Consider the following 55,838-nt stretch of genomic DNA (forward strand, 5'->3'; position numbering starts at 1 on the left):
GTCATTAAGCAATATAAAAAATAAAGCAGAGGCTGTCTTAGCGCTCTGCTTTATTTTGTGTTTTTTTCATGTAGTAATAAATCGGCAGTCCGGCAATGCCGATCAGCATGGAGATCAGGCAGCTTTGCCAATCGGTGATCATGGTGCTGATTAAGACAAAGAAAGAGCCGATAATCGCAATGATCGGTGTGAGCGGGTAAAGTGGTACGCTATAAGCGCGCTTCATTCCCTTGTTTTGTTTTCTTAACTTAAAGACAGCGAAAAAGGCCATCACATAAAAGATGTAAATCATGAAAATCGAAACCTCTGACAGCTTCTCGGGATTACTGACGATCATAAACACAATGGCAATCAAAATCTGTACAAATACAGCGATCCAAGGTGTTTGAAAAGTAGGATGAATGCGTGAAATGGCTTTGGCAAACGGAATTTGTTTTCGTTCTGCCATCGCAAAAATGACACGCGGGAACGAAAGAACCTTTCCATTCAAACAGCCAAAGATACTAATGATGATTCCGATACTAATAATTTTACCGCCAATTGGACCAAAGAGCATTGTAGCAGCTGTGCTTGTTGCATTTTCACCTAGTTGAACGATTTGATCAGCTGGTAACACATGCAAAAGGGCGATGTTAATAAAGAGATAACATGCTGTGACAATTAAAATACCGCCTGCCATCGCACGAGGAAGCAGTTTCTCTGGATTTTTCATTTCACCGCCAAGCGCTGCAAGCAAAATCCAGCCATCATAGGCGAATAATGTTGCCAAAATTGCTGCACCGAAGTTCATTTGTGCGATACTCTCATTGACGGCTGTGAAAATATGTTCATTTCCTTTCCATAAGCCAAACACAATAATTGCTGCAATTGGAACAAGCTTTCCGATCGTGGTCAGTCCTTGGACAAAACCACCGTATTTCGTTCCCATGATGTTGATCACACATAAAAAAAGAACGGTGATAATGCCAATGGTTGAAGCCCATAAAGAAGAAAGAGAAAATAAATTAGCTAATAATGAACCAAAATAAAGACCAAGAGCACCAATAATCGCTGGCCCGTAAATAATAATTTGCACCCAGCCACATAAGTAGCCCCAAAATTCACCGTATATTTCTTCAAGATAGGCATATAAACCGCCAGTACGTGGGATTTGTGTACCAATTTCAGCGACTGTGAGTCCGCCTGCAAGGGTTAAGATCCCGCCTAACAGCCATGCGAATAAGGCGATGCCTGAGCTTCCTGAATAAGAAAGGACGTTGCCAGGCTTCATAAAAACGCCAGATCCAATAATTGTTCCGATGACAAGAGATAGGGCAAAAAATAAGCCGATGTCTTGTTTTAACGCTGGTTGTTCTTTGTTCATTACACACGACCTCCTGTATCACTTTCGTACGTTACTGTGACATGTATTTTGTTCATTGTAATACGATTTTAGGAAAACAAGAATTAAAAAAATTTTCTGATTTTCGTATTTGTATTTAAAAGTGTTCGTTTATTGGAGATATTAGGATGAATGTTATCTTAAAAGCGAACAATATAAGAATATTTTTGATGTAATGTTAATTTAATGGGCGGAAACCGAACATCCAATAAAGATGAAGCCGAATGGTTGACTTTTCTTCTAAAATGACCTATTTTATTCATAAGGAAATTATCTTGAATTCGAGATATTTTATAATAGGAGTGAACACAATGAAAATAAATGGGATTCACCACGTATCAGCACTAACAGCAAATGCTCAGAAAAACGTTGATTTCTACCGCCAAATCCTTGGCTTAAAACTGGTGAAAAAAACAGTCAATCAAGATGATCCATCGATGTATCATCTATTTTATGGAGATGAGGTCGCCTCACCTGGTACAGAGCTGACGTTTTTTGAAATACCGATGCTCGCCCGCCGGCTGGACGGAACAAATGCGATCTCACGCACAGGTCTGATTGTCACTTCAGAAGAGGCAATCACCTTTTGGGAAAAGCGCTTTGAAGAAAAAGGTGTAAAGAAAGAAACAGCTTCTTTAAGAGGCGGCAGACCTGCCTTGAAATTTACAGATCCAGAAGGACAGCAGCTGTTTTTGACTGTAGAACCAAGCGTGCAAGATGGAGCGAAGCCGCCAGTGCATGATGAGATTCCTGCTGATTTTGCGATCAGAGGTTTGGGACCAGTAGAATTAACAGTCGCAGAAGCAGATAAAACGATCAGTGTGTTAACGAGCATCCTTGGTTTCACAGAAAAAGCACGTGAACAATCAAATGATGGGGAAATCGTGACGATTTTTGAATCAGGACAAGGCGGAGCTGGAACAGAGATTCATGTCATCGAAAAAGCACAAGGACCTGTTGAGCGATCTGGTAGAGGGAGTGTTCATCACGTAGCCTTTCGTGTAGCGGACGCAGAAGAGCTTGAAAAATGGCATGATAAAATAGCCAAAGCCGGTTTCACCAACTCTGGTGTTGTAGAACGTTTTTATTTTAAAGCCCTATATTTTAGAGAGCCAAACGGTATTTTGTTTGAAATCTCAACAGACGGTCCTGGATTTACAGTGGATGAAAGCGTGGATGAACTTGGTGATCAATTAGCACTTCCACCATTTTTAGAGCACAAACGAGCAGAAATTGAACAAAGATTGGTCCCAATCAAGTGAACATGAAAAAAGCAGCTCAATTTTTATGAGCTGCTTTTTTCGTTAAGAACTGACTTGCTTTGATTCAGATTGTGTTAATGTCACTTGTTTTGTTTCTTCTTTTCCATTACGAACGAGTGTGATGCTGATGGTATCTCCTACTTTTGCATTCGTGTAAAGCTCGTGGCGTAATTCACTGCCGGTTGTCACTTTTTTGCCATTGATGGCGGTGATAACATCCTCTGCCTTTAATCCAGCTTTTGCAGCAGGTGAGCCAGCAGCGATTTCTTTTACGTACACGCCTTTATCCAGCTGACTGCTTGTCAGTCCAAGCGTTTCCTTCTGATAAGCATCTGGTACTTGTTCGAGATCCAGCATGCTGATACCGATATAAGGTCGTTCGATTTTTCCTTTTGTGAGAAGCTGTTCTGCAATTGGTTTGACATCATTGATTGGGAGCGCAAATCCGATACCTTCCACACCTGTTTCAGAAATTTTCATACTGGTGATCCCCACAACCTTTCCGTCTGTTGTTAAAAGCGGTCCGCCGCTGTTACCGGGGTTAATGGCGGCATCTGTTTGAATGACATTAATACTGCTTTCGCCAGCTGATGTATCCATAGAAACTGTTCGATCGACACCGCTGACAATTCCTTGTGTCACTGTTCTTGATAAATCTTCACCAAGAGGGTTTCCGATTGCGATGACGGTTTCTCCCGCACGAAGGGATGAGGAGTCTCCGAGTTCAGCGACTTTTGTAACGCCGCTGCTGCTAATTTCCACGACAGCAAGATCGGTCAGCGGGTCAGAACCGACCACTTTTCCTGCTACCGTCTTGCCATTATGCAAGGAGACTGTTAATTTATTTGCTCCTTCAATCACATGGTTGTTTGTTAATACATAGGCTTTACTGCCGGATTTTTTGAAAATAACCCCTGATCCGGTACCGCTTTCTTGTTCTTGACTGCTGCTGTTTTGATTTTGCTGTGATCCATCAAAAGGTGTGTTCATATCGCCAAAATCTGTGGTTGTTTGACTTTGTGTTTGATAGTTTGTAATGCCGACGATGGCTGGTGATACGTTTTCGACCATATTTGAAATACTGCTGGTCGAATTCGATGTTTGTGACGCTGTTGTTTTTGACGAATTTGTACTTGTATCATTTGTCGATACAGCGGCTGTTTTCGTTGACGAATCAGTTGAACTATTTTCTGAATGCTGAGCATATGGAGTTAGAACGTAAACACCTAACGCTAACGTACCTCCTACAATCCCGCTGACAAATGGCTTCAGCCAGCCACTTGGCTTCTTCTGCTTTTGTTTCGGTTGTTCAATGGTTTGTAATTCATAAGAAGTGTGTTTTTCATCTTTGTGATGTGTCATCAAGATCACTCTCTTTCATCGATTTTTACATGTATGTGTTTAAGGTGAATGACCGTATGTGGTGGATACTGACTTTATCGTAAGAAAAAAGTGTGGGATAAAAATGAAAACATTGTGGGAAATTGTTAAAATAAGTAGTGAATCTAAGCAAAATAGAGGAGATTAAACTGTGGAGACTATTGGAATCATTGGATATGGAAGCATGGCAGATATGATGGTACAAAAATGGCTGGACAAAGGAGTAATTCATGCCAGTCAATTTATGATCCATACAAGAAGTGAAACGGAGCGGCTGCAACAGCTGAAAGAGAAGAACCAGCATGTCAACATTTGCTCTTTAGATGACATCTCTGCATCATGTGATGTCGTGTTTGTTTGTGTACCACCGCTTGCTGTACTTGACGTATTAGATCAGCTGAGCCCCGCAAAGACATCTCTTCATATCGTATCAGTGGCAGCGGCTGTCACGTTAGACAAATTAATGCAACATACGAATCAGCCGGTTTCTAGATACATTCCCACTTTGACATCAGCCGTAGGGACGGGTGTATCCCTTGTGGCGCATGGTGAAACTGCTGGACAGGAGGCACAAGAACGACTCCACCGCCTGCTTTCAGCTTTTAGTATCGTCAGGGAAGTGGAAGAGGACCGGTTTGATGCGGCGAGTAATTTGACAAGCTCTTCTCCGGGCTTTATTGCAGCAATCTTTGAAGAAATGGCGAGAGCCGCTGTTCGGAATAGTGAGCTTTCTTTAGACGAAGCCTATGAATTTTTAACATATGCGCTGCTCGGTACAGGACAAGTTCTTGTTGAACACGGACTGACATTTGCTGAAACGGTGAATAGGGTCGCAACAAAAGGCGGGATTACAGGAGAAGGCGCTGCAGTCATCCAGCAGCAGGCACCGCAAATGTTCGATGACTTGTTTACACAAACGCTGAAAAAATATGCGCAGCTAAAATCGCAAATCGATGAAGCAGACAAACACCACTAAAGACATAGCTAGTGGTGTTTTTTCTGTAAAATAAATCCTTTCGCATCAATGCTTTTGACCTGTATTACCTGAGTCTAATTTCCTTATTTTCAGACATTGTATTGAAAAATCAATCAAGTTCTCATATAATTTTTTAGAAAATTTAGAAAAATATACACAAATTTTAAGTTTAATTAAAGGGGGATGGGGATGAAGCTCTATGTATCAGTCGATATGGAGGGAATTACTGGTCTAGCTGATCATACATTTGTTGATAGCCGCCAGCACAATTATGAGCGCGGGAGAAAAATCATGACAGGTGAAGTGAACGTCTGTGTAGAAGCTCTTCTTACACATGGGGCGACCGATATTTTAGTGAATGATAGCCATTCTAAAATGAATAATCTGTTGATTGAAGATTTGCATGAGGAAGCATCTCTCATATCAGGCGATGTAAAGCCTTATTCAATGGTCCAAGGATTAGATCAAACGTATGATGCCGCTGTTTTTTTAGGCTACCATGCGAGGGCATCAATGAAAGGTGTGATGTCTCACAGTATGATTTTTGGTGTCAGACATTTTTACATAAATGATCATCCAGTTGGTGAAATGGGCTTTAATGCGTATGTCGCAGGCTATTATGGTGTTCCAGTCATTCTTGTATGCGGAGACGATCAAGCGGCACTTGAAGCCGAAAAGTTAATGCCTGGCGTGAAAACAGTGGCGGTGAAAGAAACCATTTCAAGATCTGCTGTGAAATGCTTAACACCAGCGAAAGTAAGCACCCTCATCTCGCAGCAAGTGGAAGCTGCCATGAAACAAATTCATCAAATGAAGCCGCTCACGCCTCCTGAGCAGCCAGTGCTGAAAATCGAGTTTGCCAATTATGGACAAGCCGAATGGGCGAATTTAATGCCGGGTACGGCCATCATCGAAGGGACAACAACGGTGACGTACCAAGCAGAGAATATATTAGAAGCCTACCAAGCGATGCTTGTCATGACAGAGCTTGCCGCACGTACAACATTTTGTTAAGCGAGGGGGAGACAGCAGATGGCCAGCTTTTTGCTCAAGCGTTTGATTGCGATGATTGCCACGATTTTAACGATTACGACGTTAACGTTTATTTTAATGAAGGTCATCCCAGGATCGCCCTTCAATGAAGAACGAAATACAAACGAAACTGTCCAGCGAAACCTCGAAAGCTACTATCACTTAGACGAACCACTCTATGTTCAATATATGATCTATTTAAAATCCATCGTTACTTTTGATTTTGGTCCTTCCATTAAAAAGCCTTCTGAAAGTGTCAATGATTTATTGGCGAGAGGTTTTCCAGTCTCATTAGAACTTGGTCTTATCTCTATTTTGATTGCTGTCATCTCCGGCATCTTGCTCGGAATCATGGCTGCCCTCCGGCATAATGGCTTGATTGATTATATCGCCATGACGATTGCTGTTTTCGGTATATCCATACCAAACTTTATCTTTGCTACCTTATTAATTCAGCAGCTTGCTGTGAATGTAAAGCTCTTTCCTACAGCAATGTGGACAAGTCCAATGCATATGGTGCTTCCTACCATTGCACTGGCGGTAGGTCCAATGGCTATCATTGCCCGGTTAACGAGATCGAGCATGATTGAAGTGCTGTCGCAGGACTATATTCGAACTGCAAAAGCGAAAGGACTTTCCCCTTATAAAATTGTGTTTAAACATGCCCTGCGGAATGCACTTTTACCTGTTGTCACGATCCTTGGCACACTTGTCGCAAGTATTTTAACAGGCAGTTTTGTGATTGAAAAAATATTTGCGATCCCTGGAATGGGAAAATATTTTGTCGAGAGTATTAACAACCGTGACTATCCTGTCATCATGGGAACCACTGTTTTTTACAGCATCATCTTAATTACCCTTCTTTTCATTGTAGATGTGACATATCGTCTGCTTGATCCAAGGATCCAGTTGCATCAGAAAGGAGGAAAGGCATGAGTATACACCTTCAGCATGATCAAACGAATCAAGCGCATGAAGTGCCAGATGAATGGTTTGCTCCTAAAGAACAAAAGACATCTGAAGTCCATGCCATTAAAAGACCCTCACTTTCGTATTGGGCAGATACTTGGCGACGGTTAAAACAAAATAAACTCGCTATGTTTAGTTTATCGGTGCTGATTTTTCTGTTCGTCATGGCTGTATTAGGCCCACTCCTTGCACCGAATAGTGTGACAGAACAGCGGCTTTCCATGCAAAACTTGCCACCGTCAGCTGCTCACTGGTTTGGAACAGATGAACTTGGACGTGATGTGTTTACACGTACTTGGTACGGCGCACGCATTTCATTATTTGTGGGCGTGATGGCCGCTCTCATTGATTTTGCAATCGGTGTCATCTATGGCGGTATTGCAGGCTATAAAGGTGGGAAGTATGACCATGTCATGATGCGGATTGTCGAGGTTCTTTACGGTCTGCCGTATTTACTCGTCGTCATTTTATTGATGGTTCTGATGGGGCCTGGGCTTGTCACTATTATTGTGGCGCTCACTGTCACAGGATGGATCGGGATGGCAAGAATCGTGAGAGGTCAAGTCCTTCAGCTGAAAAGCCAAGAATATGTCCTTGCCTCGAAAACCTTTGGCGCAAAAAGTTTGCGCATCATCCGCAGAAATTTACTGCCGAATACGATGGGACCGATTATTGTCCAGATGACGCTAACTGTACCGACAGCGATTTTTGCTGAAGCGTTCTTAAGTTTTCTTGGTTTAGGGATTCAAGCGCCGTTTGCAAGCTGGGGTGTGATGGCCAATGATGCCTTGCCGACAGTGCTGTCAGATAATGGTCACTGGTGGCGTTTATTCTTTCCGGCATTTTTTATTTCGCTGACGATGTTTTGCTTTAATAATTTAGGTGATGGCTTGCAAGATGCGCTTGATCCGAAGATGAAGAGGTGATGGCGTGATGAAAAAAATGCTTCGGATTATCGATCTGCATGTTAGCTTTCGGACATATGGCGGTTCTGTTCAAGCGGTACGCGGGGTGAATGTGGATGTGTATGAAAAAGAAACCCTCGCCATTGTCGGAGAATCAGGCTGCGGAAAAAGTGTGACGTCTCAAAGTATCATGCGGCTTCTTCCTGCATACAGCGCACAAGTCGATCAAGGGGAAATTTGGTTTCGTGATCGCAACTTGCTGTCATTATCTGAAAAAGACATGCGCAGCATACGTGGTGTCGATATCTCCATGATTTTTCAAGATCCTATGACGGCACTCAACCCGACTCTGACAATTGGAGATCAGCTGATGGAGGCTGCAAAAGTGCATCAGAAGCTGACAAAAAAAGAAGTGAAAGAAGAGGCACTTCGTATGCTTGATTTGGTGGGGATACCGCAGCCGAAAGAGAGGCTGAAGCAATATCCGCATCAATTCAGCGGCGGCATGAGGCAGCGGCTCATGATTGCAATGGCTCTTATTTGTGAGCCGAAGGTGCTGATTGCAGATGAACCGACAACTGCACTAGATGTCACCATACAGGCGCAGATTTTAGAACTATTTAAAGAGATTCAGAAAAAAACAGGCGTGACGATTATTTTAATCACACATGACCTAGGGGTCGTAGCACAAGTCGCTGATCGAGTGGCTGTCATGTACGGGGGAAAAATCGTTGAAGTTGGGACAAGGCGAGATATCTTTTACAGTCCACAGCATCCCTATACAAAAGGGCTGCTGCAATCCGTTCCAAGGCTGGATATGAAAGATGAACTCATTCCTATTGAAGGAAGCCCGCCAGATTTATTTGCTCCGCCAAAAGGTTGTCCATATACCGATCGATGTCCGTCTGCGATGAAAGTGTGTGATCATATTATGCCGCATGAAACGCAGCGTTCACCTACACATGCAGTACATTGCTGGCTTCAAGATGAACGAGCGAAGCAAACGGTTTTATCTTCAACACAAAGGGGGAGTTTTTCATGAGAAAAACAGGTTGGATTCTCAGTATGTGCTTTATCACAGTGATGCTGCTTGCAGGATGTACAGCCAATGAGCAAGCAGGCAAAGGATCTTCAAGCAAGGGTGAAGAGAAAGTTTTAACATTAAATAACGAAAACGAACCGACATCATTTGATCCGCCCATTGGTTTTAATAATGTGTCCTGGCAAGGGCTCAATAACTTAATGGAAGGATTAACGAGACTGAATGAGAAGCACGAACCATCTGCTGCCATGGCGGAAAAATGGGACATTTCAAAGGACGGAAAAACGTACACGTTCCATTTAAGGGATGGGATTAAGTGGTCAAATGGTGATCCAGTCAAAGCAAGTGACTTTGAATATGCGTGGAAGCGGCTGCTAGATCCAAAGACGGGCTCTTCTGCGGCATTCTTAGCTTATATGATTGAAGGGGGCGAAGCGTTTAACAGCGGAAAAGGGAAGAAAGAAGATGTAAAAGTCAAGGCTGTTAATGATCAAACGCTAGAGGTCAAGCTAGCATACCCGCAGAAATCTTTCTTAAATATGACGGCAAACCCCGCCTTTTTTCCAGTGAATGAGAAGGTAGCAGAAAAGGACCCGAACTGGGCCAAGGATGCGAAAACCTTTGTCGGCAATGGACCGTTTAAGCTGACAGAGTGGAAGCATGATGAAAGCTTTGCAATGGAAAAAAGTGACACGTATTGGGACAAACAAACGGTCAAGCTAGATCAAGTGAAATGGCTCATGATCAGTGATCGAAACACAGATTACCAAATGTATCAATCAGGAGATTTAGATACGGCCTTCGTTCCGGCAGAACAAAGTGAAGACCTGTTAAAAAGCAAAGATGTGCAAATTGAGGATCAAGCAGGGCTGTTTTTTTATCGTCTAAATGTCAACATGGAGCCTTTTCAAAATAAGAACATTCGCAAAGCCTTTCAAATGGCGATCAATCCTCAGGATATTGTAGAGTATGTGACGAAAAATGAAGAGAAGCCAGCACGTGCCTTCGTTTCACCAGGAATTTTAGATTCAAAGGGTGAAGATTTCAGAGAAGCTGGCGGCGACCTTGTCAAACATGATACGAGTGAAGCTGTAAAACTATTAGAAAAAGGGTTGAAAGAAGAGAACTATTCAAAGCTGCCGCCTGTCACATTAACATACAGTACAAAGCCTGAAAATAAGAAGAAAGCAGAAGCCATTCAGCAGCAATTAAAAGAAGCGCTAGGGGTAGATGTGAAGCTTGCAAACATGGAAGCAAATGTGTTTGCAGAAGATCAAAAGGCACTCAAATTCCAATTCTCGCAAAGTTCATTTCTAGCTGACTATGCAGACCCTATCAATTTCTTAGAGAGCTTCCAAACAGGAAATGCGATGAACCGGACAGGTTGGTCAAATGATACGTATGATCAGCTGATCAAAAAGGCGAGTCAAGAAGCAGATGAACAAAAGAGAAATCGTATGCTGCATGATGCCGAGGCACTTCTGATGGATGAAGCACCGATCATTCCCATTCATTTTTATAACCAAGTCTATTTACAAAAAGAAGGCGTAAAGGGCATTGTCCGCCATCCTGTTGGTTACATTGATTTGAAATGGGCACAGGTAGATGGAGAGTAAATGAAAAAAATGAGAGAACGGGACGCTTTGAAAAAAGCGTCTGTTCCTTTATTTGTTCATGTTATGAAGAAGATGCCCATAGATTGAAAGAAACGAAGAGAAAGAGGGGATTGGCGTGAACCATCTGCCAGTGGCACTTCAAACAGGAGATACAGTGGGAATCATTGCACCAGCAAGCCCGCCTGATGAGCTGAAATTAGCAAGAGGTATTTCTTTTTTAGAAAGCTTAGGGCTAAAGGTGAAAAAGGGGAAGTATATCGACTCCCGGTATGGTTATTTAGCAGGTCATGATCATGAACGAGTGGAAGATATTCATCACATGTTTCAAGATCCAGACGTGAAGGCAGTGATTTGTGCTTGCGGAGGATACGGAACAGGAAGAATTGCAGAAGCCATTGATTATGATTTGATTCGCCGGAACCCAAAAATCTTTTGGGGATACAGTGATATTACATTTTTACATACAGCCATTCAGCAGCAGACGGGTCTTGTGACCTTTCATGGTCCAATGCTCTCCTCTGATGTGGGACTTGAAGAGGTTCATCCGTATACAAAGGATACCTTTTTACAGCTATTCACTCCGAAAGCCTTTTCGTATACGAACCACCTGTCACCTCTTCACACTTTTTATCATGGCACGGCTTCAGGCGAAATCACCGGAGGAAATCTTGCCCTTATTGTCACGACACTTGGTACACCTTTTGAAATTGATACAAAGGGGAAGCTTTTATTGATAGAAGATATAGACGAAGAACCATATAAAATCGATCGAATGATGCAGCACCTAGCCTCTGCAGGAAAATTACATGATGCGGCGGGATTTATCATTGGTGATTTTCATCAATGTGAGCCGAAAAAGAAAGAGCAGTCGTTGACGCTCGATCAGTTATGGGAGACGTATATTGTCCCGCAACAGAAACCTGCACTTGGCGGCTTTCGGATCGGTCATTCCTCTCCAAACTTCGCCATTCCAATCGGCGTGCAGGCTACATTAGATGCTACAGGGAAAAAACTGCATATTTCCCCAGGTGTTGCAGCGAAAGAGGCGATCAAATGAAAATCGTAGATGTTCGCACATGCAGAACGAGTGTACCGCTAAAGAAGCCTTTCAAAACAGCATTAAGAACGGTGTATGACGCCGCATCTCTTATTGTGATCATCACCTATGATCAAGGCGATGTCAGCTATGGAGAGGCAGTGCCGACATCGGTCATTACAGGTGAAACACTGGAAAGCATCGACTATGCTATTTGCGCTGTGATGAGGCCGATCTTGATTGGGGCCTCATTGTCACAATATGAACAAATTTTTTCAGCGATCGACCGTGTACTTGTAGGAAACACGAGTGCAAAGGCTGCAATAGATATGGCGATTTACGATGGTTTAGCGAAGCAGGCTGGCCTGCCGCTTTATCAATATCTTGGTGGTTATCGTAATCAGCTGGAAACGGATTACACGGTTAGTGTCAACCGTCCGTTAGAAATGGCAGAGGATGCGAAGCAATATGCAGCTGAAGGCTTTCGTACCTTAAAGATCAAAGTGGGAAAAGATGATATAGATACGGATATTCAACGGATCAAACGGATTCGAGAAAAAGTCGGGCCGGATATTCAAATCAGGCTTGACGCCAACCAAGGCTGGACATGGAAGGAAGCGATTGTCGCCATTCGAAAAATGGAGGCACTCGATATTGAACTAGTCGAGCAGCCAGTGCCTAAAGAAGACATCGAGGGTCTGCGCCGGGTGACGGAAGCAACAGACACATTGATTATGGCAGATGAAAGTATTTTTAGCCTCCATGATGCCATCAAGGTGTTAGAAACGAGAAGCTGTGATCTCATCAACTTAAAATTAATGAAAACAGGCGGTATCAAAAAAGCGCTGAAAATCAATAGTTTAGCAGAAGCATACGGCGTCAAGTGCATGGTTGGCAGTATGATCGAATCAAAACTAGGGATTACCGCAGCCGCTCATCTTGCTGCAAGCCAACCGAATATTACCCGTTACGATTTTGATGCGCCGCTTATGCTCAAAGAGGACTTAATAGACGGAGGAATTATCTATCAAGGAAAAGATATTCTCTTTCCGCCGCATCATGGGTTAGGCATTCAAAGAGTGAAAGGGGTCTTATGATGTTATATGAATCAAAGGTTCCAGTCGCAAATATATGGACAGCACCGCAGTCACCGAGAGAAATAGATCGACACGTTCTTCAAAGTTCCGTCCAGATCAAAGAATGGATTGATGAGCAAACATATGAACAGAAATTGGCCTTATGTGAAGAAAACCTTATTCAAACCCAAGTACTGCTTGGCGAACGAGTCATTGGGCTGGAGGAAACAGATGGCTGGATGAAAGTTGTCATCCCGCAGCAGGCAAGCCGGAAACACCCGCAAGGCTATCCAGGTTATATCCCTGTAGAGCAATTAAATGAAGTATCAGAGAGTGAACCACCTGCTAGTCCCTTGATTGTTTGTCAGAAAAAAGCGGTTTTATATCAAAATGGAACACCGGATATGGAGGTTAGTTTTTTAACAGAACTAGCACCTGTTGAAGAAACGAGCGATTCCTTTGATGTTCTAACTCCAGTAGGAAGAAGAGAAATCAAAAAAGAAGATGTGCGCCGTGCTTCATCACCTTCTTCTATGAGCGGTAAGGATGCCTTAGCTATAGGAAAACAATTTATTGGACTGTCATATTTGTGGGGCGGCATGAGCAGCTATGGCTACGACTGTTCGGGTTTTGTTTACAGTATGTACAAAGCGTGTGGATGTTTATTACCGAGAGACGCAAGTGACCAAGCAGTTCAAGGAACCCCAGTCGCATCAAACCATTTGGCGCCAGGTGATCTCATGTTTTTTGCCAATGACAATGGGAAGGGAGCAGTTCGCCATGTAGGGATGTATGCTGGAGATGGCATGATGCTTCACTCACCTAAAACGGGCAGACAGATTGAACTTCTTTCTCTTTCTGGTACTTCATATGAACAGGAATGGGCAGGAACAAGGCGGTATTTGAAAGCTGAGAGGGGGAGATGTGATGGGAAGTGAACCACTTCTGCAAGTCAACAACTTAAAAAAGCATTTTCATCTATCGAAAGGAAGAACGTTAAAAGCATTAGATGGTGTCACCTTTCAGCTGAAACAAGGCGAAACCTTTGGTCTTGTTGGTGAGTCAGGCTGCGGTAAATCTACACTTGGAAAAGTGCTCATGCGGCTTTATGACCCGACAGAAGGTGAAGCTTTGTATGAAGGGAAAAGTCTCCATCACTTATCGAACCGAGAATCATTTGATTTCAATAGACAAATTCAAATGGTGTTTCAAGATCCGTATTCTTCTTTAAATCCTAGGCTCTCTGTAAAAGATATTATGCTAGAACCGATGGAGATCCACCAATTGTATGGCAGTCAAAAGAAAAGGCTCGAGCGCGTGAAGGAACTGCTTGAAGCGGTGGGGCTAAGTCATGATTTTGCTACACGCTATCCTCACGAATTCAGCGGAGGTCAGAGGCAAAGAATAGGGATTGCTAGAGCACTCGCCTTATCACCAAAGTTTATCGTGGCAGATGAGCCGATTTCTGCACTAGATGTATCCGTTCAAGCTCAAGTCGTGAATTTGCTGAAAAAACTGCAAAAAGAAGAGGGATTGACGTTTTTATTTATTGCCCATGATTTATCGATGGTCAAATATATTAGCGATCGAATCGGTGTCATGTACTTAGGACATCTCGTGGAGATGACCAGCAGTGATGCTTTATATAAAACACCACTTCATCCATATACACAAGCATTGCTGTCTGCTATCCCGATTCCAGATCCTGATGTGGAAGATAAACGCAAGCGGTTTATTTTAAAGGGAGAAATTCCAAGTCCAGTGAATCCGCCAAGCGGCTGCGTATTTCGGACAAGATGTCCTGCTGCAATGGATGTATGTGCGGACAAAAAGCCAGTATTACAAGCAGTCGAAGAAGGGCATGAAGTGGCTTGTCATTTATATGATAGGAAATAGATAGAGGGAAGAAGGTAAGCATTTAAAAAGCCAGCGAGTAGACAAGCTGGCTTTTTGGCTTTTATGAACGCCTAATAGGTAATGTACAGCATCTAAAAGAGCCGCCGGATTTAATGATTTCTGAAAAATCTACTTCAATGACGGTGTAGCCGCTGGCTGTTAATGCAGCATTTGTTTCTTGGTTGATTGGTAAGCTGATGACTTTTTTCTGTCCAATGGACAACACATTTGGTCCAAGTGTGAACTGCTCTTGCTCACTTATTTCAATGAGATCATAATGCTTTTTGAGCATATGAAGATCCTTTTCCGTAAAAGCTTCAGGGTAAATCAAGATCTCATGATGAGAAAGAATATTCATCACACAATCAAGATGCAAAATGTGAGAAGGAAGATGAATAGGAATGATGTCGTGATTCGGCAGTTCTTTTTTGAGTTGCTGGATGGCGGCTAGATTTGTTCTTTTGCTGATCCCCACAAATACCCGGGTTTGGTCTACAAGCACATCGCCGCCTTCAATCGTTCCATCATCCAGCGTGATGGTTGTCCATCCTTTTGTCTGTCCCCATTCTTTTAAGGAATGTTCTTCTCCTTGTCTGACAGGGGCTGCCATGTTTGAAACAAATAAAGTCTGTCCAATTGTAAATCCAATATCCCGAGTGAAGACTTGTTCAGGGAAACGTTCATTTGCAGGAAGAAGGACAGGCCGGACATGATGGTTTTTCAGCGTTTGGATGAATTGCTTATGCTGCGTGAGGGCTTTGATTTGAGAAATATTTTCTCTTGCAAAATGCTTTTGGGTTTCATTGATGATCTGTTTAATTTCCATATAAATTGGACTGCATAAGAGGACTTCTTGTAAATCATCATATTCACTCATACATTGCGGCGTTTTATACACTTTCTCTGATTTCATAGAATCCATCAAAGGGCCTCCTTGTTTATCGATAATTATATTATTCCTCCTTCTAGTAAATGTTGAAACATTTCCGAAAGAAAATCTCTCATGAGAGACTAAAGCAAAAAGTTTAGACAAACCTAATAGAATAGTGTTTAATAAAAGTCGTTCCGCATCAACGAAAACAGCAAGAAGGAGCTATGACGATGAGTGAAGAAAATTTCAAATACTGCAAGGAATCGAAAGTTGTGAAAACCAGCAGGGTATTCCCCCTCGATACGAATAACCACCAAACGTTATTTGGTGGGAAATTAATGAGTTATATAGATGACATTGCTTCCATCTCGGCAGCAAGACACAGCCGTAGTGAAACAGTCACCGCATCAATGGATTCAGTTGATTTTTTAGAGCCGATTGGACAGAAAGAGTCCGTCTGCTTAGAATCTTATGTGACATGGGTCGGTACATCTTCTATGGAAGTATTCGTCAAAGTCATTAAGGAAAACTTGATGTCTGGAGAGCGCAGACTCGCAGCAACTTCATTTCTTACTTTTGTCTCGCTTGATGAAAACGGGAAGCCAAAACGAGTTCCACAAGTCATGCCGGAAACAGAGGAAGAAATCATGCTTCATCAAACAGCGAAGCAGCGGGCAGAGGAAAGAAAAAGCCGCCGGAAGCATAGTAAAGCTTTGGCTGACGCACTTGGGACGGATAAGCCTTGGGCGTAAAAATCACCCTTTAAGCGGTGATTTTTTTCTGAGTCGGTATCTTGCATGGCAAGATAGTGTGTGGTAAGATCAAACTATCTTGTCATGCAAGGTACTGAAAGCGGAGGATCGATGATGACACAATCAACACAAATGCTAAAAGGAATTTTAGAAGGATGCCTGCTGTCGATTATTTCTGAAGGTGAAATTTATGGCTATGAAATGACAAAGAAGCTTGCGCACTATGGGTTTGATCAAATTAGTGAAGGTAGTATTTATCCGATCTTGCTGCGCATGCAAAAAGAACAACTGGTTCATACGTCCACAAAAGCATCGGCGAGTGGGCCGAAAAGGAAATACTATACGCTCACACAAAGAGGCGAAGAAGCGCTGACGGATTTTACTATGCGATGGAATGAGCTGTCAGGGAATGTAGAGCGATTATTACATAAAGGGAAGTGAGAAGATGGTAACAAAAGAAACGAGACACATCTTATTAGAGCTGCAACTCTATCTCATATCAAAAGGGAAAAATCAGGACGAGATCGACGAAGTGATGGATGAATTAACGACACACGCTGTCGAAGCTGAGAAAGATGGGAAAACAGGGGAAGATGTATTTGGCGGAGATCCACGGGGCTTTGCTGATGAGCTAGCGAAAGAGCTTTCTAGAAATCATAAAGACTGGGTTCCGTTTGTCAGTGCTTTTTTAATTGGATCTCTTTTTTACATGATGTTAGCAGATGCCATCAGTCAAAGTTTATCGTATTCTTGGTATGCACTCATTGGTTATCCGCTAATCATAGTGGCCAATGTGATCATGACCATTGTGATGTTTAGAGCTTCTGCCTTTCAAACAAGCAGGAGGGCATTCTTTTACTTTTGGATATTAGGTGTTTTTCAGATGACAGCCTTGATCACAGTGAAATTATTGGACCAAAAACTTGGTACTCCTTTACTTGTGCTGACCTCGAGCCAAAGATGGGGCGTCATTCTTCTGTTGCTGCTGTGTATTGTCTTATTGAATGCCATTTTAAAAGCCAATATGGTGTCGCTCATTCCGGTGATCTTCTTTGGGCCGCAGCTCCTATTCGAATGGCTTGGATGGACATCACCTCTGATGCTTCTTTTCACAAGTCTGGTATCCATTGTGATTTTAGTCTTGCTCACAATCGCTTTTTTACAGAAAACAAACAAGAAAAATGAACATTTAATGTAGATAGAGCACATCACTTGCGATGTGCTTTTCTTTTTCTAAAAAAATGTAGATATGGGATCACATTTTTCTTTACAATGAGAAGAGGACAAAAATGAAAAGGGGTTCTGTGATTGGATATTGTATGGGGGTATGTACTCGTTTTTATATTGGCTGCTTTACCTTTCTTTGAAGTGGTTGGTGTCGTTCCGCTGGGGATTTTAAGTGGTCTGCATCCTGTGACAACGGCAGTTATTGGATTCGTCGGCAACTTTCTTACCGTCTTGCTACTCATCGTCTTCGTGGACCGATTTAAAGCGTGGTGGCTGAAGAAGAAAGAGGAGAAACATGATGAAAAAGGAGAGAAAAAACAGCTGAAAGCCAGAAAGGTTTGGGAACGGTACGGTCTCCCTGGTTTGGCACTTATCGGTCCTTTTATTATTGGCAGTCATTTAGCGGCTTTTATGTGTATGAGCTTCGGTACGAAAAGAAAACAAGTCACTGTGTGGATGACGGTCAGTTTAATCATGTGGACCGCATTAGCTGCTAGTTTAACGGGTGCGGGGTTCCATTACTTTGCCCCAGATTCAAATGGGTTGTTCGGAGATATTTTTAGCAAGTAAGCAGGGGGGATAACAAATGACACATCAAACACGGATCGTGCTTGAAACAGAGCGCCTCAGACTGAGAACAATGGATGAAGACGATGCGCCTTTTTTATATGAAAAGCTGTTCCAAGATGAAGAGGTCATGAAGTATTATCCTTCACTAAAGGATGAAAAGCAGACAAAAGAGTGGATTGCTTGGAATCAAAAGAATGACCGCACATTTCATACATCCCTGTGGATCATTGAAGAAAAAGAAACGAAGGAACCACTTGGTCAAAGCGGAATTGTTCTCCAAAACGTCGAAGGACAAACAGAGCTTGAAATTGGCTATATGCTAAAGAGATCGGCATGGGGAAAAGGATATGCTGTTGAGGCTGCAAAAGGCTGTCTTGCGTATGGTTTTGACGAAATGAAGGTGAGGCGAATGGTCAGCTTAATTCGCCCTGACAATGAAGCGTCAGTCAAGGTCGCAATGAAAATGGGGATGAAAAAAGAAAAAACCATTTCAAAATGGGATCAAATGATTGATGTTTACAGTGTTACTCGTGACGGAAAAAGCGGCTCGCTTGAATCATAAGGAGAGCCGCTTTTTCTTTTATAGACGCTGTTCTAACTGAAGTAAATATTTCTTTCGTTCGATTCCCCCGCCGTATCCGCCAAGTTCACCGCTTGTTTGAATGACTCGGTGACAAGGAATGATGATGGCCAACTGATTGGCACCATTTGCATTTCCAACTGCCCGAACCAAATGGGGATCGCCAAGCATGATGGCAAGATCTCGATACGATCTCGTTTCGCCTGGCGGAATCTGTAATAGAAGATCCCATACCCTTTTCTGAAAAGGGGTGCCATGTATAGCAAGTGGCACAGTAAACTGCGTGAGTTTCTTTTCAAAATATAAGGCCAATTCCTTTGCTAATTGCTGATGGACGTTTGTTTCTCCAACTAAAATACGGGCATGATGTTTTTTTCTGATGTTCTCAATTTCTCTTTCTAATCCTCGCCTGTCCATAAATTCAAGCAAATACACATGGGTTGCATCTGAAATGCTCATCATCCGCCCAATCGGAGTAGAAATAAAATTCGCATGCAAAATATTGACTTGCGCCTTTTTGGGTGGATTCCCCATGATTTTCGTAAAGGCGTCATTGAAGGCACTGGAAGACTCGTAACCGAAGGTGACTTGCTGATCAATGACTTTTTTTCCGTTCAGAATCTCTTTAAACGCTAGCCCCATTCGGCGTGATCTAGCATATTGAACAAAGGTCATTCCATAGATTTCTTTGAATTTTCTCCGAGCTGTTGCAGAGTGAATCCCTAATTGGCGAAAATCTTCTTCTTTCCACCGTTTCTCAGGACTCTCTTCAACTGCTGATACAAGTGTTTTGACTTCTTCTGGAATGCTGTTAGGATATGTTAAAGGCGTGCATCGCTTACACGGCCGATACCCTGCAAGCAGTGCCTCCTCTGCTGTAAAGAAAAACTCGCAGTTCTCATATTTTGGTTTTCTAGCAGTGCACGTGGCATGGCAGAAGATGCCGGTTGTTTTAATACCAGCAAAAAACGTGCCATCATATTGCGGATTCTTATCAACAAGTGCTTGATAAAATTCGTGTTTTTGTTCGTCGGTCATCATCATTTGATCCACCTCTTGTTTTATTATATCAGTGATGTGGTCGTTCCTCTTTCTAACATTTAGTATACTTCGCTTTCATCCACTTTCTTTCGAAAAATGAACAAGTATATTTGAAGGGAAAAAGCAAAGTGGTAGACCGGCATATCAGGGTGTGATACACTTTTTCATACAGAATCGGCTGTATGCTAGATCTGATTATCATGAATTGGTTTTCTAGGGTTCCGTGCGGGCAGCGCAGTCTGGACCGAGAGAAAACACATAGGGTCTAGACAATAGACCGTATGGACACGGAGGGATAAAAGCCCGGGAGATTTGATCAAACGATCGATTTCCGGGCTTTTTTTATTGCTTGGAATCGGTAAGAAAGGAAGAGATCGAATGAAATGGGGAAATGTTTTGATTGCAGCCGTATTTGAAGTCGGCTGGGTGATGGGGTTGAAATATGCTGGCTCTATATTGGAATGGAGTGCAACCATCGTTTGTATTGTTGTCAGCTTTTATTTACTCCTGAAAGCCACGACTGTACTTCCAGTTGGCACACTTTACGCCGTTTTCACCGGACTTGGAACAGCCGGTACGGTCATAGTAGGGATGGTCATGGGTGAACCGGTACAGCTAGTAAAATTACTTTTGATCATGGTGCTTTTAAGCGGTGTATTAGGACTCAAATTGACCACAGGTGAAAAGAAAGGGGAGGCTGAATCGTGAGCTGGCTTTTACTCATTGGGGCAGGCATCTTAGAAATGCTTTGTGTCACCATGATGAATCAATTCCAGAAAGATCGCCATGTCAAATGGATTTTCTTCATAGCAGCTGGATTTTCGCTATCCTTTTTGATGCTGTCTCTTGCGATGAATACAATTCCGATGGGAACGGCGTATGCGATTTGGACAGGAATCGGAGCAGCTGGAGGAGCGATTGTTGGGATGCTGTTTTATGGTGAGTCGAAAGACGCAAAACGTATTTTCTTTATCGCACTCATTTTATCAGCAGCGGTCGGGTTGAAAATCATTGAATAAGAAAAGGCTGGCAAACATGTGCCAGCCTTTTTGCTACATCGAATGATGATTGGAATCGTTTTCATTTTTGCGGTAAAGCTGACTCACAAGCAGAAAACATACACCAAATGTAAGTAAAGGAATGAGTCTTTCTCCGGTCATAAATAGATAAATGCCCGTGATTAGACATACGATGCCGAGCCAAAAGCTCACTTTACCAAACAAAGTCATGCTTTTCATCTCCATCACTCCTTTTGTGATAAAAGGTCTATTCATATTATATCACGCCAGGTGCAGAATTGAATGAATATTCAATAAAAAATACGCCGCTTAATTGCTTTTTCTCTTTCCAGTCCAGTATAATATTTCATTAGAATGAAAAACGTAAATGAGGTCATAAGACATGAGAACATTGATTACAGAGAAACTTGAATTACACAGACAAAAGCATGAGCAAAAAGGAAGGCTTTTAGTCAGCTGCCCGGATCAGCCTGGTATTGTGTCAGCTGTTTCTACTTTTTTATTTGAACATGGTGCAAACATCATTGAATCTAGTCAATACACAACAGATCATGAGAGCGGCCGGTTCTTTTTAAGAATTGAATTTGATTGGAAAGACATCTCGGCCAACTTAGATCAACTGAAAAGCAGCTTTGAGCCAATTGCGCAATCATTTCACATGACGTGGAGCATGTCGCGTGCAAGTGATCTGAAAAAGCTGGCGATCTTTGTGTCCAAAGAGCTTCATTGTTTACATGAACTTTTATGGGAATGGCAAAGCGGTAATTTAATGGCTGAAATAGCGGTTGTCATCAGCAATCATGAAACGGCACAAGATACAGTCGAAGCACTCGGCATTCCATTCCACTTCGTGAAGGCAAATAAAGACATTCGCCAAGATGCAGAAAAACAGCAGCTTGCATTATTAGAAGAATATGATATTGATGCGGTTGTGCTTGCTAGATATATGCAAATTTTGACGCCAGCCTTTATCGAACAGCACCCGAACAAAATCATTAATATTCATCATTCCTTCCTGCCAGCGTTTATCGGTGCAAACCCATACAAGCGGGCATACGAGCGGGGAGTCAAATTAATTGGCGCGACTTCCCATTATGTCACCAATGATTTAGACGAAGGGCCAATCATTGAACAGGATATTGAGCGGGTAGATCATAGAGATGATGCAGAGGCATTAAAAAATATTGGCCGTACGATTGAGCGCAGTGTGCTTGCCCGAGCTGTCAAATGGCATCTGGAAGATCGAATCATTGTCCATGAGAATAAAACGATTGTGTTTAATTGACCGCTTGACTTTTCTGAAGCAATTGGTGATAATATAAAAAAATTAACGAGCGTTGAGAAGGAATAGTAAGCAGGACCTGCTGTGTAAAGAGAGCAAATGATACGCTGAAACATTTGCCGCAGACAGCTGCTGAACCTACCCTTTGAGCCTTAGAGGAAAAATCTAAGCGCATGCCTGGCGTTACAGGAGTTGAGTGGAATAAGCAGACGTATGCTTATTCAATGAAGGTGGTACCACGGAAAATCCCTTTTTCGTCCTTTACATAAGGAGAAAAAGGGATTTTTTATGTGGTGAAAGGTATAGCGGAGGGAATCAATGATGAAAAAGCAAAGGATCGTCATAAAAATTGGTAGCAGTTCATTAACAGAGCAAAAGGGAGCCATTGATGAACAAAAAATGCAGGATCATGTCAAAGCCATCGCAAAGCTAAAAGAGGCAGGCCATGAAATCATTCTCATTTCGTCAGGTGCCGTTGCGGCGGGATTTGGCAGTTTAGGATATCCGTCAAGACCTGTGACCTTAAAAGGGAAGCAGGCTGCTGCTGCTGTTGGTCAAGGTTTGTTAATGCAGAAATATACAGAACTATTTTCACAGTTTCAGATGACGCCTGCACAAATGCTTTTAACACGTAATGACTTTTCAGATCGTACAAGATATCGAAATGCTTACGCAACGATGATGGAACTGCTCGAAAGAAAAATTTTACCGATCATTAATGAAAATGACTCTGTGTCCATCGAGGAGCTTACCTTTGGTGATAATGACATGTTATCAGCACTGGTCAGTGGCTTAATTCATGCAGACCAATTGATCATTTTAACAGATATCAACGGAATTTATGATGCCAATCCAAATGAGAATCCTGATGCGAAGCGGTTTGATGTGCTGACTCACATTTCAGATGAATTGTTCTCATATGCGAAGAGTACGGGTTCAAAGGTTGGAACAGGCGGGATGAAATCTAAGCTTTCAGCTGCACAAACAGCTCTCTCCCTTGGCGTTAAAGTCTTCATTGGCACAGGTACAGGGGAAGACAAGCTTCTTCACATTCTCGCTGGTCAAGGGGACGGCACATATATTGGTGAACAAGACTTATCATCAGTCAATAACCGTCGCCAATGGATTCAATTCCACTCACCAGTCTCTGGGAAGATCATGATTGATGCGGGGGCAGAGGCGGCGATTTTGCATAATGGAAGGAGTCTTCTTCCAGCTGGTGTCATTGATGTAGCTGGTGAATTCTCTAAAGGAGAGGTCGTCGAAGTCGTTGGTCCAAACGGATTAGTCGGTAAAGGACAAACATTGTATGATTCAGATGAGCTTCTTGGCATTAAAGGGATGCGAAGTCATGAGCTTTCTCATGAAAAACCTGAAGTCATTCACCGAGATCACTGGGTTCAGCACGTACAAAACTGAGGAGGGAAAACGATGAATGAAGTTCTAGAAAAAGCAAAAAAGGCAAGCGCAGCCAAAGATCAGCTGCTATTAAAAACAACTGAACAAAAGAATGCTGCATTAGACGCTATTGCAAAAGCATTAAAAGCATCTTCAGCTTATTTAATTGCCGAAAACCAAAAAGATGTTCAGGCGGCTATAGACAAAGAGTTCACGCCATCTGTGATCGACAGAATTACATTAACAGAAGAGAGAATTGAAGCGATTGCAGACGCTACGCATCAACTCATTCAGCTCAAAGACCCAATTGGTGAAACATTAGAGACCATTCAAAAAGAAAACGGGCTTCTCATTGAAAAAGTACGTGTGCCTCTTGGAACGGTTGGGATGATTTACGAAGCAAGACCAAACGTGACAGTCGATGCGGCCACTCTTTGCTTGAAAACTGGAAATGCTGTGATTCTTCGAGGAAGTTCATCGGCCATTCATAGTAATAAAGCGATTGTGAAAGTCATTCATGAAGCGCTGCAACCAACGGATATTCCCGTAGACAGTGTACAATTGATTGAAGATACAGGCCGTGAGACGGCTAAAACCCTGTTCACTTTAAATGACTATCTAGATGTCCTTATTCCACGAGGCGGGAAACATTTAATTGATCTTGTTGTGAGAGAGTCTACTGTTCCAGTACTTGAGACGGGTGCAGGGAATTGTCATATTTACATTGATGAAACAGCCCAAAAAGAAATGGCTGAACAAATTGTTCTGAATGCGAAAACACAAAGACCATCTGTTTGTAATGCCATTGAGAGCATTGTCATTCATGAAACATGGGCAAAAGAACATGGCGCTTCGCTTTTTGAAGCACTTCAGACACATGGTGTAGAAATACGGGGCGATGAAGCAGTATGTGCACTTGCACCTAGTGCCACATTAGCGACGACCACTGATTTTGAAACGGAATTTTTAGCGCCGATTGTCAGTATTAAAACCGTCAAGACCATGGAAGAGGCGATACAGCATATTCAAATGTATAGCTCTAAGCATTCTGAAGCGATCATTACGGAAAACGAGCAGCATGCGGCACTTTTCTTAACAGCCGTTGATGCTGCCGCTGTGTATCATAATGCATCTACCCGGTTTACAGATGGCTTTGAATTTGGCTACGGAGCGGAAATCGGCATTAGCACACAAAAATTGCATGCTAGAGGACCAATGGGTCTGCCAGCCCTAACCTCTGAAAAATTTGTCATTCGTGGTCAAGGACAAATAAGAGAATAACCCATCCAAAAAGAGAGTCTTATCGCACAAGGCTCTCTTTTTCCTTTCATTTTTGTATTTCTTCGGTCAAGTATGATAAAATATGGTAATGTTTTATATTTTGAGAAGATTGGAGAAGGCAACGTATGGCGAAAATCATTCCCTCTTCGGATATTGGAGTGAAAATCAACAAGTGGTATGAATTAATCCGCAGATTTGATTCAGAACAAGCAGAACAGTTAAAGCAGGAAATTCGCACCTCTCTTGATTCAATGGAAGAAGATCAGAATTTGCTTCTCTATTTTTCTTTAATGGAATTCAGGCATGAGGTCATGCTCGATTATTTAAAGCCATTAAAGGAAGGAAAGCTTCGCGCCAACTTTTCCGAGCTTTCGAAAGAAATAGATGAGCATCAAACGCATGTCACAGGCATGCTTGAATATTACTATCATTTCTTCAGAGGCATGTATGAGTTCGGCCGGAGAGAGTACATTGCTGCCATATCGTCCTATCAAAAGGCAGAGCACAAGCTTTCTTTTGTATCCGACGATATTGAACGTGCAGAATTTCATTTTAAAATGTCAGAAATATATTATCACATGAAACAAACACACATTTCGATGCACCATGCCAAACTAGCGCTGGATGTCTATATTCAGCACGAACTATATGCGCTTCGTACCATTCAGTGTGAATTTATTGTAGCCGGTAATTATGATGATATGAGAAGGCATGAAAAGGCATTGCCACATCTCGAAAGAGCACTTGCAAGATCAAGAGACTTTCAGAATGTGCGTTTTATTGCTTCTTCTTTGTTTAATATGGGCAACAGTTATTACAGAATGGGAGACTTGAACCGCGCACTCGACTTAATGAAAGAATCCATCTCATTATTTGATCAAAACCAATCTGATCATCTTCGTCGATCGATAGACCCTCTTTATACAGCCGCTCAGATCTTATACAAACAAGGTAAAAACGATGAAGCATTATATTACAGAGAAGAATGTATGAAACGAGCAGAAGCTCTGCAGGATGACATTCATATTCAGAAGACCATTTTTTTAGAAGCGTTGTACTTACGACAAGATGCAGAGCATATTAAACGGATTTTCCATTTTTTAGAATCTTCCTATGCATATCCAGATATAGAAGAGCTGGCTTTAGACACCGCAAAGTATTATAATGAAATGGAGGATTATGAAAAATCTTCCATGTTCTATGGGGAAGCGGAACATGCTCGTATCTATATTCAGAGAGGGGATTGTTTATATGAATTTTAAAAAATGGGCAGTCGTCTGTACAAGCATCACGATCTTGGCATTATGGATCACATCACCTAATGCCGACCCCGATAACAGAAACCATACGCTAGAAAAACCGAATCCGCAGCATATCACGATCTGAAAAGCCCTTTTTAAAGGGCTTTTTTTATTGACCGCTTCAATCATCGTAGGTTGCACATTCATAAAAATAAAAAATGGAGGAAAGATGAAAGTGAGTGTTTTTCATTGACTCTTGAATTTAGATTGTGTACAATTCAATTGTAGAAAATATTAATAGAGCGAAAGAGGGTTATATTCATGTCAGAAGTTTTATTTACTGCAACGGTATCAGCTGTAGGAGGAAGAGAAGGTAAGGTTGTGTCAACAGATGGTGTACTAGAGCATGATGTAGCAATGCCAGGAACGCCAAGAGCGAAAAAGCTTGAGAAAGCAACGAATCCAGAGCAATTATTCGCAGCGGGCTATTCGGCATGTTTTGATTCAGCCCTTCAAATGGTCGCAAGACAAGAGCGTATCCGTTTTGAAAGTGAAGTAACGGCACATGTAAGCTTAATCAAAGACAGTTCAGACGGCGGTTTCAAACTAGGTGTTAAATTAGAAGTAAAAGGAACTGGAATTGAGCAATCTGCACTTGATGAACTTGTTCATAAAGCACACGGCGTTTGCCCATACTCAAAAGCAACGCAAGGAAACATTGAAGTAGAATTAGTAGCTGTCGCTCAATAATAGACATCAAAAAAAGGCTGAGGGAATATTCCCTCAGCCTTTTGATTGTGTTAATTTTTGCAGAAGCTCATGTAAAGAAGCGCGAAGTGTTTTCAGCTCTTCTTCTGATCTGCCTGTTCCAGACAGCATTTGAAATGGAATCGAAGTGGCCTTCTCTTGTAAGGCTTCTCCGTATTCTGTTAAACGAATTTGGACCGAACGCTCATCCTCTTTTGAACGTTCACGGATGATGAGTCCATTTTGTTCCATTCGTTTTAGCATAGGTGTGAGTGTACCGGAGTCTAAATATAAAAGCTCTCCCATTGTTTTCACATTTAATGTCCCATGCTCCCATAACAAAAGCAGTGCCAAATATTGCGGGTATGTGATATTTAACTCTTCTAATAATGGTTTATATTGCTTCGTCATTTCTCTTGAACTTGCATATAACAAGAAACAAAGCTGATTTTCCAGCTTCATATGTTCAAATTCATTTGTCATATCTGTCACCAACTATTTTTTGTCATACTTATCATTGTATAAGATTTTCTTCCTTTTTAAAATAAATACAGACTAAAAATGAAAAATTCTTCAATGTGCCATAAATGTTTGAGCAACGAATAGAACGTGAAAGGTATAAGTAGAAGAAGGAGGAGATCAAGATGAAACCATTATTTACTGCAAAAGTAAAAGCACAGCACGGAAGAGCAGGACATGTTCGTTCTGATGATGGTGTGCTTGACCACAACATTGTGATGCCAAACGCAAAGAAAGATGGAGAAACTGGTACGAATCCTGAACAATTATTTGCAGCGGGTTATGCGGCCTGCTTCGGAGGGGCGCTTGAACAAGTCGCCAAGAAGCAAGGTGTCGAAATTGAATCAGAAGTAGAAGGACATGTCAGTCTATTAAAAGATGAAAGTGATGGCGGTTTTAAACTTGGCGTGAAGCTGATTGTTTCCGCTAAAGGGCTTGATCATGACAAAGCGAAAGAGCTTGTTGAGGCTGCACATGAATTCTGTCCATATTCAAAAGCAACAAGAGGAAACATCGAAGTAGAGCTAGAAGTGGCGGAATCATGAAAAGAAAAAAGGGCTAAAATTTAGCCCTTTCTCACTGACACCTGCTGTGGAGCAGGTGTCTTTTTTTAGTATTCTTTCTTTTTGTCGTATGTGTCCCATGCTTCAAATGGAGCAAGGGTTTTTTGAAGGGTCAGCTGGTAAAATGGAATGTTTCTTGATTCGTATTCTTTATTGATTTCTTCATAAATAAAGGAGTCATCAAAACCAGAAGTCGCTGCATCCTTGTGTCCAGCGGCAAAATATACGGCTTTTGGTCTAGCCCAATAGATAGCACCAAGACACATTGGACAAGGCTCACAGCTTGTATACAAAATACAGTCTTCTAATTGGTATGTATGTAGTGTTTGGCACGCCTTTCGAATAGCTGTCACTTCTGCATGTGCAGTTGGATCATTACTCGTTGTGACATTGTTGCTTCCCTCTGCAATAATCTGACCGTCTTTGACAATGACCGCTCCAAAAGGGCCGCCTGTGCCACTATTTACTCCTTCTACTGCAAGATCAATTGCGCGTTGTAAAAAAGCTTCGTGATTCATTGTCTTCCTCCCTTTGTTCGACTGACTTCTCTAGTATAAACGAATCATGATAGAAAAGGAATCATTGTAGGAGGAGATCGAACAGGACAATTTGCGCATAAAAACCCCTGCCAAATGTTCAGCAGGGGAAGAGTGAGTCCATTATGCGTGCTGCGCTAGCTTTTTACGAGCGACTTCAGCAGCTGTCACCATGTTTTTCAAAGCAGCAATGGTTTCAGGTTCTTGTCTTGTTTTCAGTCCACAGTCAGGGTTGACCCAGAAGCGATCTGTCGGACATACGTTCAGTGCATCATCAATGATTTTACTCATTTCTTCAACAGATGGAACGCGCGGGCTGTGGATGTCATATACCCCAAGTCCAAGACCTTTCAAATACGGGTGTTTTTCTAAATAATCGAGGAACCCACCATGACTGCGTGAATGTTCAATCGTAATCACGTCTGCATCAAGATCTTCAATCGTATCAACAATATCCTCGAAGTTGCTGTAGCACATATGTGTATGAATTTGCGTTTCATTTTGAACAGACGATGTCGATAGACGGAATGACTCTGCTGCCCAGTTTAAGTATGCTGCCCAATCACTCTCTTTTAAAGGAAGACCTTCTCTTAGCGCAGGTTCATCCACTTGAATCACTTGAATACCCGCTGCTTCTAACGCTTCTACCTCTTTGCGTAAAGCAAAAGCGATTTGGAAGGCAATGTCTTTACGAGAGATATCTGTTCTTGGGAAAGACCAGTTTAAGATCGTGACAGGCCCTGTCAGCATTCCTTTGACTTTTTTCTCCGTTAAGCTTTGAGCGTAAACCGTTTCTTTCACTGTCATTGGCTCTGTAAATTCTACATCTCCATAAATGATCGGCGGCTTCACGCAGCGTGATCCATAAGATTGAACCCAAGCGAATTTTGTAAAGGCAAATCCAGCGAGTTTTTCACCGAAGTATTCAACCATGTCTGTACGTTCAAATTCTCCATGAACGAGTACATCTAGGCCAATCTCTTCTTGAATATCAATCCATCTTTTTGTTTCTTTTTTAATAAATTCATCATACTCTGCATCTGTCCACTCATTTTTGCGCCATTTTTGACGAGCACTGCGCACCTCAGCTGACTGAGGGAAGCTTCCGATTGTTGTGGTTGGAAGAAGCGGCAGTCCGAGAGATTCATTTTGAATGCGTAGTCGTTCTTCAAAAGCAACTGGACGTTTAAAATCTTTTGATGAAAGGCTGTTGCGCTCTGCTGTCAGGTCCGCATTCGTTCCTTTTGCGAATTCTTTTAACGTCAGAAGTGCTTCATTTGCTGCATGGATGTCTGCATCAATGGCAGCCGCTCCTTTTGATAAGCCTTCTTTTAATAGCGTTAATTCAGCCAGTTTTTCAGTGGCATAAGAAAGTCCGTTTAATAGTTTTTCTTCAAGCTGTTCGCTCGGATGTTTTGCAACTGGTACATGTAGCAGGCTGCTTGAAGGCTGCAGCCATACTTCTTTCGGCTGCACGTCAGCAATCACTTCAGAAATAAACGATAATCTTTCTCCTAGATCTGATCTCCAAATATTTCTGCCGTCGATGATACCGGCTGCTAAAATTTTATCTTTTGGGAAGCCGTGTTTTTTCAATTGTTCAAGGTTTCGTCCTTGATCATGGACAAAATCAAGACCGATGGCTTCAACAGGATACGTCACAAGCTCTTCATAGGCATCTACTGAGTCAAAGTATGTTTGAAGGAGAACGTTTAAGGCAGGTACAGCTTCTTTAATCGTTTGATAGATGGCTTTTACTGCTTTCACGTCTTCACTTGAAGCTGTGACTAAAGCAGGCTCATCAATTTGAACCCATTTTACACCGGCTTCTTCAAGCTCTTTTAACAACTGAGTATAAAGCGGCACTAGGCGTTGCTGAATCTCTTTCACTTCATTGGCTTCATAGCCTTTAGAAAGAGAAACAAATGTATAAAGACCAAGAACGACAGGTTTTGTTTCAACACCAAACGCTTTTTTCACCTTTTCGTATGCTTCAAGCGGTTTGTTATGTGTGAGTTTAAATTCTGTGCTTTTTTCGTATTCTGGAACGATGTAGTGATAGTTTGTATTAAACCATTTTGTCATTTCACTTGAGACAGCATCTTTTGTTCCTCTTGCCATCGCAAAGTATGTATCTAGCGGGTCTTTCAAGCTGCGGAAGCGCTCTGGAATCCAATTGAACATAACGGCAGTATCCAGCACGTGATCGTAGAAGGTGAAGTCCCCAGAAGGAACAACGTCAATTTGTTGATCAATTTGAGTTTTAATAGCGGCTAAAAATTGTTCATCGAGTGTGCTTAAGAGGGTTTCTCGGTCAGTTTGACCTTTCCAATAAGACTCAAGTGCTTTTTTCCATTCTCTGTTTAAACCAATTCGCGGGAAACCTAGATTACTTGTTTTAACAATTGTCAATTCCAATTCCTCCTCTAAATATAAAAAGACACTCACACTCATGGTCAAGATTGATGAGGGCAAATGTCTGGTTTAAAAAGACAAAATGTGTGTGCGAAAGAAGGCGTAAGTACCAATGACGAACGCTTTTCCGACATCTCCTATCAACCGTAGGGGGTTTGATGTGATAGAGCGGCTGGTATCCTGGCTAGTGAATCTGCAAGCTTTTCATCCTTCCCATCTTCACGACAGTGGATGATTAACGAAAAGCTCTCCTCACTTACAGTGGCGGGACCGCGCCGGATTTTCACCGGTCTTCCCAATTAAAATTCGACGTGTGATCGAATTACCGACTCTCAAACTATGAATTTATTGTGTTCGATTATATAACGTTCACTTCATTTCGTCAAAGTAAATTTTGAATAATTTTAATTAAAAAAATCCTGAGAAAATTCTATCTTTTCTCAGGACCTAACATGTACCTATAGAGACAAAAGTTCTGCTTCCAATGTTTTCTCAAGAAGCACATCTGGTGCAGTTAAATATAAAAACCCGTTTCCTACAAGGGTTTTCGATTGTTTTAGCGGAAGGGTTCTCCGTACGAGCTGAGCATATACCTCAGGTTCTGTCAGCTTACGCTGGAACGCTTCTTCTTCGGCATTTTTAATAATGGCGAGTGCACCGCTCACATGAGGGGCAGCCATGGAAGTGCCTGTTAGTCTTCCGTATTTATGGTTAGGGAGAGTGGATAAAATGTCTTCACCTGGAGCGACGAGGTCGATTTCTTTATTCGCATTGGAGAATTCAGAGGATTCTCTTGCAAGAGAGACAGAGCCGACGGCAATGACCTCGTTGTATGCAGCTGGGTAGGAGAACTCTTCAGTACGCTCGTCTCCGTCACCTTCATTTCCTGCTGCGCAGACAACAAGCACACCGCTGCTTACAGCATGTTGGATGGCCTTTTGCAGTTCTGGTTCATTGCTTGGCCCACCGAGAGACATGGAAATAATATCAACCTTCTGTTCAACCGCATAGTTAATGCCATTGATAATCCATTCGTATTTCCCGCTGCCATTTTTCCCTCCAAGAACTTTCACGATCAACAGCTTGGCTTCAGGCGCAACACCTAAAATGCCGCCATTTTGATCCGTTGCTGCAATCGTTCCTGATACATGGGTACCATGCCCGTTGTAGTCTCTTACATTCTCAGCATCGCCATTGTCATCATCGGTAAAGTTTTTTCCTCCGATAATCTGATCTTTTAAATCGGGATGCTCCGTGTCGCAACCTGTATCAAGGACAGCAATGGTTATGCCTTTTCCTTTGAAGCCACTTGACCAAAGTTCGGGTGCTTTAATCTCCTGAATACTTTCCGGCGTCTCTTTCGCTTCCATCACATTGGCTTTTACTTCATACGGAATTAAGCGAATTTCACCTTTCATAAGAAAGCCCTCCTTATTTTGTTTTCAAAGTAGATTCAGGTTGCGTAATGTTATTGTATAAAACAAATGTTTGATCGGAAAGGGTCAATTGTAATAATTTTTCAAATAATCAAATAATTATTTATTGTGCAATTCTCCTCATATCTTGCCGAAAGAAGTCACCTTTTGAGGAAAACTCTTAGTATCATATGAAAAAGAATGAAATGTTGCATAGTGAGCTTGCACCTGTACAGATGAAAATGGGTGAAAAGAACTAAAAAAGGCAGATCGAAAAAACAATCATATAAAGAGATAGAGGATGACAGAAAAGAAAAAGGTACATGGCATGTGCAGATAATTGTTTTTTCATTATAATGATCGAAGGAATATAAAATGTAAAAAGTATTTGACATTTTTTAAGCGGATGATATGATTGAAATGTAAAAAGTATTTGACATTTTGATTGGGAGGGGACTAACCGTTGGATGTTGTCAAAGTTGTGTATTCAGTCATCTTATTAGTGGTCGGACTGTTCATTTTTATCGCGCCCATGATTCAAAAGGGTGATGAAAGAAAGAGATTTATCTACTCAAAAGCTCAATCGTATGCATTTATGGTGGTCATTGGTATTCTTTTATTAGAAGTCGCAGAGTCCATATTTTTAACGACCCAAGGGAACAATTCTGATAAGGGGTTTGGGATTTCTCCCATCATGTTCCTAACTGTGATTTCGGTCATATATTTAGTTACATTACTCATATACAGAAAAAAATATGGTGATTAAATTGCAAAATCATATAAGAGAACTAAGGAAATCCATTAAATTATCCCAAGAAGAACTTGCTAAACGATGTAAGGTCTCGAGACAAACCATCAATGCCATTGAAAACGATAAGTACGACCCTACTTTACAATTAGCCTTTGACATCGCCTCTGTTTTGAATACGACTGTAGATGAGCTTTTTGTCAGTCAACCTAAAAAGAAGTAAGGGACCAGCCTCAGAAAAGAGGCTTTTTTTGTTGATTTGTGTAATGTGAAAGGATCAGCTGAAAATAAAAATCAACCATATTACATAACAATTCCTCTTTCATGAAAAATAAGATATGAAGATTGTGACTGTTCCAATGGAGAAAGGCAACATATAATAATGGAAAGACAAGCTTGCCTTTCAGATAGGAGAGATAGAGATGAACAAAGGGAAGATACTCGTGGTAGAAGATGAAAAGAAAATTGCAAGAGTGCTGTCATTAGAACTTGAATATGAAGGATATGAGGTCACAGTCCAAGATACAGGGATGAAAGGACTCCAGGCACTCGAGGAGGAGAGTTTTGATTTAGTGCTTCTAGATGTCATGCTTCCAGAATTAAGCGGACTTGAAGTGCTTAGAAGGGTTCGAAAGACAAATACGGCAACACCGATCATTTTGATTACCGCAAGAGGAAGTGTTCCCGATAAGGTCAGCGGTCTTGATCTTGGGGCAAACGATTATATTACAAAACCCTTTGATATAGAAGAATTATTAGCGCGAATTCGTGCACAGCTGAGGTTCAATCACAATGCGCAAGAGGAAAAGGAAATTGAGCTAAGTATTGCAGATTTAACGGTGAATGAGAAAACAAGAGAAATTCAAAGAGGCGATCAGACGCTTGAGCTGACACCGAGAGAATATGACTTGCTTGTTCATTTATTGAAACATCAGCAGCAAGTGCTCACAAGAGATCAGCTTTTAACAGCTGTTTGGGGTTTTGATTATTTTGGTGACACGAACGTGGTTGATGTCTATATTCGCTATTTAAGAAAAAAAATCGATTACCCGTTTGAAAAACAATTGATTCACACAGTGAGAGGTGTGGGTTATGTGATGAAAGGATAAAGCATGAGATTAAAAAATAAGATCCAGCTTTATACATCGTTGTCCTTGTTTTTAATGGTGCTGCTGTTTCATACAGCGATTTATTTTATTTTTTCGATGACCTTGACGCAAAAAGATATGTACAGACTGTCGGAAGTAGCTGAAAATATTGCTATTGCACTAAAGAAGTCAGAAGAAGAGGGCCTTCCATCTTCAGAGCTTCTGAAAGCGTATCTGCCTCAAAATGGTATGATCCGTGTCGTCACAGAGAAAGGTGAATCAAAGCTGACCGTCACGAAGGAATCTACGTTTAGCTCACTTCCTTTTACATACGAATCTGGTCAGACAGCAGAAATTCAAGAATACAATAAGCATATGATTGCGTTCGCGGCTATCCCTGTCATTTGGACAAATGGGGACATTGTGTCGCTGCAAGTATATGAAGAAATTGAAAATACAGAAGAGAACTTGGCGTTATTAAAAATGATTTTAATCACTACTGGCGTTTTGTTTATTGTGCTTTCTTATTTTGCAGGCCACATTTTAACGAAACAAATTGTCCGCCCAATTAGTCGAATGACCAATACGATGAAAGCAAGTATGAGAGAAAAGGCATTTAAACGAATTGAATTAACAGGCGATTCAAAGGATGAACTGTATCAAATGGGTCAAACCTTTAATGAAATGGCCGAAATTCTCGAGAAACATTATGAGAAAGAGCAGCAATTTTTACACGATGCTTCTCATGAATTGAAAACACCCATTACCGTCATCATGAGCTACAGCAATTTACTAAAACGCTGGGGGCAAAGCCGGCCAGAGGTCGTAGAAGAATCCTCTCAAGCCATTCATGATGAGGCAAAAAAAATGAAAAGGCTGACAGATCAACTACTCACACTGGCGAAAAATGGGCAGCCGCTTTACTTGGACATGAAGCCGGTTGATCTTGGTCATTTGTGCAGCCAAGTTGGTCATACACTTGAAGTGGCAACCAATCGAACCATCCTTACTCATGTACAAACAGATCAGCCTGTGATTGCTGAAGGAGACGAAGAGAAGATCAAACAGCTTTTGACCATCTTGATTGATAATGCGGTTAAATATAGTGCAGAGCCAGTTGATGTGAACTGCGGACGAGCAGGAGAGAAACCGTTTATTTCGGTTGTTGACAAAGGAATTGGCATAAAAGAAGAGGATCTGCCGAAAATCTTTGACCGCTTTTTCCGTGTGGATGAAGCGAGAAACAGTGAGACGGGCGGGACTGGACTTGGCCTGTCAATTGCGAAGCAAATTGCTGAAGAGCATGGGGCTGAGCTAAAGGTAGACAGCCGTATCGGTGAAGGAACCGTGATGACCATTCTTTTTCAGAAATAAGTAGGTCTTTTCTCATCAATTTCTCATTTCCTCCTTATAAAATAGGAAATAGGAAGGAGGCGCTGCATGTCTAAAAAAATGAAAATGCTGCTTACGCTCACAGGATGTCTTTTCATTCTTGTGGCCTTTGCAATGCTCATGATTCAAACCATTGACCAAAAAATATTAAGCGAAGCAGACATTAAAAAAATCATCGCAAAAGACTACAATGGAAACATCACAAATATTGATCTGATCAATCATAAACAGGACTATACATTGACGCTTGAAAATTCAAATGGCATCTATCAAATCATTGCATCTTCCTCAAGCGGTCAAATGAAAGAGATGAAACAGTTAAAGAGCTATCAAAAACCAAATGAGAAAAATGCTGAACTCCAAGCAGAAGAAGTGGCAGTGAAAAAAGTGAAGGGTACCGTGATTCAAAAGAAAGAAAAATCGGATCGTTTTATCTTTACGATTCAATCAAAAAAAGAACTGTATCAAGTGGATGTTGAGAAAGACACGTTCAAGGTGATTGAAGCAGAAAAGAAAAAGCCAACCTCTAAAGAAAAGAAGCTGACAAAAATAACGGTAGAAGAAGCCATTCAGATTGCCGTAAAAGAAGTGGGCGGTACAGTGGATGATGCAGATCTTGAAACTTTTAGTGGAATGCTCGTGTTTGAGGTAGAGCTCGATTTGCCGGATGGAAGAGAGGCAGAGGTGTTAGTGAATGCCTATACAGGAGATATTGAAGGCATTACGTACGAAAACTAATCATTTTCTCATGATTTTCTCATCTTCCTTTCCTTCCTTTATCATCTTGTTTTTTTAAGATAAAGGAGAAATCAAATAGAGGAGGAATGAAATATGATAAAAAAAGTACTAGTAGCTACAGCATTCACAGGAGCCCTTGTCGCAGGTGGTTTCACCCTTCAAGCGCAAAATACAAATCAAACGGCAAATGCCGAACAAGTGGTGCAAAAGAAATCTTCATTTGTCTCAAAGAAACAGGCTGAAAAAGCAGCATTAAAAGTTGTGAAAGGCTATGTAGATGATGTAGATCTTGAGCGTAAAAAAGGAAAATGGGTATATGAGGTCGAGATTAAAAAAGGCGGCTTTGAATATAAAGTATATGTCGATGCCAAAACAGGCAAAGCGCTCAATGATCCAGTCAAAGAAAAGAAACAAAATGTAAAAATCACCAAAAAACAGGCTGAACAAATTGCCCTTGCAAAAGTAAAAGGAACAGTCACAGATTCAGAATTAGATAAAGAAAATGGTGTGTACTTGTATGAAATTGAAATTACGACACCAAGCGGTGAAGAAGTTGATTTTGAGATTTCCGCTAAAACAGGCAAAATCCTCAAGCAAGAATGGGACGATTAAGCTATAAATGAACCTTTGAGCGTGATAGAAAACCTTTGCGGCCCTAGGAAGGACGAGTACTGGTGCGGGGGCGAATTTGACATTCGTGAGCACCAGCACGCACATGCTGAACCTTACACTTTTATGTGTAAGGTTTTTTCATTGGGACAAACTACTGGAAAGGAGGCGAGAGAATATGATGAAGAAAAAAGAAGAAGAACAGACGATGGATCGTGCGGAATATGTTCCCCATCCTGATGGAGAAGGATATGCTTTGTTTTTGCATGATTCTTTTCATCTCCTCTCCCAAGAGGATATGAATCAGCCGGAAGAGGAATAGAAGACGTGAAAGGGCGATGGTCAACTTGTCTATCGCTCTTTTTTTGAAAAGTAAGCGAATACATCAGGAAACTTGGCATCTTGCTTATTGACATCATTGCGCTTTTTCTGTAATCTCAGTGTGTCAACAATATGAGACTTCGTTAGGTGAGGCTCCTGTATGGAGATACGCTGCTGCCCAAAAATGTCCAAAGACGCCAATGGGTCAACAGGAATCATCGACATAAGGTGATTTTTAATGCAGCTGGATGAATCCTATGCCATACAGTGCTAAAGCTCTACGATTGAAGGAGCAAGTGTTTATTTGTCATGCTTACAAAGCGCCTTCATTCGGTTGAAGGTGCTTTTTTATGAGAAAAGGAGGTGTGGGGATGGATCATCCCGATTCGAGACACATAGAGAGTATGTCAAAAGATCAGATTGACGCATCAGATAGAGGAGATCCTGACCCCCCGCACAATCTAAGGGATTCGGGTATCTCCTGATTTTGGGGAGGTAACAGCGATGATACAGAACATTACGTACGATGAACTCATTTTACGCATCATTATTTTACTAAGAGATGGAAAACGTAAAGAATTTAAAAACATTATGGAAGAACTTCAGCCTTATGATATGGCCTACTTATTCAAGGAGCTTCCAGAAAAACACCGCGGCCGCTTTCTCAGCTTTTTAACAGTCGATGACGTGACGGAAATGATGGGTGAACTGGAGCGGGAATATCAAGAGATTGTTCTTGAAAAAGTAGGGAAAGACAAAGCCACCTTCGTCACAAACAAAATGGATAACGATGATCTAGCCAACTTGTTTGATGAGATGGAGGATGAGCTGAAGGATCAGCTTTTATCTAACATGGAAGCAGAGGAATCCAAGGCCGTCCAGCTTCTCATGAATTACCCTGCTGAGACAGCAGGCCGGATCATGACCAATCGGTACGTTTGGATTCCGCAGCATTATACGGTTCAGGATGCCGTGGTGAAGCTGAAAAGCTTTGCTGAAATTGCTGAATCGATCAACTACTTATATGTCATAAACGATCAAAAACAGCTTGTAGGGGTACTCTCATACAGGGATCTTATTTTAGGTGAGCCAGATGAAAAAGTGCAGGATCTTATGTTTACAAGAGTCATTGCCGTTGGTGCCTTTCAAGACCAGGAAGAAATCGCAAAGCTCATTGAGCGATATGATTTCCTTGCCATCCCTGTTGTAGAAGAGAACAATGTCTTAGTCGGAATTGTGACAGTCGATGATATCATTGATGTTGTGATTCAAGAGGCAGGAGAAGACTATGAAAAGTTTGCTGCCTCTGGTAAAGATATCACGTTCGACACACCGGCATTTGTGGCGGCATACCGCCGTCTTCCATGGCTCATTTTGCTTCTATTCATTGGGCTGATTTCAGGCAGTATCTTGAATTATTTTGAAGATACCTTGCAGCAAGTCGTTGCTTTAGCATTCTTCATGCCGATGATTGCAGGTATGACAGGGAATACAGGGACACAGTCTCTAGCGGTTGTCATTAGAGGATTGTCAAAAGAAGAATTAACGAAAAAAACCATTATGCGCTTGATTTTCAGAGAGCTGAGAACAAGTATTTATATTGGGATTGTTTGTTCAATCATTATTACGGTCGTTGCCATGGTATGGCAGGGCAATATGATTTTAGGTTTTGTTGTTGGTTCCTCGCTTCTTGCAACACTGATTATTGGGACAATGGCAGGTACGGTCGTGCCGATTATTTTACACAGATTAAACGTCGACCCAGCCATTGCATCTGGACCGCTGATCACAACATTGAATGATATTTTATCCTTACTCATCTATTTTGGAATTGCAACAGCATTTCTTCATACACTGATGTAGTCAAAAGACTGTAAAATGTAACGTTTTACAGTCTTTTTTGAATAAAGATTGCATATAGCGCTTCCATCCTTTACATTTTAAGGAGAAGGTGGGAGAAAAAATGAAGAAGTTTTTATTCATTTTCATGTGCATTGTTTTGCTAAGTGCATGTTCAAGAGAAGACGAGGGGAAAGACAGAAGACTTGTGGCATCAGAGCATATGTTAGAAGCGATAACTGAAGGAAATAAACGAAAAATGGACAATGTCTATGTCGAAGGCGCAGTCCCAAGCCCAAGTGACATTCTTAAATCGAAAAAGGAATGGGGAATTGAGACGCTTTCTTATGAAGATTTTCAATTGGAAGAAGCCAGCATCCATGTCTTTCATGCAAATTATAAAGATGCAAACACTGGAGAAAAAAAGGCGCTTGCCTTTCGGGTGAAAGAAGATCCTGAAAAAGGCGGCGTACGAATTGACTTTGTAGGGGTTGTTGAAGGAACTGACGCTTCATCTAAATAAAAAGAATCGTTCATATGCTTTATGATAAATCAGGCATAAGTTGAGATAATGTAAAAGGATAGAAGAGCTGAAAGAATGTCGCTCTATCTATCCTCTTTTTTATCACACATGATCTTATTTATGAAAACAATGATCTGTCTCAGATCACATATTCGTAATGCCTATTAACTCCATAAATTGTGACAGAGCACTGGTCATGTACGAATCACGTCGCCTGATCAACACAGTGGGCACGATCCGATGCGGTTCCGGTAATGGATGACAGGTAAATTTGCCTTCCCCCCGAGATTCAACCATAGATTTTGGTAATATAGTCACGCCCAGCCCGCTTTCAACACATTTAAGGACGCCCTCTAACGTACCATATTCCATGACCTTCATAGGAGGATAGCCGTTGTTCTCTAGCCACTTTTGCCATCGTCCTAAATAAATACAATGGGCGAAGGACGAGAGCAACGGCTCATGTAAAATAGATTCTACCTGGAATTGCTCCGTGGAGTAGCTTGTAATGAGAACGAGGGATTCTTCCAATACAGGATACTCGATGATTTCTGGATGAAGAATTGGCCCATCTACTAACGCGCTGTCTACTTTGTAGTTGAGGATAGCGCTAACTTGGTCGACTGTAGGTGCCATATACAAGCTCAATTCTACTTGTGGAAATTTTTTGTGATATTCTGTGAAAATGCTGGGCAATCTTGTAGATGCGGTGGACTCTATAGATCCAATGTGTAAAGATCCCCGCGGAGTAGAGGAAAGCTTTACTGCTTCTATCGCTTCTTCGTAATCGTATAGTAATTTATTTACATAGGGCAGCAGTTCACGTCCTGCAGGCGTTAAAGATATTTTCTTATGATATCGATAGAGAAGAGGTACACCTAACTCTTGTTCAAGACGTTGGATTCTTGCGGTGACATTGGACTGCACATAATTTAATTTTTGAGCAGCTTTTGTGATGCTTTGTTCAATGGCAACGGCTTTAAATACTTCCAAAGATTTAATATCCAAACTAACTCTCCTTTTTTGCATCACAAATCGTGATGATCTATATGCTATTTTTTGATTTTACGTGATCCAAAGAAGTATGTAAACTAAATGATAGAAGAGGTTGATGCTCATTGCGGTGTCCCTTTTATCAGATCGAGAGGAGAAAATGAGAATTTTTTAGCTGTGGCAACTAAAACAGACGTTTCCATTTAATAAGGAGGGGAATCGATTGATTTCAAAGGTAAATATCGAAGAAAAATTTTCGCAAATAAATGATTATTGGAATCCTAGAATAGGTGGAGAGTTGAACGACTCATACATGAAAATGGTGAAAATGAAGGGTGAATTCATTTGGCATCACCATGATGATGAGGATGAAATGTTCTTTGTGTGGAAAGGCAATCTAGTCATCCGTTTTAGGGATAGGGAAATAACGCTTCATGAAGGAGAATTTCTTGTGATTCCAAAAGGAGTTGAACATCAGCCCATTGCTGAAGAAGAAGTTCACTTGCTCTTAATAGAACCCAAAACGACGCTAAACACGGGGAATGTGCTCAATGAACGAACTGTTTCGATTCCTGAACAAATTTGAAAAACTAAATCGTTAAAGATCAAGTACCTTAGGGGATAAATAGTTGAATGGTTGTTTTAGCTAATAACGAGGCTGCAATTGCTGCCTCGTTTTGTTGCTTCAATGATTCAAGATGAGCTGTAACGCATTTCCTTTCGCTACCTGAAATAGACTCTTCAGCAAGAATCGGTCTTTGGGTCAGTTCGTGCTTTCATCGATTCATATTCAGGACGATTAGATGCTAAGTCTATTTTGCCGAGTAAGCAATTGTTATTTAGTTCATCGATTCTTGTACCGGAAGTGCGCGTTGATCTGTCCTTCCAGCATTTTTTTCTTATATTGTCCGCTTTTTAATGCCTGTTCTTTTTTCTTCATGTCTTTTAAAATTTCCGCTGTCTGCACACCATCTTCCCGTTTATTGGCGATATCCATTAAACGTTCTACATCAGAAAAAGAATATTTCCGTGTGCCTCTTGTTGAGCGCTGGGGGTAGATGAGTTTACGTTCCTCATAATATCGGATTTGCCTGACGGAAAGTCCTGTTAATTCACTGACTATCCCAATTGAAATGACTTTTTTATCTTTATAAGATACATCTTCCTGCGTCATATCCTCACCCCTGCAAGTCTTTTCTTCATATTATATCCAACAGTCAGTAAAAAAACCTAACGTTTGTTAGATAATATAACACAAAAATGAAAAAATCGAAAAACAATGGAAGGAAAATTAACATATAAAGTGCAAATCATATCACGTGAACATATGATAAGAAAAAGAAAAAATAAGGAGGAGGCGCACTTGATGGAGAAAACACAGATCATCCGTATGGCAAAAGAAATCATCGCATTAGATGTGAAGAGGGATGAACTGCTGGAGCAGTTCATGCAGGCTGCAGGTCAGAATGCACATGCTCTTCTTAGAGCCGTACAAAATGATTTGTATAAAAAGTCCTCATAAGCACCCGATCCATATCCATTGATAGGAGGGGAGAAGTCATGCGGCGTATATTAAAAGAAGCTTTAGCGAAAGAAAGACATTATTATACGAAGCAGCTTTGCTCACTTGGGGTGTATAGCCCTGATATGACCAAGAACATGACAATTAGTGACTTAAAAAAAGAGTATCATTTCTTTTTCAACAAAACCGATCGCTATCTTTAACATCCCTTATCATGTGCGTTGTCACATGAAGGGTTCTTTTTTTGTGTGTTTAATATTATAGCAATATTGGATTTTGTAGAAATTTGACGAATCAAATGTAAGAAAATATAGAGCCTTTACAGATTATGTTAAAATTTGTCGTAACATGATGGTTTGCTGGAAAAGCTTTTTTTCGAGATGATTGTGAAAAATAAGAAGGATTTTAAAAGTTTATATCGAAATCTTATACATAACACGAATGGAGTCACTTATGTGGTTGAAAGGGTTTTCAGAAACGTACTTCTATTTTTTACGAAAGGCTCCAACTGCACCGCAAGAAAGCCTTGAAGTTAAAAAAATATTATAAGAGGTAGATATGTGATGAGACTATCGTTTAATGAAGAAGAAGTAGAACGTTCAATGACGCTTTACAAAGTTTTTGCAAGGGCATTTAAAAGCGTTTCCGAACACAGTATTAGAGACAGCAAGGAGCATGGATTCAATCCAACTGAATTTGCCGTTCTCGAATTACTGTATACGAGAGGTGCTCAAAAACTTCAGCAAATCGGCTCAAGACTCCTGCTTGTCAGCGGGAATGTTACGTACGTAATTGACAAGTTAGAACGAAATGGTTTCATTGAAAGAGAACAGGACCCAAAGGATAAGCGGTCAGTTTATGCCCATTTAACGGATAAAGGGCGCAGTTATCTGGATAAAATTTATCCAATCCATTCTCTTCGAATTGCGCGGGCGTTTTCTGGTCTTTCGCGTGAAGAACAGGAGCAATTAATTAGTCTGCTGAAAAAAGCAGGTATTCACAGTCAGCATTTGTTATTTAGATAAAACGAAAAGGTGCCATTGGTTGGCACCTTTTTTATGTATCCAGCTGATGAGCAGGATAGGCGATAAATTTTTCAATGTCACTAGCTGGAAGTGGCTTGGCATAATAAAAGCCTTGTAGATCGTCACAGCCCTGCGCAGATAAAAGTTGCGCTTGTGCAAAAGTTTCAACACCTTCAGCAATGACTTCTAGAGATAGCTGGTGCCCCATTGCAATAATAGCCCCTGTGATTTGCTCAGACTTTGAATCGCTCAAAATATCCTCGATAAATGATTTATCAATTTTTAGACGGTGAATCGGCAAATCCTTCAAATAGCTTAAAGAGCTGTGGCCTGTACCAAAATCATCAATACTAATACGGACGCCAAGTTGTTTTAGAGATGTCAGTACTTGTTTTGACTGCTTGATGTTGTCCATTGTCATGCTTTCTGTCACTTCAAGCTCAAGAAGTGATGGTTGAAGGTCGTATTTTTTTAGCGTTAGTTTGATCAAATCAATTAAGTCTTCAGAGTTAAACTGCTTAGCAGATAAATTGACCGCTACAGGGATTTTCAATTGCTTGTCATACCACAATTTTGCCTGCTTACATGCCGTGTCAATGACCCACCTTCCAATATCGATAATCAGGCCCGATTCTTCAGCAAGTTCAATGAAAGCCTCTGGTGATTTTAGAGAACCGTCTGGTGCTTTCATTCTTAAAAGGGCTTCAACACCTGTCATCTGTCTTGTTTTGGCGCTGATTTGCGGCTGATAATGAAGCACAAACTGCTTTCTTTGAATGGCATCTCGTAGCTCTAGTTCGCGATTGAGTCTGTCCTCACTCAATCTCTCCATAGATTCAGTAAAGAATTCATAGCGGCTTTGTTTATGTTTCTTTGATAAATACATGGCCATATCTGCTTTTCTCATCAATTCCATACCATTCTTTCCGTTTTGCGGAGAGATGGCGATTCCAATACTAATGGATGTAATGAGCTGATGGTTTTGGATGAAAAAAGGACGTTCAAATTGGCGAATGATGTTTTCCAAAAGCTGTTCAATTTTATGTGTGTTATGCTCCATGTGAGGAAAGATCATTAAAAATTCATCCCCGCCAATTCTTGCAATAAAGCCATTGTCAGGCAAACATTTGGTTAGTCTGTTTGCGGCGGCTTTCAACAGCAGATCGCCTATGTTATGACCAAGGGCATCATTAATAATTTTAAACCGATTTAAATCAAGAAAAAGAACTGCCGTTGACGTTTTTGTCTCTTCTTGAGCGGATAATACATCATTTAAATGATTAATTCCGTGACGACGGTTCGGAAGTTCAGTTAATGCATCATAATGTGCCATCACATGAATTTCTTTTTCAGCAATCTTCTGCTGGGTTAAATCCTTTAAAACGAGATAAATGCTGTCAAGTGTATGGTTGACGTGTACGGGTATGTATGTAACATGATAATAATAAAAACGATCTGCGGCTTTCAGTTCTGCTTCACGCGTAATTGCTTTTTTTGATTGATAAATAAAGTCTTCCCACATCTCAGTCGGCATGACGTATTGACTCACATCATCACCAATCCAGGAATTGCACATTTTCAAAATGTGTTTGCCTGGGTCATTCGCCGATATCACTTTTCGATCAACAGATAACACGATAATACCATCTATATTATGTTTGATCAGTGATTGGAACCGCTGTTCATTTTCTTTTAGCTGATCTGATTGTGACATAATCCGTTGATCAATATAGGCGCCGAAAATCATGAGTGATTGGACGATAAGCGTCATCAGGCCGATGAAAATGGACAGGCTAAATGGTGACATTTCAAGAGAACCACCCGTAGCGACCTGACCATCTGAATGAAAAAACATCGTCGAAGACGCCATGCCAGTGTAATGCATGCCCGCAATAGCACCGCCCATCATCAGTGCACCCGCTATTTTTAACAGCTGATCCTCCCGCCTTTTCTCAGAGCGATGGAGCCGGAAAAAAAGGTGTAGTGAAAAGAATGAAGCGAGCGCACCAATAAAAAACGAAAGAAAAAAGAGAACAGGATCATAGCTGATGGTGACATTCGCCATTGATTCCAATCCGAGGTAGTGCATGCTGCAAATAGCTGAGCCCATCGTGATCGAACTAATCAAAAGTCGCCTTGTGGAAAGTTGCTGCTGAATACATATTGAAAAAGCAATGAAAGAACCGATAAAAGAGGCCAAAATCGATAAAATGAGTAAGGGTGTTTCATATGTGATACCAGAGCGTAGATGAAACGCCATCATGCCAATAAAATGCATTGACCATATTCCCATCCCCATGATCATCGCACCAACGATCAACCATACTCTTTTCTTTGCGCCGCTCGACTGGATCACCCGGCTGGCTAATTGAAGAGCTGAGTAGGAGGCGACAGCGGCGACAGCGACTGACAGAAAGACAAGCCATCCGTTGTAGCTTCCTGTTAAATGTGTCATGTAAGAAAACCTCCTGTATCTAAAAACAGACATATACTTAATATATCGGATCAAGTGGCGCCTGTGTTCACTTTTCCTTTACTTAAAAAGGGCATTCAGCATTTTTTTTGAACATTTTTTATAGTAAAATCAAATTTAATGTAAAAAAACGAAGAAAAGTGAATCATTTTTGGTTTTTTAATCGTTTAATAGGTGGCACGGTACGATTTGCAAGCATAGCCTGTCAAACTGATTATGTGTGAAAGGGATTGATAAACATCGAAGATTTTATTATTTCATTAGCTGATGCCTTTAAGAATTTGTCGTACTTCGGCATCTTTCTTGCATTATGCATTGAATTTGTTCCTGCTGAAGTGGTGTTGCCTCTTGCAGGTTACTGGGTTTCAAAAGGGGACATGGCCTTCATTGGTGTTGTGGCTGCCGGTTCTATTGGTGGTGTGGCAGGCCCCTTGACCTTGTACTGGTTAGGGCGTTATGGAGGGAGACCCTTTTTAAATAAATATGGGAAGTATTTCTTTGTTAAACCTGAGTCACTTGATAAATCGGATGCCTTTTTTGAAAAGCATGGCGGATTTGTTGCGTTTAGCGGCCGGTTTATTCCAGGGGTCAGAACCCTTATTTCCATTCCGTGTGGGATTGCGAAGATGAATGTGTGGGTTTTTTGCCTGTATACGTTTTTGGCGATTACGCCGATTACATTTGTGTACGTGTATTTAGGATTTGTCCTTGGAGAGAACTGGCAAGAGGTTGGAACCATTTTAGAACCATATGTATTGCCGATTGGTATTGGTGTGCTCTTGTTGTTTGTTGTCTACGTGTGGCTCAAACGAAGAAAAAGAAAAACAGAAACACCAACGGCTTAATCAGTGGGTGAAGATGAAAAGTCACCTGTTGACAATCCGGGGTCTGTTGATTATGATATAAGTAATCTAAATATTCTTAATCCCACCAAAGGGGAGTAGCGTCCGGTTTTCACCGGAAACAAAGTCGTCATTACATGGAATAGTATTCCATCGGCTTTGTTGGCATGATTTACATATCACATGTCTAGCAAGACCTTTGCCATTACAGGCAAAGGTCTTTTTTGCATTCATAAGCCTTTGTCTGTTGTGGGACAATAGATAAAAAATAAGGAGGAATGATGATGGATGCAGCAATTATTTTAGAGTACGGGTGGGTTCTTCTCGTATTGATTGGATTAGAAGGCATTTTAGCAGCTGATAATGCGCTGGTTATGGCTGTGATGGTCAAACACCTTCCTGAAAAACAAAGAAAAAAGGCATTGTTTTACGGACTTGCGGGAGCATTTGTCATGCGATTTGGTTCTCTTTTTCTTATTTCGTTTTTAGTAGATGTGTGGCAAGTTCAAGCGATTGGCGCAATTTATCTTCTATATATTTCGATTCACCATATTTTAAAATCACACGTATTTAAGAAAAAGGAAGCAGACACAAACATGAAACAAAGCGGCTTTTGGGCAACCGTCGTGAAAGTTGAGCTTGCTGACATTGCATTTGCAGTAGATTCTATTTTAGCAGCCGTTGCATTAGCTGTGACTTTGCCAGCCACAAACCTTCCACAAATTGGCGGGCTTGATGGCGGTCAATTTATTGTCATTCTATTAGGCGGTATCATTGGTCTAGTGATCATGAGGTTTGCGGCGACTGTATTTGTGAAACTGCTTAAAACGAGACCAAGCCTAGAAACAGCAGCATTTGTCATTGTCGGATGGGTTGGCGTGAAGCTGACGCTCTATACACTTTCTCATCCAGCTATTGGGGTCGTGTCCTCTCATTTCATTCATTCAACATTATGGAAAATTATTTTCTGGACGGTCCTTCTCGCGATTGCAGCATTTGGTTGGTTTTTATCAAGTCCATCAAGAAAAGGCGGCCAGCAAAACGAGGAAAAACAAGAGATTCGGCTAGAAGAGTAGGTTTTTTGAAAGAAATATCATTTCATTTTCATAACACGTATATTACAAAAAAGGGGGGGATACCCCCTTATTTCTTTGCTTTTAAACGAAACGTTGTAAAGTAGATAAAGAAATACATGTCACAATTGAGTAACAGGAAATGAATTCCTCATTTCTTCCTTTGCGCTTCCCTCATAAATTAGCTATCATAAATGAGTAATATAGGGAGAACTGAGGTGAAACCATTGCTTAGCCTTTTGTTTAAAAAGGGAAAGAAAAAGCAAACATTAGAGCAGTCGGCAATCAACATCCAACAGGGTGATACCGAGCTGCAAAATGCATTAATAGAGCAATACAAACCATTTGTCGCTAAGACGGTTTCATCCGTTTGTAAACGATATATAGATGAAAAAGATGATGAATTCAGCGTAGGCTTAATTGCCTTTAATGAAGCGATAGAAAAATACTCTGCCGAAAAAGGCAACTCACTCCTTGCATTTGCGGAGTTAATTATTAAAAGAAAAGTAATCGACTATATTCGAAAAGAAGCAAGAAACGCGCCAACTGTTCAAATGGACCTTCAAGAAAGTGAGAATGGCGAATACTCACAAAGCATGATTGAAGCAGAGCTTTCTGCAAATGAATATAGGCGTTTAATTGAACAAGAACATAGAAGAGAAGAGATTGAACATTTTAAAGAACGATTGAAAGTATATGGTCTTACGTTTCAAGAGCTGCTTGAGCATTCACCAAAGCATGCGGATGCGAGACAAAATGCCATTAAAGTGGCCCATACACTCGTTAAGCACGATGAACTGAGAACCATTTTATTTCAGAAAAAACAATTGCCAGTCAAACAGCTGGAAAAGCTAGTGGAAGTCAGCCGCAAAACGATTGAGAGAAATAGAAAATATATTATTGCGATGGCGATCATTATGACAGGTGATTATGTGTATTTGAAAGATTACCTTAAAGGGGTGCTTAATTCATGAGAAGAGGCATTATAGTAGAGAAAAACAAAAAATATGTCACACTGCTGACCCCTGATGGACAATTTCTGCGGACAAAGTATGAACAGCAAGACTATGAAATCGGTCAAGAAGTGACGTTTCCGAATGAATCACGTCTCGAAAGAAAAAGAGCCGGTTTTTTTGACCTGCTTCGTTTACGTCCGTTAAATGCAGGAATTCTATCAATTGCAGCAATTATTGTCGTGATTTTCACTATGATGCCATCTTTCTCAAGTCAAAAAGCATATGCATATATGACGATTGACATTAACCCAAGCTTTGAGCTGAAACTCGATCACAACTATCAAGTGATCGGTGTCACTCCACTGAATAAAGATGCGAAGCAAGTACTGGCCAGTATGAAAGATTTAGAAAAAAACGACATGACCAAAGTCGTGCAGGAAATCATCGATGATTGTGATAAAAAAGGATACGTGAACCACTCTAAAAGCATTTATATTTCAACTGTTTATGAAAACAAGCAGGATCATACATACAAAACAAACGTAAAAAGTAAAATCAGCACCATCTCGGGGGAATATCAAAAGCGCAATTATAAGCTGGAAACTGTGGAAGGTGACCTGGAAACAAGAGAAAAGGCACAAAAAGCAGGCATTTCAACAGGAACTTATATTAGAAATCAAGAAATGCAAGACAACGAACAAGAGGACGTTAAAAAAGATGATGAAGATCCAGCAGATGACGAGGCTGTCAAAGAAGAAGAGCCGAAAAATGCTGATGAAGATCAAAAAGACGAAGACAAAAAAGAAGACATAAAGACAGACGATAGCGATGAGATGCAGCCGGATAAAGAGGCTCCTGAAGGCGAAGACAAAGAGCAGAAGGAAGTTGAGAGGGAAGAGCAAGGAGCTGTTCAAAAGCCTCACCAAACAAGCCCTAATCTTGACAACAAAGAGAAAAAGGGAAAAGAAGAAAAGGATCGCTCTTTTGAAAAAGACAAAGAGCAAAAAAAAAATCACTCAACTGATCCAGATGAAAAAAAACATCCAAACGGCACATCACGTGGTGATGCTGAAAAGCATGTAAAAAAAAACGACAGTGGTCAGAATCGTCCGTACGGCGAACGTAACAGAGATGGCGTCAAACAAAAAGGAAAAAACACATCGCCCTCATACCGTGAAAACGGATGAGCCTATATATGAACAGTAAAAAAACGCCAGAATAGATCCGGCGTATTTCACCATGTCTTTATTTAGTTGAATGGCCCATTTGAGATTGCGCCTGCTGTACGAGTCTTTTTGTCATCTCGCCGCCAACAGAACCGTTTGAACGTGCGACTGTATCTGAACCGAGATTCACGCCAAATTCTTGAGCGATCTCGTATTTAAATTGATCTAAAGCTTGTTCTACTCCAGGAACAAGAAGTTGATTTCGGTTTGCCATCACATATTCCTCCTTTCACCTCATGTTTGTTGCGCCTTCTTATTTTGAAAAAAACAGCCTGCAATTATGCTGGCAATTGCTGCACAAAAAAGCCGAGGTGATGAAGGTCACCTCGGGCTCAGTTTTAAGCCTTTTTCAGCTGAAGCGTATTCAACATCATTTCTTGCGCTGTGCTTTGCAAGTGAGAAGTGAAAACGGAGAAAACGGTAGAACTGATAATGCCTTTAATCAAATGCCATTGCGGCTTCGTCAATTCTGTAAACTCTTCGTGTAGCTTGTCCGTCTGCTCTTCTGTCATTTCTCGTAAATTCGTTTCCTTTAATGGAAAATGTGTATGGTGATAAATAAAATCAAGGACGTGCGCATATGCTTCATAAAAACGGATGGGGCTGATAATATCATCCGTTCGATCTGTGATCGTATTAAATAAGGCAGATAAAATCGTACGAATAGCATCAAAATCAAATACTGATTTTAAATCCCGGACAATTAATAAAATAACGACTTGATCAATGGAGTACTTCTTGCCAAGCTCTGGATGGCCAATCATATCTTTAATATCGCGCTTGATCCAGTTTTGAATGGCTGTTGATTTAAGAGAAGTCAGTTCACACAAGTTGCCAAGCTCAACGATTTCGTTCGTTGAAAGCCCGTGCTCTGATTTTTGCTTCCGCCGTTCGAGTTTTTCAAAAAAAGAAGGGATTTTTAATTCATCATATTCATGTTCCTTATCGCTTTTTACAGATAAATTCAAAAGCTGAAGCGGAGTCAGATCTCCCTCGCCTTTTAGAGAATACAGAAGTCTCGTCATGTCAATTCTCGTTAATTTAAAAGTCACCATGTTCCACCTCATTTTGTACGTCAAAAACGTGATTATTGATCTAATTCAACATCATAATCTCTTTTTAATGAAAATGCAAAATAAACTAAAATAGGACCGCTGCGTCACAATTTGTTCACTTGTTTGCGGATGCAAGTAGCGTAATCATTGAAATGACGAGGTTTTAGCCAGTATGATAAACATAGAAAACGATTCCTTTTTCCTTGCAATTTGAGACGTTTATTTTTATAATTTTATTAATAAGTTCAAATGAACTTAATATGACAGCGGAGGTTATGTATGGGTAAAAGAATATTTCTGTTTATATTAACGAACATTCTTGTTATCACTACGATTGGTATTGTCCTATCGGTTATTAGTGCAGCAACTGGTGTTGGTTCTTATATAGGAGCAGACGGAAGACTTAATATCCTTTATCTTCTTGTATTCAGTGCAGTTGTTGGTTTTGTAGGCTCGTTTATGTCACTAGCGATGTCTCGCTGGATGGCAAAAATGATGATGGGTGTGCGTGTGTTAAATCCAGAAAAGGATTCATTAACATATGATGAGCAGCAGCTTGTTGACCGCGTTCACAGACTATCAAGAGCAGCAGGCCTTTCTAAAATGCCTGAGGTCGGTATTTACCAATCATCTGAAGTAAATGCATTTGCGACAGGTCCTTCTAAAAGAAGATCGCTTGTTGCCGTATCAACTGGATTGCTTCATGAAATGGATGATGCAGCAGTTGAAGGGGTTATCGCTCACGAAGTCGCTCACGTAGCGAACGGTGACATGGTTACAATGACGTTACTTCAAGGGATCGTCAACACGTTTGTTGTCTTCCTTTCAAGAATTGCGGCATGGATCGCAAGCCGTTTCGTTCCACGTGAAGAGCTTGTGCCGATTGTTCACTTTATCGCTGTGATCGTCTTCCAAATTATTTTCTCTATCTTAGGAAGCCTTGTCGTATTTGCTTACTCTAGACATCGCGAATTCCATGCAGACCGCGGCGGTGCGGACCTTGCAGGAAAAGATAAAATGATTCATGCGCTTCGTTCACTAGAGGCGTATACATCAAGAATCAAAGATGATGATCAAGCAGCTGTTGCTACACTGAAAATCAGTGGTAAAAGAAAAGCTTCTCTTTTCTCAACACACCCTGATTTAAACGAAAGAATTAGAAGACTAGAAGCAATATAAGAAAGATCAAAAGACATTCTGCGTAAGGATGTCTTTTTCTTTTTGATGAAAAAGTAAATAAAGCACAAAATACCTTTAAAATCTTTTTTCTTTTCATTAAAATGATATAGTATTCGAAAAGAAAGATAAAAGAAGGAATAACCATGAATCCAATGAAAAAACTAATCGACCGGCTGTCGGCTTTTCAGCTGATTGCCCTTTATTATTTTCTTGCTGTGACCGTGTCGTTCATACTGCTCAGTCTGCCAGTGGCTCACCAAGAAGGAGTCAAATGGACATTTATTGATGCGCTATTTACAGCTGTGAGTGCTGTCAGTGTCACGGGTCTGACTGTTGTCGATACGTCACAAACATTTAGTGTGACCGGGATGTGGATCCTTGCATTTGTTTTGCAAATCGGGGGTATCGGCATTATGACCCTTGGTACATTCGTCTGGCTGGTTATGCGAAAAAGGATCGGCATTAAAGAAAGAAAATTAATTATGGCAGACCAAAACCAGAGCAACTTATCAGGAATTGTAAAACTCATGAAGCAGGTCTTATATTTAATCTTGCTGATTGAGTTTGTAGGCGGTCTGATTTTAAGTATGTATTTTCTAAAGTATTACGATGTGCAAGGCGCTTTTTTACACGGATTTTTCTCTAGTATCAGTGCCACAACCAATGGAGGCTTTGATATTACAGGGAATTCGTTAATTCCTTATAAAGATGACTATTTCGTCCAATTTATCACGATGCTGCTCATCATTTTTGGTGCTATTGGCTTTCCGGTACTTGTCGAAGTAAAGGATTATTTATTCAATCAAGACCGAAAACATGCATCGTTTTCATTGTTTACGAAAATTACAACAATCACGTTTGGCCTCCTTGTTGTCGTTGGGGCAATTGGGATTTATGCACTTGAAGCCCGGTTTACTTTTCTAGGGAAGAGCTGGCATGAAATCTTGTTTTATTCTTTGTTTCAATCAACAGCCACCAGAAGTGGCGGGCTTTCGACATTAGATATTACGCAATTGACAGAGCCGACACTGTTATTTTTATGTTTGTTGATGTTTATCGGGGCATCTCCAAGCTCGGTAGGGGGCGGAATTCGGACAACCACGTTTGCCCTTAATTTACTTGCTTTGTTTCATTTTGCGAGAGGAAATAAGTCCATTAAAATCTTTAAAAGAGAGCTTCATCAAGCGGATATTAATAAATCCCTCATGGTGACGATGATGGCCTTTATTTTAGTGTTTGGTGCTACGTTTCTGTTAACTTTATCAGACCATCATACACTTCTTGAAACTTTATTTGAAGTTTGTTCTGCCTTCGGAACAACGGGACTGTCGCTCGGAATTACGTCTGACTTGTCCGTATTTGGAAAGTGTATTATTATGGTCGTCATGTTTATAGGACGGATTGGAATTCCAAGCTTCTTGTATTTAATTGGCCGCCGGGAAAGTGAAGCGAATTATCATTATCCGAAAGAGCGTGTGATCATCGGCTAACCAGCATTCCTACTGAATGCTGGTTTTTTTATTTCCATTATATAACTGGCTAAATCACAAAGGATGTTCGCAATCTATAGGTAAGAGGTGAAAGAGACGTGCTGGATGTGTTATGGAAAGCAATTGTAATGCTGCTCGTTGGTACTTTGCTGCTGAGAATAGCAGGGCCCAAATCCATTAGTCAATTAACGGTTCAACAGACAGTTATCATGATTTCGATTGGATCGATTATTATCCAACCCTTTATTGAGCATAATTTACTTGAAACCATTTATGCGGCCGCCATTTTTATTGTGGCGCTTGTGATTATGGAAAAGCTGTCGATCCAATTTGATTTTTTTGAAAAATTGGTTTCAGGGAAGTCTGTGGTGATTTTAGAGGATGGGGAAATGCTTGAACACAAGCTGAAAAAAACGCGGCTGACAAGGGATCAATTCAAAATGCGCTTAAAGCAGCAGGGCATCACAGACATTTGCAGTCTCAAAAAAGCAACACTAGAAGCGAATGGGCAAATTGGATATGAGTTAAAGCCTGAGGAAAAACCAGTGACAGTCAAACAAATGAAAGAGCTGTTTGATCAATTGAGCGAAGAACTAAACATGTTAAAAAGGAATGATGACAAATGAAAAGAAAAACAGCAAAAAATGAAGCACTCACGAATAATATGACGCCTACAGAAAGCATGGCACACGATCAAGGACAAACACAATTTGACGAGCAATCAGAAGACCGCCAAGCGAACCGAAATTCTCATCAAGGTAAACAGGGGGGAGCATCTCGTGACTAAAAAACATGTGAAAAGTAAAGATATGAAAGACCATAAAAAACCGATGAACCCCGATATCTTGGAAGAGGAATTTGGCAGCGAGCTGGGAGATATAAACAGCAGTAAATGGATTGATACCTTAATGAAGCCTAAAAAAAACGATGAATGTCACACTGAACAGAAAAACAAAAATAAATAGAAAAAAACGATCCTGAGAGATCGTTTTTTCTATTTAATATAACTGTTTTGTCTGCCAGTAATGGTTCGCATCAGACTGGTCATTTTGAGCTCGATGACTGGTTGTGCAACAGTTTTAACAAATGTGCTAGATAAGGTAAAGGTTAAGAGAACCGTAAGCAGCAATAGAATCAATACACTTGCCGTATTTAGAGCCCAATCATCAAACCAAGTCGTTCTTAAAAGCTTAATCACAAAGCCGTGAAGTAAATAGACATATAACGTTCTTGTGCCCCATTTGGTAAAGAAGAACCGGCGTGTAGGGACTAATGCAAAGAAACTAAAGGTAGCAGCAAATGCAAGTAAATACCATGCCATTCGTTTCATAGCTGCAATGAGTCCTTCATCTCCAAGAGAAGCGTACGATTGTGACCCAAATAAAAAGGAATAATCGAATTCATAAAAATAGCAAAACATGAACACGGCCATCAGTACAAGAAGTGCAGTCAGTTTCCCTTTGCTTGTTCGGATAAATTCAAAGTGCTGCTTTTTTAAATAAAAGCCAGCTAAAAACATCGGCAAAAAGACAAACGTACGAGATAGGCTGAGTGTATCGCTAATGCTGTCCACGTAACCGACAAGTAACGCCATTGATAAACTAACGATCATTGCCCAGTGGAATGGCAGTTTTGAAAAAGGAATGAGTAGTAAGTTCCAAAAGAATAAACTGATTAAAAACCATAAAGACCATTGCGGATCAATCGGATTTAAGTTAGAGATGCTTTGATCCTGTAAGAAATAATAATACACAGAATAGATGACCTGAAAAATCAAATATGGGATGATCAGCTTAACTGCGACTTTTTTCATAAAACCTGGTTTTCTAAAACCTTTGGCAAAGAAGCCAGACACCAATATAAAAGCGGGCATATGGAATGTATAAATAAATTTATATAAGTAGAGTATCCAGTCATTATCATGTATGAATGACCGTAACAAATGACCAAAAACAACTAGAAAAATCAGAAGAAATTTTGCATTATCAAAATAACTGTCTCTCGTTGACGTCATAACATCACCTTTCCTGCTTCTTTTCGAACATAAACGTTCTAAGTGCACTGTTCCCTCATTTGCCCCATTTTAAAATACAAATTGGCTCATTTCGCTATTTGATGTGAAATTGTAGAACGGTTGTAAAAGAAGCGTAAGAAAAGAGAATCGTTATACAATCGTGTCATCCAAATGAAACAAATGAAGCAAGCCTCGTGTAAAAAGTTCTCTTTTTTTATGAGTCGAATGAAGGAACAATGAAAATCTTGTAGAAATATTGTAGAGGAATGAGGCTGGAAAAGGAGTGTAAGAGAATGACTGAAACGCTCGATGGTGCGAAAAATATCAGAAAATTAGAAAAAGAGAACGAATATTTGCGAAATGAATTGATACAGCACAAAATGCTGTTAAATAAGACGTTAGATGCGATTTTTATATTTGATCAGCACCTCAACATTATCCAAGCCAATGAAGCGACATGCCGGCTTGTGCAAACACCGAAAGAAGACCTCCTCAATAAATCCGTTCTAGATTTCCTATACGGCATCCCGAAAAACAAAATTGACTGCTCGCTTGAGATTTTTTTTCGAAAAGGAACGTTAAAAAGAGAGATCTCCATTCAACTTGAAAATGGAGAGACAAAATATATTGAATTTGTAGCAGAGCACGACGTGGTGAATCAACAATATATTGTCGTCATGCGTGATATTTCTTCAAAGAAAATA

64 protein-coding genes, 4 riboswitches and 1 other annotated feature (2 of these 69 running past the window's edge) are annotated in these 55,838 nt (G+C 40.8%); of the genes, 49 read left to right on the forward strand and 15 right to left on the reverse strand.

Annotated elements, in window-relative coordinates; genetic code table 11:
- Positions 1-24 carry the 3' end of a hypothetical protein gene (locus tag NSQ52_RS06310; RefSeq protein WP_024719605.1) on the forward strand. The gene continues 306 nt to the left of window position 1, outside the view, so 24 of the gene's 330 nt are visible here — the last part of the coding sequence; the start codon falls outside the window, past its left edge; its stop codon occupies positions 22-24.
- Between the two features lie 13 nt (positions 25-37).
- On the opposite strand, the gene NSQ52_RS06315 is transcribed toward NSQ52_RS06310, so the two are convergent.
- Positions 38-1,363, reverse strand: a complete 1,326-nt coding sequence (locus tag NSQ52_RS06315; RefSeq protein ID WP_144678892.1) for an amino acid permease — start codon at positions 1,361-1,363, stop codon at positions 38-40.
- 329 nt (positions 1,364-1,692) lie between these two features.
- On the opposite strand from NSQ52_RS06315, the gene NSQ52_RS06320 reads away from it, so the two are divergent.
- On the forward strand, positions 1,693-2,643 hold the full coding sequence (locus tag NSQ52_RS06320; protein ID WP_072367660.1) for a ring-cleaving dioxygenase: 951 nt from the start codon (positions 1,693-1,695) through the stop codon (positions 2,641-2,643).
- Between the two features lie 42 nt (positions 2,644-2,685).
- Here NSQ52_RS06320 and NSQ52_RS06325 read toward each other — a convergent pair whose 3' ends face one another.
- On the reverse strand, positions 2,686-4,005 hold the full coding sequence (locus NSQ52_RS06325; RefSeq protein ID WP_024719608.1) for a trypsin-like peptidase domain-containing protein: 1,320 nt from the start codon (positions 4,003-4,005) through the stop codon (positions 2,686-2,688).
- A 169-nt stretch (positions 4,006-4,174) separates the two neighbouring features.
- Here NSQ52_RS06325 and proG point away from each other — a divergent pair, with 169 nt between their 5' ends.
- The 10 genes from proG (at position 4,175) to NSQ52_RS06375 (ending at position 14,571) form a co-directional block, all read left to right on the forward strand.
- Positions 4,175-4,999, forward strand: a complete 825-nt coding sequence (gene proG / locus NSQ52_RS06330) for a pyrroline-5-carboxylate reductase ProG (RefSeq protein ID WP_072367661.1) — start codon at positions 4,175-4,177, stop codon at positions 4,997-4,999.
- A gap of 189 nt (positions 5,000-5,188) precedes the next feature.
- Entirely contained in the window at positions 5,189-6,013 is an 825-nt protein-coding gene (locus tag NSQ52_RS06335) for a M55 family metallopeptidase (RefSeq protein WP_072367662.1), read from the forward strand.
- 18 nt (positions 6,014-6,031) lie between these two features.
- The gene (locus NSQ52_RS06340; protein ID WP_008346233.1) at positions 6,032-6,967 is read left to right on the forward strand and encodes an ABC transporter permease; all 936 of its coding nucleotides are present in this window, start codon (positions 6,032-6,034) and stop codon (positions 6,965-6,967) included.
- Entirely contained in the window at positions 6,964-7,926 is a 963-nt protein-coding gene (locus NSQ52_RS06345; protein ID WP_024719611.1) for an ABC transporter permease, read from the forward strand. The genes NSQ52_RS06340 and NSQ52_RS06345 overlap by 4 nt, the downstream gene beginning before the upstream one ends.
- Positions 7,927-7,933: 7 nt before the next feature.
- A complete protein-coding gene (locus tag NSQ52_RS06350) occupies positions 7,934-8,947 on the forward strand; it encodes an ABC transporter ATP-binding protein (RefSeq protein ID WP_007498841.1) in 1,014 nt (337 codons plus the stop codon).
- Complete coding sequence (locus NSQ52_RS06355) at positions 8,944-10,563, forward strand: peptide ABC transporter substrate-binding protein (RefSeq protein WP_342474013.1); 1,620 nt, start codon at positions 8,944-8,946, stop codon at positions 10,561-10,563. The genes NSQ52_RS06350 and NSQ52_RS06355 overlap by 4 nt, the downstream gene beginning before the upstream one ends.
- A gap of 115 nt (positions 10,564-10,678) precedes the next feature.
- Complete coding sequence (locus NSQ52_RS06360; protein ID WP_017367085.1) at positions 10,679-11,620, forward strand: LD-carboxypeptidase; 942 nt, start codon at positions 10,679-10,681, stop codon at positions 11,618-11,620.
- Positions 11,617-12,696, forward strand: a complete 1,080-nt coding sequence (locus NSQ52_RS06365) for a dipeptide epimerase (RefSeq protein WP_144678888.1) — start codon at positions 11,617-11,619, stop codon at positions 12,694-12,696. The genes NSQ52_RS06360 and NSQ52_RS06365 overlap by 4 nt, the downstream gene beginning before the upstream one ends.
- Positions 12,696-13,613, forward strand: a complete 918-nt coding sequence (locus NSQ52_RS06370; protein ID WP_024719615.1) for an NlpC/P60 family protein — start codon at positions 12,696-12,698, stop codon at positions 13,611-13,613. The genes NSQ52_RS06365 and NSQ52_RS06370 overlap by 1 nt, the downstream gene beginning before the upstream one ends.
- The gene (locus NSQ52_RS06375; protein WP_008346217.1) at positions 13,603-14,571 is read left to right on the forward strand and encodes an oligopeptide/dipeptide ABC transporter ATP-binding protein; all 969 of its coding nucleotides are present in this window, start codon (positions 13,603-13,605) and stop codon (positions 14,569-14,571) included. The genes NSQ52_RS06370 and NSQ52_RS06375 overlap by 11 nt, the downstream gene beginning before the upstream one ends.
- A gap of 61 nt (positions 14,572-14,632) precedes the next feature.
- Here NSQ52_RS06375 and NSQ52_RS06380 read toward each other — a convergent pair whose 3' ends face one another.
- Entirely contained in the window at positions 14,633-15,493 is an 861-nt protein-coding gene (locus NSQ52_RS06380) for a dimethylarginine dimethylaminohydrolase family protein (RefSeq protein ID WP_274660231.1), read from the reverse strand.
- A gap of 179 nt (positions 15,494-15,672) precedes the next feature.
- On the opposite strand from NSQ52_RS06380, the gene NSQ52_RS06385 reads away from it, so the two are divergent.
- The 5 genes from NSQ52_RS06385 to NSQ52_RS06405 all read left to right on the forward strand — a co-directional run bounded on the left by NSQ52_RS06385 (position 15,673) and on the right by NSQ52_RS06405 (position 18,553).
- Positions 15,673-16,194 (forward strand): acyl-CoA thioesterase, encoded by a 522-nt coding sequence (locus NSQ52_RS06385; protein ID WP_008346212.1) that lies wholly within the window; start codon positions 15,673-15,675, stop codon positions 16,192-16,194.
- Positions 16,195-16,308: 114 nt separating this feature from the next.
- Positions 16,309-16,635 carry a PadR family transcriptional regulator gene (locus NSQ52_RS06390; RefSeq protein ID WP_017367090.1) on the forward strand — a complete coding sequence of 109 codons (327 nt, stop codon included), beginning with the start codon at positions 16,309-16,311 and terminating at the stop codon, positions 16,633-16,635.
- A gap of 4 nt (positions 16,636-16,639) precedes the next feature.
- Positions 16,640-17,392, forward strand: a complete 753-nt coding sequence (locus tag NSQ52_RS06395; RefSeq protein ID WP_142154844.1) for a hypothetical protein — start codon at positions 16,640-16,642, stop codon at positions 17,390-17,392.
- 110 nt (positions 17,393-17,502) lie between these two features.
- Complete coding sequence (locus NSQ52_RS06400) at positions 17,503-17,991, forward strand: small multi-drug export protein (protein WP_159145620.1); 489 nt, start codon at positions 17,503-17,505, stop codon at positions 17,989-17,991.
- Between the two features lie 16 nt (positions 17,992-18,007).
- A complete protein-coding gene (locus NSQ52_RS06405) occupies positions 18,008-18,553 on the forward strand; it encodes a GNAT family N-acetyltransferase (RefSeq protein ID WP_041507405.1) in 546 nt (181 codons plus the stop codon).
- An 18-nt stretch (positions 18,554-18,571) separates the two neighbouring features.
- Here the strand turns inward: NSQ52_RS06405 and NSQ52_RS06410 are convergent, their stop codons facing one another.
- Positions 18,572-19,615: a trifunctional transcriptional activator/DNA repair protein Ada/methylated-DNA--[protein]-cysteine S-methyltransferase gene (locus tag NSQ52_RS06410; protein WP_024719619.1), complete on the reverse strand. Its 1,044-nt coding sequence runs from the start codon at positions 19,613-19,615 to the stop codon at positions 18,572-18,574.
- Between the two features lie 199 nt (positions 19,616-19,814).
- Positions 19,815-19,924: riboswitch (guanidine-I (ykkC/yxkD leader) on the forward strand.
- 66 nt (positions 19,925-19,990) lie between these two features.
- Between NSQ52_RS06410 and NSQ52_RS06415 the strand changes: the two genes are divergently transcribed.
- Together NSQ52_RS06415 and NSQ52_RS06420 are read left to right on the forward strand one after the other, a co-directional pair.
- Positions 19,991-20,320: a multidrug efflux SMR transporter gene (locus NSQ52_RS06415; RefSeq protein ID WP_024719620.1), complete on the forward strand. Its 330-nt coding sequence runs from the start codon at positions 19,991-19,993 to the stop codon at positions 20,318-20,320.
- A complete protein-coding gene (locus NSQ52_RS06420; RefSeq protein WP_017367096.1) occupies positions 20,317-20,631 on the forward strand; it encodes a multidrug efflux SMR transporter in 315 nt (104 codons plus the stop codon). Before NSQ52_RS06415 ends, NSQ52_RS06420 begins: the two co-directional genes overlap by 4 nt.
- Before the next feature lie 33 nt (positions 20,632-20,664).
- Here NSQ52_RS06420 and NSQ52_RS06425 read toward each other — a convergent pair whose 3' ends face one another.
- Positions 20,665-20,850, reverse strand: a complete 186-nt coding sequence (locus NSQ52_RS06425) for a hypothetical protein (protein WP_024719622.1) — start codon at positions 20,848-20,850, stop codon at positions 20,665-20,667.
- 163 nt (positions 20,851-21,013) lie between these two features.
- On the opposite strand from NSQ52_RS06425, the gene purU reads away from it, so the two are divergent.
- From purU to NSQ52_RS06455, 6 genes are all read left to right on the forward strand, one after another.
- On the forward strand, positions 21,014-21,916 hold the full coding sequence (gene purU, locus NSQ52_RS06430; protein WP_341015797.1) for a formyltetrahydrofolate deformylase: 903 nt from the start codon (positions 21,014-21,016) through the stop codon (positions 21,914-21,916).
- A 43-nt stretch (positions 21,917-21,959) separates the two neighbouring features.
- Positions 21,960-22,178: a binding site (T-box leader), on the forward strand.
- Between the two features lie 56 nt (positions 22,179-22,234).
- The gene (gene proB / locus NSQ52_RS06435; protein WP_039168848.1) at positions 22,235-23,332 is read left to right on the forward strand and encodes a glutamate 5-kinase; all 1,098 of its coding nucleotides are present in this window, start codon (positions 22,235-22,237) and stop codon (positions 23,330-23,332) included.
- A 12-nt stretch (positions 23,333-23,344) separates the two neighbouring features.
- On the forward strand, positions 23,345-24,592 hold the full coding sequence (locus NSQ52_RS06440) for a glutamate-5-semialdehyde dehydrogenase (protein WP_041092333.1): 1,248 nt from the start codon (positions 23,345-23,347) through the stop codon (positions 24,590-24,592).
- Positions 24,593-24,717: 125 nt separating this feature from the next.
- Positions 24,718-25,854: a Rap family tetratricopeptide repeat protein gene (locus NSQ52_RS06445; protein WP_024719625.1), complete on the forward strand. Its 1,137-nt coding sequence runs from the start codon at positions 24,718-24,720 to the stop codon at positions 25,852-25,854.
- Entirely contained in the window at positions 25,844-25,978 is a 135-nt protein-coding gene (locus tag NSQ52_RS06450; RefSeq protein ID WP_008346190.1) for a hypothetical protein, read from the forward strand. Before NSQ52_RS06445 ends, NSQ52_RS06450 begins: the two co-directional genes overlap by 11 nt.
- Before the next feature lie 176 nt (positions 25,979-26,154).
- The gene (locus NSQ52_RS06455; RefSeq protein WP_007498801.1) at positions 26,155-26,583 is read left to right on the forward strand and encodes an organic hydroperoxide resistance protein; all 429 of its coding nucleotides are present in this window, start codon (positions 26,155-26,157) and stop codon (positions 26,581-26,583) included.
- Between the two features lie 33 nt (positions 26,584-26,616).
- Here NSQ52_RS06455 and NSQ52_RS06460 read toward each other — a convergent pair whose 3' ends face one another.
- Positions 26,617-27,063, reverse strand: coding sequence for a MarR family transcriptional regulator (locus tag NSQ52_RS06460; RefSeq protein ID WP_008346188.1), 447 nt, complete (start codon positions 27,061-27,063; stop codon positions 26,617-26,619).
- A 161-nt stretch (positions 27,064-27,224) separates the two neighbouring features.
- On the opposite strand from NSQ52_RS06460, the gene NSQ52_RS06465 reads away from it, so the two are divergent.
- Complete coding sequence (locus tag NSQ52_RS06465) at positions 27,225-27,644, forward strand: organic hydroperoxide resistance protein (RefSeq protein WP_008346186.1); 420 nt, start codon at positions 27,225-27,227, stop codon at positions 27,642-27,644.
- A 65-nt stretch (positions 27,645-27,709) separates the two neighbouring features.
- Here NSQ52_RS06465 and NSQ52_RS06470 read toward each other — a convergent pair whose 3' ends face one another.
- From NSQ52_RS06470 to NSQ52_RS06480, 3 genes are all read right to left on the reverse strand, one after another.
- On the reverse strand, positions 27,710-28,180 hold the full coding sequence (locus NSQ52_RS06470) for a nucleoside deaminase (RefSeq protein ID WP_008346184.1): 471 nt from the start codon (positions 28,178-28,180) through the stop codon (positions 27,710-27,712).
- A gap of 141 nt (positions 28,181-28,321) precedes the next feature.
- Positions 28,322-30,610, reverse strand: a complete 2,289-nt coding sequence (gene metE / locus NSQ52_RS06475) for a 5-methyltetrahydropteroyltriglutamate--homocysteine S-methyltransferase (protein ID WP_047945987.1) — start codon at positions 30,608-30,610, stop codon at positions 28,322-28,324.
- 155 nt (positions 30,611-30,765) lie between these two features.
- A riboswitch (cobalamin riboswitch) is annotated at positions 30,766-30,958 on the reverse strand.
- A 113-nt stretch (positions 30,959-31,071) separates the two neighbouring features.
- On the reverse strand, positions 31,072-32,031 hold the full coding sequence (locus tag NSQ52_RS06480) for a S8 family peptidase (protein WP_326111592.1): 960 nt from the start codon (positions 32,029-32,031) through the stop codon (positions 31,072-31,074).
- A gap of 460 nt (positions 32,032-32,491) precedes the next feature.
- Here NSQ52_RS06480 and NSQ52_RS06485 point away from each other — a divergent pair, with 460 nt between their 5' ends.
- The 9 genes from NSQ52_RS06485 (at position 32,492) to NSQ52_RS06525 (ending at position 39,286) form a co-directional block, all read left to right on the forward strand.
- Positions 32,492-32,794: a hypothetical protein gene (locus NSQ52_RS06485; protein WP_342474014.1), complete on the forward strand. Its 303-nt coding sequence runs from the start codon at positions 32,492-32,494 to the stop codon at positions 32,792-32,794.
- The gene (locus NSQ52_RS06490; RefSeq protein WP_169476040.1) at positions 32,784-32,999 is read left to right on the forward strand and encodes a helix-turn-helix transcriptional regulator; all 216 of its coding nucleotides are present in this window, start codon (positions 32,784-32,786) and stop codon (positions 32,997-32,999) included. The genes NSQ52_RS06485 and NSQ52_RS06490 overlap by 11 nt, the downstream gene beginning before the upstream one ends.
- Positions 33,000-33,198: 199 nt before the next feature.
- On the forward strand, positions 33,199-33,885 hold the full coding sequence (locus tag NSQ52_RS06495; protein ID WP_019743445.1) for a response regulator transcription factor: 687 nt from the start codon (positions 33,199-33,201) through the stop codon (positions 33,883-33,885).
- A 3-nt stretch (positions 33,886-33,888) separates the two neighbouring features.
- Entirely contained in the window at positions 33,889-35,238 is a 1,350-nt protein-coding gene (locus NSQ52_RS06500; protein WP_217967293.1) for an ATP-binding protein, read from the forward strand.
- A gap of 66 nt (positions 35,239-35,304) precedes the next feature.
- Entirely contained in the window at positions 35,305-35,994 is a 690-nt protein-coding gene (locus NSQ52_RS06505) for a PepSY domain-containing protein (RefSeq protein WP_041507401.1), read from the forward strand.
- Positions 35,995-36,087: 93 nt separating this feature from the next.
- Positions 36,088-36,606 carry a PepSY domain-containing protein gene (locus tag NSQ52_RS06510; RefSeq protein WP_008346169.1) on the forward strand — a complete coding sequence of 173 codons (519 nt, stop codon included), beginning with the start codon at positions 36,088-36,090 and terminating at the stop codon, positions 36,604-36,606.
- Between the two features lie 175 nt (positions 36,607-36,781).
- A complete protein-coding gene (locus NSQ52_RS06515) occupies positions 36,782-36,925 on the forward strand; it encodes a hypothetical protein (RefSeq protein ID WP_008346168.1) in 144 nt (47 codons plus the stop codon).
- A 131-nt stretch (positions 36,926-37,056) separates the two neighbouring features.
- Positions 37,057-37,220, forward strand: a riboswitch (M-box (ykoK) riboswitch).
- A gap of 208 nt (positions 37,221-37,428) precedes the next feature.
- Positions 37,429-38,787, forward strand: a complete 1,359-nt coding sequence (gene mgtE / locus NSQ52_RS06520; protein WP_007498785.1) for a magnesium transporter — start codon at positions 37,429-37,431, stop codon at positions 38,785-38,787.
- Positions 38,788-38,887: 100 nt separating this feature from the next.
- Positions 38,888-39,286 (forward strand): hypothetical protein, encoded by a 399-nt coding sequence (locus NSQ52_RS06525; protein WP_007498783.1) that lies wholly within the window; start codon positions 38,888-38,890, stop codon positions 39,284-39,286.
- Between the two features lie 144 nt (positions 39,287-39,430).
- Here NSQ52_RS06525 and NSQ52_RS06530 read toward each other — a convergent pair whose 3' ends face one another.
- On the reverse strand, positions 39,431-40,294 hold the full coding sequence (locus NSQ52_RS06530) for a LysR family transcriptional regulator (RefSeq protein WP_039170301.1): 864 nt from the start codon (positions 40,292-40,294) through the stop codon (positions 39,431-39,433).
- Between the two features lie 208 nt (positions 40,295-40,502).
- Here NSQ52_RS06530 and NSQ52_RS06535 point away from each other — a divergent pair, with 208 nt between their 5' ends.
- On the forward strand, positions 40,503-40,865 hold the full coding sequence (locus NSQ52_RS06535; RefSeq protein ID WP_081105410.1) for a cupin domain-containing protein: 363 nt from the start codon (positions 40,503-40,505) through the stop codon (positions 40,863-40,865).
- 258 nt (positions 40,866-41,123) lie between these two features.
- Here NSQ52_RS06535 and NSQ52_RS06540 read toward each other — a convergent pair whose 3' ends face one another.
- Positions 41,124-41,453, reverse strand: coding sequence for a MerR family transcriptional regulator (locus NSQ52_RS06540; protein WP_007498778.1), 330 nt, complete (start codon positions 41,451-41,453; stop codon positions 41,124-41,126).
- 192 nt (positions 41,454-41,645) lie between these two features.
- Between NSQ52_RS06540 and NSQ52_RS06545 the strand changes: the two genes are divergently transcribed.
- From NSQ52_RS06545 to NSQ52_RS06555, 3 genes are all read left to right on the forward strand, one after another.
- Positions 41,646-41,801 (forward strand): hypothetical protein, encoded by a 156-nt coding sequence (locus NSQ52_RS06545; protein ID WP_008346151.1) that lies wholly within the window; start codon positions 41,646-41,648, stop codon positions 41,799-41,801.
- A 38-nt stretch (positions 41,802-41,839) separates the two neighbouring features.
- On the forward strand, positions 41,840-42,004 hold the full coding sequence (locus NSQ52_RS06550) for a hypothetical protein (RefSeq protein ID WP_008346148.1): 165 nt from the start codon (positions 41,840-41,842) through the stop codon (positions 42,002-42,004).
- 357 nt (positions 42,005-42,361) lie between these two features.
- Positions 42,362-42,826, forward strand: coding sequence for a MarR family transcriptional regulator (locus NSQ52_RS06555; protein WP_088004396.1), 465 nt, complete (start codon positions 42,362-42,364; stop codon positions 42,824-42,826).
- Between the two features lie 31 nt (positions 42,827-42,857).
- On the opposite strand, the gene NSQ52_RS06560 is transcribed toward NSQ52_RS06555, so the two are convergent.
- Complete coding sequence (locus NSQ52_RS06560) at positions 42,858-45,281, reverse strand: EAL domain-containing protein (RefSeq protein WP_342474015.1); 2,424 nt, start codon at positions 45,279-45,281, stop codon at positions 42,858-42,860.
- 248 nt (positions 45,282-45,529) lie between these two features.
- On the opposite strand from NSQ52_RS06560, the gene NSQ52_RS06565 reads away from it, so the two are divergent.
- The 4 genes from NSQ52_RS06565 to NSQ52_RS06580 all read left to right on the forward strand — a co-directional run bounded on the left by NSQ52_RS06565 (position 45,530) and on the right by NSQ52_RS06580 (position 49,357).
- On the forward strand, positions 45,530-46,144 hold the full coding sequence (locus NSQ52_RS06565; RefSeq protein ID WP_039169164.1) for a DedA family protein: 615 nt from the start codon (positions 45,530-45,532) through the stop codon (positions 46,142-46,144).
- Between the two features lie 78 nt (positions 46,145-46,222).
- A riboswitch (yybP-ykoY riboswitch) is annotated at positions 46,223-46,329 on the forward strand.
- Between the two features lie 96 nt (positions 46,330-46,425).
- Positions 46,426-47,217: a TerC family protein gene (locus tag NSQ52_RS06570; RefSeq protein WP_024719637.1), complete on the forward strand. Its 792-nt coding sequence runs from the start codon at positions 46,426-46,428 to the stop codon at positions 47,215-47,217.
- Between the two features lie 215 nt (positions 47,218-47,432).
- A complete protein-coding gene (gene sigI, locus NSQ52_RS06575) occupies positions 47,433-48,188 on the forward strand; it encodes an RNA polymerase sigma factor SigI (RefSeq protein ID WP_008346139.1) in 756 nt (251 codons plus the stop codon).
- Complete coding sequence (locus tag NSQ52_RS06580) at positions 48,185-49,357, forward strand: anti-sigma factor domain-containing protein (RefSeq protein ID WP_342474016.1); 1,173 nt, start codon at positions 48,185-48,187, stop codon at positions 49,355-49,357. The genes sigI and NSQ52_RS06580 overlap by 4 nt, the downstream gene beginning before the upstream one ends.
- Before the next feature lie 58 nt (positions 49,358-49,415).
- Here the strand turns inward: NSQ52_RS06580 and NSQ52_RS06585 are convergent, their stop codons facing one another.
- Together NSQ52_RS06585 and NSQ52_RS06590 are read right to left on the reverse strand one after the other, a co-directional pair.
- Positions 49,416-49,610, reverse strand: coding sequence for an alpha/beta-type small acid-soluble spore protein (locus NSQ52_RS06585; RefSeq protein ID WP_008346135.1), 195 nt, complete (start codon positions 49,608-49,610; stop codon positions 49,416-49,418).
- Positions 49,611-49,734: 124 nt separating this feature from the next.
- Positions 49,735-50,451 carry a DUF1836 domain-containing protein gene (locus NSQ52_RS06590; protein WP_058337426.1) on the reverse strand — a complete coding sequence of 239 codons (717 nt, stop codon included), beginning with the start codon at positions 50,449-50,451 and terminating at the stop codon, positions 49,735-49,737.
- Between the two features lie 279 nt (positions 50,452-50,730).
- On the opposite strand from NSQ52_RS06590, the gene htpX reads away from it, so the two are divergent.
- From htpX to NSQ52_RS06615, 5 genes are all read left to right on the forward strand, one after another.
- Positions 50,731-51,630: a protease HtpX gene (gene htpX / locus NSQ52_RS06595; protein ID WP_342474017.1), complete on the forward strand. Its 900-nt coding sequence runs from the start codon at positions 50,731-50,733 to the stop codon at positions 51,628-51,630.
- Between the two features lie 143 nt (positions 51,631-51,773).
- Positions 51,774-53,120, forward strand: coding sequence for a TrkH family potassium uptake protein (locus NSQ52_RS06600; RefSeq protein ID WP_007498761.1), 1,347 nt, complete (start codon positions 51,774-51,776; stop codon positions 53,118-53,120).
- A gap of 98 nt (positions 53,121-53,218) precedes the next feature.
- Positions 53,219-53,746, forward strand: coding sequence for a YetF domain-containing protein (locus NSQ52_RS06605; protein WP_008346127.1), 528 nt, complete (start codon positions 53,219-53,221; stop codon positions 53,744-53,746).
- Positions 53,743-53,907 (forward strand): hypothetical protein, encoded by a 165-nt coding sequence (locus NSQ52_RS06610; protein WP_008346124.1) that lies wholly within the window; start codon positions 53,743-53,745, stop codon positions 53,905-53,907. Before NSQ52_RS06605 ends, NSQ52_RS06610 begins: the two co-directional genes overlap by 4 nt.
- Entirely contained in the window at positions 53,900-54,085 is a 186-nt protein-coding gene (locus tag NSQ52_RS06615; RefSeq protein ID WP_039169158.1) for a hypothetical protein, read from the forward strand. Before NSQ52_RS06610 ends, NSQ52_RS06615 begins: the two co-directional genes overlap by 8 nt.
- A gap of 29 nt (positions 54,086-54,114) precedes the next feature.
- On the opposite strand, the gene NSQ52_RS06620 is transcribed toward NSQ52_RS06615, so the two are convergent.
- A complete protein-coding gene (locus NSQ52_RS06620) occupies positions 54,115-55,134 on the reverse strand; it encodes an acyltransferase family protein (RefSeq protein WP_007498757.1) in 1,020 nt (339 codons plus the stop codon).
- A gap of 293 nt (positions 55,135-55,427) precedes the next feature.
- On the opposite strand from NSQ52_RS06620, the gene NSQ52_RS06625 reads away from it, so the two are divergent.
- Positions 55,428-55,838: the 5' end (the start) of a PAS domain-containing sensor histidine kinase gene (locus NSQ52_RS06625; RefSeq protein ID WP_024719640.1), read on the forward strand. The gene runs 1,785 nt beyond the window's last position; the window shows 411 of its 2,196 coding nt (coding positions 1-411); it begins with the start codon at positions 55,428-55,430; the stop codon falls past the right edge of the window.

It is taken from the genome of Bacillus sp. FSL W8-1141, from assembly GCF_038593205.1.
Taxonomy (GTDB): Bacteria; Bacillota; Bacilli; order Bacillales; family Bacillaceae; genus Bacillus; species Bacillus altitudinis.

Bases quoted from the DNA above. Each gene is read 5' to 3' on its own strand.
- NSQ52_RS06550 (WP_008346148.1), top strand. From the start codon at position 41,840: ATGCGGCGTATATTAAAAGAAGCTTTAGCGAAAGAAAGACATTATTAT.
- NSQ52_RS06465 (WP_008346186.1), top strand. From the start codon at position 27,225: ATGAAACCATTATTTACTGCAAAAGTAAAAGCACAGCACGGAAGAGCA.
- NSQ52_RS06600 (WP_007498761.1), top strand. From the start codon at position 51,774: ATGAATCCAATGAAAAAACTAATCGACCGGCTGTCGGCTTTTCAGCTG.
- proB (WP_039168848.1), top strand. From the start codon at position 22,235: ATGAAAAAGCAAAGGATCGTCATAAAAATTGGTAGCAGTTCATTAACA.
- NSQ52_RS06390 (WP_017367090.1), top strand. From the start codon at position 16,309: ATGACACAATCAACACAAATGCTAAAAGGAATTTTAGAAGGATGCCTG.
- NSQ52_RS06385 (WP_008346212.1), top strand. From the start codon at position 15,673: ATGAGTGAAGAAAATTTCAAATACTGCAAGGAATCGAAAGTTGTGAAA.
- mgtE (WP_007498785.1), top strand. From the start codon at position 37,429: ATGATACAGAACATTACGTACGATGAACTCATTTTACGCATCATTATT.
- NSQ52_RS06580 (WP_342474016.1), top strand. From the start codon at position 48,185: ATGAGAAGAGGCATTATAGTAGAGAAAAACAAAAAATATGTCACACTG.
- NSQ52_RS06495 (WP_019743445.1), top strand. From the start codon at position 33,199: ATGAACAAAGGGAAGATACTCGTGGTAGAAGATGAAAAGAAAATTGCA.
- NSQ52_RS06440 (WP_041092333.1), top strand. From the start codon at position 23,345: ATGAATGAAGTTCTAGAAAAAGCAAAAAAGGCAAGCGCAGCCAAAGAT.
- NSQ52_RS06410 (WP_024719619.1), bottom strand. From the start codon at position 19,615: ATGATGATGACCGACGAACAAAAACACGAATTTTATCAAGCACTTGTT.
- NSQ52_RS06570 (WP_024719637.1), top strand. From the start codon at position 46,426: ATGGATGCAGCAATTATTTTAGAGTACGGGTGGGTTCTTCTCGTATTG.
- NSQ52_RS06425 (WP_024719622.1), bottom strand. From the start codon at position 20,850: ATGAAAAGCATGACTTTGTTTGGTAAAGTGAGCTTTTGGCTCGGCATC.
- NSQ52_RS06455 (WP_007498801.1), top strand. From the start codon at position 26,155: ATGTCAGAAGTTTTATTTACTGCAACGGTATCAGCTGTAGGAGGAAGA.
- NSQ52_RS06355 (WP_342474013.1), top strand. From the start codon at position 8,944: ATGAGAAAAACAGGTTGGATTCTCAGTATGTGCTTTATCACAGTGATG.
- NSQ52_RS06375 (WP_008346217.1), top strand. From the start codon at position 13,603: ATGGGAAGTGAACCACTTCTGCAAGTCAACAACTTAAAAAAGCATTTT.
- purU (WP_341015797.1), top strand. From the start codon at position 21,014: ATGAGAACATTGATTACAGAGAAACTTGAATTACACAGACAAAAGCAT.
- NSQ52_RS06460 (WP_008346188.1), bottom strand. From the start codon at position 27,063: ATGACAAATGAATTTGAACATATGAAGCTGGAAAATCAGCTTTGTTTC.
- NSQ52_RS06515 (WP_008346168.1), top strand. From the start codon at position 36,782: ATGATGAAGAAAAAAGAAGAAGAACAGACGATGGATCGTGCGGAATAT.
- NSQ52_RS06500 (WP_217967293.1), top strand. From the start codon at position 33,889: ATGAGATTAAAAAATAAGATCCAGCTTTATACATCGTTGTCCTTGTTT.
- NSQ52_RS06545 (WP_008346151.1), top strand. From the start codon at position 41,646: ATGGAGAAAACACAGATCATCCGTATGGCAAAAGAAATCATCGCATTA.
- NSQ52_RS06345 (WP_024719611.1), top strand. From the start codon at position 6,964: ATGAGTATACACCTTCAGCATGATCAAACGAATCAAGCGCATGAAGTG.
- NSQ52_RS06610 (WP_008346124.1), top strand. From the start codon at position 53,743: ATGAAAAGAAAAACAGCAAAAAATGAAGCACTCACGAATAATATGACG.
- NSQ52_RS06405 (WP_041507405.1), top strand. From the start codon at position 18,008: ATGACACATCAAACACGGATCGTGCTTGAAACAGAGCGCCTCAGACTG.
- NSQ52_RS06590 (WP_058337426.1), bottom strand. From the start codon at position 50,451: ATGGTGACTTTTAAATTAACGAGAATTGACATGACGAGACTTCTGTAT.
- NSQ52_RS06445 (WP_024719625.1), top strand. From the start codon at position 24,718: ATGGCGAAAATCATTCCCTCTTCGGATATTGGAGTGAAAATCAACAAG.
- NSQ52_RS06450 (WP_008346190.1), top strand. From the start codon at position 25,844: ATGAATTTTAAAAAATGGGCAGTCGTCTGTACAAGCATCACGATCTTG.
- NSQ52_RS06505 (WP_041507401.1), top strand. From the start codon at position 35,305: ATGTCTAAAAAAATGAAAATGCTGCTTACGCTCACAGGATGTCTTTTC.
- NSQ52_RS06560 (WP_342474015.1), bottom strand. From the start codon at position 45,281: ATGACACATTTAACAGGAAGCTACAACGGATGGCTTGTCTTTCTGTCA.
- NSQ52_RS06585 (WP_008346135.1), bottom strand. From the start codon at position 49,610: ATGGCAAACCGAAATCAACTTCTTGTTCCTGGAGTAGAACAAGCTTTA.
- NSQ52_RS06480 (WP_326111592.1), bottom strand. From the start codon at position 32,031: ATGAAAGGTGAAATTCGCTTAATTCCGTATGAAGTAAAAGCCAATGTG.
- NSQ52_RS06395 (WP_142154844.1), top strand. From the start codon at position 16,640: ATGGTAACAAAAGAAACGAGACACATCTTATTAGAGCTGCAACTCTAT.
- NSQ52_RS06315 (WP_144678892.1), bottom strand. From the start codon at position 1,363: ATGAACAAAGAACAACCAGCGTTAAAACAAGACATCGGCTTATTTTTT.
- NSQ52_RS06490 (WP_169476040.1), top strand. From the start codon at position 32,784: ATGGTGATTAAATTGCAAAATCATATAAGAGAACTAAGGAAATCCATT.
- NSQ52_RS06470 (WP_008346184.1), bottom strand. From the start codon at position 28,180: ATGAATCACGAAGCTTTTTTACAACGCGCAATTGATCTTGCAGTAGAA.
- NSQ52_RS06350 (WP_007498841.1), top strand. From the start codon at position 7,934: ATGAAAAAAATGCTTCGGATTATCGATCTGCATGTTAGCTTTCGGACA.
- NSQ52_RS06370 (WP_024719615.1), top strand. From the start codon at position 12,696: ATGTTATATGAATCAAAGGTTCCAGTCGCAAATATATGGACAGCACCG.
- NSQ52_RS06510 (WP_008346169.1), top strand. From the start codon at position 36,088: ATGATAAAAAAAGTACTAGTAGCTACAGCATTCACAGGAGCCCTTGTC.
- NSQ52_RS06335 (WP_072367662.1), top strand. From the start codon at position 5,189: ATGAAGCTCTATGTATCAGTCGATATGGAGGGAATTACTGGTCTAGCT.
- NSQ52_RS06320 (WP_072367660.1), top strand. From the start codon at position 1,693: ATGAAAATAAATGGGATTCACCACGTATCAGCACTAACAGCAAATGCT.
- NSQ52_RS06380 (WP_274660231.1), bottom strand. From the start codon at position 15,493: ATGGATTCTATGAAATCAGAGAAAGTGTATAAAACGCCGCAATGTATG.
- NSQ52_RS06540 (WP_007498778.1), bottom strand. From the start codon at position 41,453: ATGACGCAGGAAGATGTATCTTATAAAGATAAAAAAGTCATTTCAATT.
- NSQ52_RS06620 (WP_007498757.1), bottom strand. From the start codon at position 55,134: ATGACGTCAACGAGAGACAGTTATTTTGATAATGCAAAATTTCTTCTG.
- htpX (WP_342474017.1), top strand. From the start codon at position 50,731: ATGGGTAAAAGAATATTTCTGTTTATATTAACGAACATTCTTGTTATC.
- NSQ52_RS06415 (WP_024719620.1), top strand. From the start codon at position 19,991: ATGAAATGGGGAAATGTTTTGATTGCAGCCGTATTTGAAGTCGGCTGG.
- NSQ52_RS06340 (WP_008346233.1), top strand. From the start codon at position 6,032: ATGGCCAGCTTTTTGCTCAAGCGTTTGATTGCGATGATTGCCACGATT.
- NSQ52_RS06525 (WP_007498783.1), top strand. From the start codon at position 38,888: ATGAAGAAGTTTTTATTCATTTTCATGTGCATTGTTTTGCTAAGTGCA.
- NSQ52_RS06325 (WP_024719608.1), bottom strand. From the start codon at position 4,005: ATGACACATCACAAAGATGAAAAACACACTTCTTATGAATTACAAACC.
- NSQ52_RS06365 (WP_144678888.1), top strand. From the start codon at position 11,617: ATGAAAATCGTAGATGTTCGCACATGCAGAACGAGTGTACCGCTAAAG.